Raw genomic sequence first — 56,715 nt, forward strand, 5'->3', positions numbered from 1 at the left:
GAGCGTGAGCTCGGTGTGGCGGGCGGTGTGCTGGTAGAGCGTGCGCATGTTGATGCCGCGGCCCAGGAGGGGGGAGACCCGCTCCAGCGCCTCGGCCAGGGCGTGCGCGGGCCGGCCGCCGCCGGGCTGGACGGTCAGGAGTTCCATGCGGCAGTTGGCGACGACCCGGTCGAGGGTGGCGTTGATCCGGCCGATGCCTTCGAGCACGGTGATGGCGTGCGTGGAGGGCTGGTCCTGCGCGGTGATCGACATGAACGGCTCGAAAGCGTCGGACAGCGCGACCGTCTGGCGCCGGCGCTCCAGAATCTCGCGCTCGATGGGCTGGAGAAGTTGTGCCAGCGCCGAGGAAGGCGGGATCGGTCGCATCCACTGGGCGTCGTCCGGGTCCGGGTGGAGGAGCGACAGATCGAGCAGGCAGGGCGTCTCGACAGCCTCTGACCGGGGTATTCGCCCCGTCCGCAGAGCGCTGGCGTAGAGCTCGGCGCCTGCCTTGCACAACTCTGCATGCGAATGGGGGTGGCCGGATTCGTCCGGTTGTTTCTGCATATGTACACCCCCAGGCTCCTGCATCTCAGGAACATGATGCATGGGTTTGGTGGTGGAAGCGCAGAGAGTAAGCCATCGTCTTAGACGCGGGGGGTTGGAGAAGACATATCTTCAAGTGAGGTTGCTCGGTGATGATGAAGAAGCTCATACGCGCGGTGGCCGGAGTCGCCTTCATCGCGGCCGCCACAGTGGGAGCGCTGGGGGCGGTACAGGACCCCGGTTGGCACTCGGAACCGGCGGGCACGCAGGTCGCCGCTGTTGCCGACCCGGGCTGGTCGTCGGCGCCCGCCGGCGTGAACGACCCCGGCTGGTCCCTCGTCGGCGCATGAACGTTCCCGACGACTCTCGTTTCCGCCGTGAGATGGCGGCTGCCTACCGTTCCGGGTGGCATTTCATCGACCTCGTCACCGCCGTGCCGCACGGTGGCGATTCGTTGATGGTCACCCTCTTCGGGGAGCCGATCATCATCAGGCGCGGAGACGACGAGGACATCCGAGCCTACCGATGCCTCCGGAAGCCCCGTGGCGCCCCACAGCCCGTCCGGTGTGCCATCCGTTACGGCATGATTTTCGTCAACCTCGACCAGCGTGACCACCAGTTGGTCGAGTCCGAGACCATCACCGCCACCCCCCGCAGTGCCTGAGCGGTTCCCCCGTCGTTCAAGATCGCTCAGGTACTTCCCCCACACAGCGGCGCCATCGCGGACCTGAAACGCGATGGCGCCGCTGTGCTGTGCCCGTGCGGGCGCCGGGAGCGGGGCCCGTAAGTCCGCCGTCACGCGCTACGCCCGGCCCATGGCCCGCGTCAGCGCGATCTCGATGACCACCCGGTCCGGGTTCGGCGCCGGGACGCGGCCGTAGCGGCTCGCGTAGCGGTCCACCGCGTCGGCGACGACGTCCGGCTCCGTACGGATGCGGGCCACGCCCTCCAGCGTCGCCCAGCGGCCCTTGTCCACCTGGCAGACCGCGACCCGCGCGCCGTCCGCGCCCGCCGCCAGGACGTTGGCGACCTTGTGGCTGTGCTTGTTGGTGATGACCCGGGCGATGCCGTTCTCGCCGCCCTCGGGGTCGTACGTCACGCCCACCGCCACCACGTGGGGGGTGCCGTCCGCGCGCGGGGTCGTCAGGGTGCACATGTGGTACTCGCGCCAGAAGCTGAGATACGAGTCGTCCGGGTTCCGCGGGTCAGTCGCCATGCCCGGAACCTACCCGGGGCAGAGCCCTGTACGACACCTTGAGCGGAATGGACTCAACTTTGTGTACGCTGGATGAGTCATAGGGGTCCGAGGACCCTGCACAGCGGACGCCGAGGAGGAGACAGCGCACGTGGACGCCGAACTGACCAACAGGAGCCGGGACGCGATCAACGCGGCCACCAGCCGCGCCGTGTCCGGCGGGCACGCCGACCTCACCCCCGCCCATCTTCTGCTCGCGCTGCTGGCGGGTCAGGACAACGAGAACATCACCGATCTGCTCGCCGCCGTCGAGGCCGACCAGGCCGCTGTACGGTCCGGAGCGGAGCGGCTGCTGGCCGCCCTGCCCAGCGTGACCGGATCCACGGTCGCGCCGCCGCAGCCGGGCCGTGAGCTGCTCGCCGTCATCGCCGATGCGGCGAAGCAGGCCAAGGAGCTCGGGGACGACTACATCTCCACCGAGCACCTGCTCATCGGGATCGCGGCGAAGGGCGGACAGGCCGGCGAGGTACTGGCCCAGCAGGGGGCCGGTACGAAGAAGTTGCTCGACGCGTTCGAGAAGAGCAGGGGAGGGCGCCGGGTGACCACACCCGACCCGGAGGGTCAGTACAAGGCGCTGGAGAAGTTCGGTACGGACTTCACGGCGGCCGCGCGCGAGGGCAAGCTCGACCCGGTCATCGGGCGCGACCAGGAGATCCGGCGGGTCGTCCAGGTCCTCTCCCGCCGCACCAAGAACAACCCGGTCCTCATCGGTGAGCCCGGCGTCGGCAAGACCGCCGTCGTCGAGGGGCTCGCCCAGCGGATCGTGAAGGGCGACGTCCCCGAGTCGCTCCGGAACAAGCGCCTGGTCTCGCTCGACCTCGGCGCGATGGTCGCGGGCGCCAAGTACCGCGGCGAGTTCGAGGAGCGCCTGAAGACCGTCCTCTCCGAGATCAAGGCCAGCGACGGCCAGATCATCACCTTCATCGACGAGCTGCACACCGTCGTCGGCGCGGGCGCCGGCGGCGACTCCGCCATGGACGCCGGCAACATGCTGAAGCCGATGCTGGCCCGCGGCGAGCTGCGCATGGTCGGCGCGACGACCCTGGACGAGTACCGGGAGCGGATCGAGAAGGACCCCGCCCTGGAGCGCCGCTTCCAGCAGGTCCTGGTCGCCGAACCGAGCGTCGAGGACACCATCGCGATCCTGCGCGGACTCAAGGGCCGGTACGAGGCCCACCACAAGGTCCAGATCGCCGACTCCGCGCTCGTGGCCGCCGCGACCCTCTCCGACCGGTACATCACCTCCCGCTTCCTCCCCGACAAGGCCATCGACCTCGTCGACGAGGCCGCCTCCCGGCTCCGGATGGAGATCGACTCCTCGCCCCTGGAGATCGACGAGCTCCAGCGCTCCGTCGACCGGCTGCGCATGGAGGAGCTCGCCCTCAAGAACGAGACCGACGAGGCGAGCCGCCAGCGCCTGGAGAAGCTCCGCCGCGACCTCGCCGACCGCGAGGAGGAGCTGCGCGGCCTGACCGCCCGCTGGGAGAAGGAGAAGCAGTCCCTCAACCGGGTCGGCGAGCTCAAGGAGCAGCTGGACGAGCTGCGCGGCCGCGCCGAGCGGGCGCAGCGCGACGGCGACTTCGACACCGCCTCCCAGCTGCTCTACGGCGAGATCCCGGCCCTGGAGCGGGAGCTCGCGGAGGCCTCCGAGGCCGAGCAGGAGGTCGCGAAGGACACGATGGTCAAGGAGGAGGTCGGCCCCGACGACATCGCGGACGTGGTCGGCGCCTGGACCGGCATCCCCGCGGGCCGCCTCCTGGAGGGCGAGACGCAGAAGCTGCTGCGCATGGAGGACGAGCTCGGCAGGCGGCTGATCGGCCAGTCCGAGGCCGTACGGGCCGTCTCCGACGCCGTGCGCCGCACCCGTGCCGGTATCGCCGACCCCGACCGCCCCACCGGCTCCTTCCTCTTCCTCGGCCCCACGGGTGTCGGCAAGACGGAGCTGGCGAAGGCGCTCGCGGACTTCCTCTTCGACGACGAGCGGGCCATGGTCCGCATCGACATGTCGGAGTACAGCGAGAAGCACTCCGTCGCCCGGCTCGTCGGCGCGCCTCCCGGCTACGTCGGCTACGAGGAGGGCGGCCAGCTCACCGAGGCGGTGCGCCGCCGCCCGTACAGCGTGGTGCTGCTCGACGAGGTGGAGAAGGCGCACCCGGAGGTCTTCGACATCCTGCTCCAGGTCCTCGACGACGGCCGGCTCACCGACGGGCAGGGCCGGACGGTGGACTTCCGCAACACCATCCTGATCCTCACCTCCAACCTGGGCAGCCAGTACCTGGTCGACCCCCTGATCGGCGAGGACGAGAAGAAGCAGCGGGTCCTGGAGGTGGTCCGGTCCTCCTTCAAGCCGGAGTTCCTCAACCGGCTGGACGACCTGGTGGTCTTCTCCGCCCTGGACAAGGCCGAGCTGGGCCGGATCGCCCAGCTCCAGATCGACCGGCTCGCCCAGCGCCTCGCGGACCGCCGCCTCACCCTGGAGGTCACCCCCGAGGCCGTGGCCTGGCTCGCCGACGAGGGCATGGACCCGGCGTACGGCGCCCGCCCGCTGCGCCGGCTCATCCAGACCGCGATCGGCGACCGGCTCGCGAAGGAGATCCTCGCGGGCGAGGTCCGCGACGGCGACACGGTCCGGGTGGACCGCTTCGAGGACGGTCTGATCGTGGGCGCGGCGCAGTAGGTGGCCACGCGGTAGGCGGGTCGTACGGCGGTCAGGTGTCGAAGGCCTCAAGGCGTACGAGGACGGTGTCACCGTCCTCGTGCGCCATCTCGACATCCACGAACAGCGCGTCGCCGAACTTCGCCCACGAGCAGTCGGCCAACCCGGGCTTGCAGGTCAGCGCCGGTTCCCGGTTCGGGTAGACCTCCGCGAGCCACGGCTCGTACGCGGCGCGCTCCATCCGGAACTCGACCGTGACGATCGTGTCCTGGAACCCGCCCATCGTGCACACGGGGCCCTGGGCGGCCTCGGGCAGGGTGCCGTGGGCGAACTCCATCGCCTTCCCGCAGTCGAACGGCTTCTGGTCGCCCATCTCGCTCAAAGCCATCGCGCCCCACACCACCAGGGCGATCGGTGCCCCGCACAGTACGGTCATGAGTGCGGACACCCAGACCCACGTCCACGCACGAGGCCGCACCGGCGGCACTTTCTTCGCTGTGTACTCCCCCATGCGCCCCGAGTTTGTCAGCCCGCAGCGGATCGCGGCAGGTGGGGCTTGCGCCGTACCGCCCGGCATGGGGGAGGATGGCGGCAACCGTACGAAGGGATATTCACGGTGAGCATCGACCCGTCCTCGATTCCGAATTTCGGGGGCCAGCCCCAGCCTCAGGCCGCAGGACCGGCGGGCCCCGTCGTCCCCGACCAGGACCTGGTCAAGCAGCTCCTGGACCAGATGGAGCTGAAGTACGTCGTCGACGACGAGGGTGACCTCGCGGCGCCGTGGGAGGAATTCCGCACGTACTTCATGTTCCGCGGCGAGGAGGACCAGCGTGTCTTCTCGGTGCGGACCTTCTACGACCGCCCGCACTCGGCGGACGACCGCGCCCGGATCCTCGACGCGATCGACGACTGGAACCGCCGCACCCTGTGGCCGAAGGTCTACACGCACCTGCACGAGGAGGAGGACGGCTCCGCCACCCTCCGCCTCATCGGCGAGGCCCAGATGCTGATCGGCACCGGCGTCGCCCTGGAGCACTTCGTGTCGTCGACCGTCAGCTGGGTCCGCGCCTCGATCGAGTTCGACAAGTGGCTCGTGGAGCAGTTCGGCCTGGAGTCCCCGGAGGACAAGTCCTCCGACGGCGACGAGGCCTGAGCCCTCACGGGCGCACGCGCCACCCTCACAGGGCCATCCGCGCGAGCGTCAGCGCGTACGCCCCGAAGCCGAACGAGAGCCCGGCCAGGCCCGCGATCACCACGATCGCGGCCCTGGGCCGGGCTTTCGTCAGTGCCTGGGCCAGCGGGATGAGCAGCGGGAACGCGGGCAGCAGGAAGCGCGGCTTGGACTCGAAGAAGCCGGAGCCGCCGACGGTGATGAGCACCAGGACGCCCGCGTAGACCAGGACCGGCAGCGGCGGCCGTTCCACCAGGGCGAGCAGCGCGAAGAGCAGCACCCCGGCGCCCGTGAACAGCAGCGCCGTCGCGAAGCCGAACTGCGTCGGCCCGCTCAGCATGTCCCGGACGAAGACCAGCGCGCCCTTTCCGAGGTCGAAGCGCGAGGTCCAGCCGTCCTGGACGGCGAAGTAGCCGCCGAGCAGATCGCCGCGCCGCGCGCCCACCCAGAGCAGGTACGAGAGCCAGCCGAGCGGCGCGAGGGCGGCTCCCGCCCACATCCGGGCGGTGCCGCCGTCCCTGCGCCGGTACAGCGCGTACGCCGCCGCCACCAGGACCGCCGCCGCGACGGCGATCCCGTTGGGGCGGGCGAGCCCGGCCAGGGCGGCCAGGGCGCCGGCCCAGAGCCAGCGGTGGGTGAGGAGCGCGTACAGCGACCAGGCGGCCAGGGCCGTCATCAGCGGCTCGGTGTACGCCATCGACAGCACGATCGAGTGCGGCAGCAGGCCCCAGAGCAGGACGAGCAGGACGGCGGTCCGGCGGCCGTACAGCCGCTCGCCGATCAGGTAGATCCCCCAGGCCGCCGCGCCCGCCGACGTCCAGGACAGCAGCAGTCCGGCCGTGCCGCCCTCGACGGGCAGGACGGTGGTGACGGCGCGGACGAGCGCCGGGTAGAGCGGGAAGAAGGCGAGGTCGGACTGGACGACCCCGTCGGGCCAGTGGACCGTGTGGCCGTAGCCGTGCGCGGCGATCCGGGTGTACCAGCCGGAGTCCCAGGAGGTGGCGAGGAGCGCCCGGGGCGAGCGCCCGATGTGCCAGGCCCAGGCGGCGAGCACCAGCATCCCGGTCAGCCGCGCCGCCGCGAAGAGGCCGAGCGCGGGCGCGGCCCGATGCAGCGAGGCCCGCCAGCGGGGGACGCTCCGGACGACGACGGTGGTCGGCGCCGGGCGGTCGAGGGTCTCGGCGGACAGGGTGCACCTCCGTGCGCACGGGAATCGGGATCGGCCCGACAAATCGGTCTACCCGACAATCCGTGGGGCGCGGAGGGGGCGCGCGCGAGCGAGGGGCCCACCCGGGTGAAAAAAACCCAGGTGGCGCGCGGCTCACCCCACCAGGCTCGTCGGTCCCGTCAGCCCGTCAGCCCGTCAGCCCGTCAGCCCGTCAGCCCGTCGGTCCCGTCAGCCCGTCAGCCCGTCCCCCTCGCCCGCCCCGGCAGGCGAGGGCCCCGGCCCGCTCCAGCTCAGCCCGAGGCCAGCTGCTCCGCAATCTCCGCGATCCAACCGGACTTCTTCGCCGGGTCGTTGAGGGTCTCGGCCCACGCGTCCGGCTCCAGTTTGTGCTTGTCGGGGCCGGATTTGAGGGCGATGAGCAGGGACCTGGCGGACTCCCGCATCTCGGCCGTGGTGTTCCGGGAGATGTCGGGGCCCGCCGCCAGGGCGTAGATCTCCCGCGCCATGGCCTGGCGTTCCCCCATCGACACCTTCTTCCAGAACTTCAGCGCGTGCTTCAACGACTCCGTGCGGGAAGCGGCCTCCGCCGGGGTCTCGCCCTGCGGTGCCCAGCGCTCGGGGTGGTGGACCTCTTCGTAGCGCTTCGTGGCGGCGCGGAGCGCCTTGTACATGGTGACGCCGAGGACGAGACCGGCCCCGGCCCCGGCGAGGCCCCAGCCGACCGGGTTGCTCGCCAGCCCGGCTGTTCCCGCCGCGACCGCCGTCACGACGCCGGCTGCGGCCTTGACGGACTCGCCCCCGCCGCCGGCCGCCTCCTTGCCGATCTTGGTGAGCTGCTTCTTCTTCGCGTACTCCTGCACCTTGCTCAGCTTTTCCACGTCGTTCTCGGCGTGCTGGAGTTTCTCGCCGGCGTCACGGGCTTCGGCCATCGCCTCCCAGGCCGCGTCGATGGCCTCGGAAACGAGCTCCAGCCGTCCAGGGCCCTCGTGCTTCCAGTAGCTGTCCAGCGCGACGTAAGCCTCCGCTGCGGCCCAGTTGGCCTGCTCGCGCGACTCGTTCAGCCGTGCCAGTGCCCCCGCCTGGACGAGGTGGGGATCTCCCAGCTTTTTGATCTGCTTGTACTTGCTGGCTGCTCCCCCGATGCGGAAGGCGGACCGCACGCCCTTGATCGTGCCGATGGCGGCGCTGGCGATACCGCTCGCCTCGGATGCCACCGCCGCGTCCGCCGTCTTCTGGATCTTGGTCACCTCCTTGGCGATGGCGGCGCTGTAGCTTCCCGAACCGGCGGCGCCGATGACCGTGTCGGCCCCCTTGGTCTTGGCCTTCTTCTTCGCCTTGTGGTGGTCGGCCCCGGTCTCGTGCTTCTTGGCGTCCTTCATGTTCTTGTACGCGTCCATGCCGCTGACCACGGTGCCGGCGGCCTCCGTGAGGAGGTTGCCCGAGGCCGCGGAGGTCCCCGAGGCGGCGGCGGAGTGCTTGAGGCTCTCATTGGCCGCGACGGCGGCCTGTTGGGTGAAGGCCGCGTTGGTGGGGGTCTGGAAGCCCTTGATGAAGGTGTCGATGGGTTCGAGATTCTTCTTGAACCTGTCGAGGAGCGCGGCGATCCGGTCGCGGTAGTTCTTCTTCGCTTCGGGGGACGCGCCGCCGTTCTCCGCCGCATTCCCTCTCTCGGTGTCCCGGACGCGCTGCACCATCGCGGTCGTGGCCCGGTTGCCGACGCGGGACTGCATCTCCAGTAAGGAGTGCTCCAGCGGGCGTGCGGACGTACCCCCGGTCCGGCTCCCCCCCTCACGGTGCCGGGCCGACGTCGGGACCGCTGCGGACTGCCGTGTCGAGGTGCGGTGGATCGGCGTGCTCATGGATGTACCTCTCCTGTACCGGACCGGGGCGAGGCGAAGGTAGCCAGACCTGGCCAACAGGAGGGGTACGGCGGAGAAATTCCCCACGGACGCCGTGGGACGGATGCCGTGGCGCGGACACTGTGGGACGAACCGGACGCCTGGCATGGAGGAGCTCGGCCGACTGGCTGCCCGAGCGCTGCGCGTACCCGTCGCTCGTCTCGGCCGCGCCCACAAGCGCGGGCGCGGCACTGCGGGAGCGGCCGCAGACGGCACCGCTGACGAGCGGCGGCGGGCGCTGCCTTCGCGTTCAGGACACGAGGCGGCGAAGGCGGCCGACGGCCTCGACGAGGACGTCGTCCCTCTTGCAGAAGGTGAAGCGGACCTGGCTGCGGCCGGCGTCGGGGTCGTCGTAGAAGACGGAGTTGGGGATGGCGACGACGCCGCATCGTTCGGGGAGGGCGCGGCAGAAGGCGTAGGCGTCCTTCTCGCCGAAGGGGGTGATGTCGGTGGTGATGAAGTACGTGCCCTGGGGCTGGTAGACCTCGAATCCCGCCGCGCGCAGGCCGTCGCCGAGCAGGTCGCGCTTGCGTTGCAGGTCGGCGCGGAAGCCGTCGAAGTACGCGTCCGGCAGACGGAGTGCCTCGGCGATCGCGTATTGGAAGGGGCCCGCGCTGACGTAGGTCAGGTACTGCTTGGCCGTCCGGACAGCGGTCACGAGTGGCCGGGTACTGGCCACCCAGCCGACCTTCCAGCCGGTGAACGAGAACGTCTTGCCGGCCGATCCGATGGTGACCGTGCGCTCCCGCATCCCCGGCAGGCTCGCGATCGGCAGGTGCTCGGCGTCGTCGAAGACCAGGTGCTCGTACACCTCGTCGGTGACGACGAGCAGGTCGCGGGCGACGGCCAGCTCGGCGATCGCGGTCAGTTCGGCGCGGGTGAGGACGGTGCCGGTGGGGTTGTGCGGGGTGTTGAGCAGGATCAGCCGGGTCCGGTCGGTGACGGCGGCCCGCAGCTCGTCCAGGTCCAGGACGAAGCGTCCCTCGTGCGGGCGGAGCGTGACGGGGACGCGGGTGCCGCCCGCCATCGCTACGGAGGCGGCGTACGAGTCGTAGTACGGCTCCAGGGCGATCACCTCGTCGCCCGGCTCGACGAGGGCGAGCAGGGAGGCGGCGATGGCCTCGGTGGCGCCGGCCGTGACCAGGACCTCGGTGTCGGGGTCGTAGGCCAGGCCGTACCGCCTCAGCTGGTGCTCGGCGACGGCCGTGCGCAGCTCGGGGACGCCTGGGCCGGGCGGGTACTGGTTGCCGCGGCCGTCGCGCAGCGCCCGGACCGCCGCCTCGCGGATCTCCTCGGGGCCGTCGGTGTCCGGGAAGCCCTGCCCGAGGTTGATCGCCCCGGTCCTGGCGGCGAGTGCGGACATCTCGGCGAAGATCGTGGTGCCGAACTCGGCGAGCCGGCGGTTGAGCAGCGGTCGTGTCATGCCCGTCATCCTGGGCCGAAGCTCTGGACTTCCTCAAGTGCGCTTTGGCGTGTGCCGGACCGGGCATCCCCCACGCACAGAGACCTACGGGGGTGTCACAGATGGAAATTCTGTTCATGATGTTCATCGTCTTCGCCATCGCGCTGGGCGTGGTGTCGGCGACCCGCAGGGGGCGGGGCGGCAGGCGGCGTGGTGGCTGGTCGGACGGCGGCGGAGGCGGGTGCGGCTCGGACGGCGGGTCGTCCTGTGGTGGTGGTGGCGGCTGCGGCGGTGGAGGTGGCGGCGGCGACTGACCGGGGGTGACGACTCGGAGGCGACTGTCACGGGGCAGTCGCCTCCGCGATCACCGGGTGCCCGGCGTTCCAACATCCGCCGGGCGCCTTCGTGTTGGAGCCCGAAATCGGGTTTCTCAGAACAATTGAACTGTTGGGTCCCCGAAGGGGATGGAAACCACGGCAAGTTGGGTAAAAAGGCTGCGAGTCGCTCGAAGTCCGTGATTCCCTCGCTCTTGATAGAGACAGCCCTCGGACCGTGTGTGGACCCGAGCCGGCGATCCCCCACTCCCGTTGAACCCTTCTCCGGGGCGCCCCCGGCCCACCCGTCAAACCGTGTTTGCGGAGCCGACCCATGCTCACGACCCTGAAAACCTCCTATACCGACACACGTGCGGCCGATCTGGCCTGGGCGCTCGGGCGCGAGCCGCTGCCCGCCCTGGCCGTGCTCGACCTCGAACTGACCGGTGCCAAGCTGCAGTTGCGCCTGCTCGGCGCCTCCCATCAGGTGCTTCTGGAGGAAGAGGAGCGCCGTTGCTCGGAGACCGTCGCCTGTATGCCCGGCAGCAGTACGCCGCTGCCGCTGGGTGTCTCGAAGCGGATCGGCGGATGGGAGTACGAATTCGCCGCCCGCGTCGAGAAGCTCAACCACGGCTCCTTCGCGGGCCGCGCCCAGGAGTTGCTGGCGCTCGTCGCCGACCATCCCCACGGCCTCGCGGGGACGTTCCCCGGCTCCCCGCACGCCTTCACGGCGATGCTGGCGCAGCGCCACGAGGGCCAGGTGCGGTGGCGCACCTGGCACGCGTACCCGCAGGAAGGGCAGTTGGTGGTCACCCGGACGCAGATCGGCGTCCGTATGTCTGCCGCGCTGTAACGCGCCTCCCGTACGCCTCAGGTGCACTCGTGTGGGTGACAAGCGGCGACAGATGTGTGACGTAGCGTTACGAACATGATCGATCCGCCCCTGACCATGCCACCCAAGAGGGTGACGCGGCTGCCCGTTCGGCCGAGCACGGTGCGGTATCCGGTCCTCGTCGTCGTCTTCGTCTGCGCCGCCTGCGGTCTCGTCTACGAACTGGAACTGGTCGCCCTCGCCTCGTACTTGATCGGCGACTCGGTCACGCAGGCCTCGGTCGTGCTCTCCCTGATGGTCTTCGCGATGGGCGTCGGCTCGCTGCTCGCCAAGCGGCTGCGCTGCCGTGCCGCCGTCGGCTTCGGCCTGGTCGAGTGCGGGCTCGCGCTGATCGGCGGCTGCTCGGCCCTCGCGCTGTACGCGGCCTTCGCCTGGGTGGGCGAGGCGCAGTACGTCCTGGTGGCGTTCTCGCTCGCCATCGGCGTCCTCATCGGCGCGGAGATCCCGCTCCTCATGTCCCTGATCCAGCGGGCGGAGTCGGCGCGTTCGGCGCGCCACCCCGGCGCGCGGGAGGCCGAACGGAAGGACAGCGCCGCCGACCCGGCCGGCACCGTCGCCGACCTCTTCGCCGCCGACTACGTGGGCGCGCTGGTCGGCGGCCTCGCCTTCCCGTTCCTGCTGCTGCCCTGGCTCGGCCAGCTCACCGGCGCGCTCGTCACCGGTGCGGTGAACGCGGTGGCGGGCGGCGGCCTGGTGCTGTGGCTGTTCCGCCGCGACCTGACCAGCCGGTCCCGGGCGCTCCTGATCGGCACGAACCTGGCCGTCCTGGCCGTCCTCGCCACCGCCACCGTCCTCGTCGACGACTTCGAGGAGGCCGCGCGCCGCGCGGTGTACGGGGACAACGTGCGGGTCGCCGTGCGCACCGACCTCCAGGAGGTCGTCGTGACGGGGGAGCTCGGCAGCCCGCCGGACCTCTTCGTGGACGGCCGGCTGCGGGCCGGCGGCGCGGACGCCTCCCGGTACCACGAATCGCTGGTCCACCCGGCGATGAACGGGCCGCACGCGCGCGTGCTGATCCTCGGCGGTGGCGACGGCCTCGCCGCCCGTGAAGTGCTGCGCCACTCCGGGGTCCGCTCGGTCACCGTCGTGGAGGCCGATCCCGGAGTCGCCCGGCTCGCCCGCACGCATCCGGACATCACCGCGCTCAACGGCCGCGCGCTGAGCGACCCGCGGGTCCGGGTGGCCTTCGCGGACGCCTTCCGCTGGCTGCGCGAGGCGGCGACGACAGGGCCGGACGGGGCGGGCGCGTCGGGCAGGCCGGGCGGGGCGGGCGCGTCGGGCAGGCCGGGCGGGGCGGGGGTGGGCGACGGGCCGCGCGAGCGGTACGACGTGGTGATCTCCGACCTCCCCGACCCGGGCATCTCGGCCGGGGCCAAGCTGTACTCCGAGGAGTTCTACGGCCTGGCCGCCCGGGTCCTCGCCGACGACGGGCGGCTCGTCGTGCACGCCGGTTCGGCCGCCGCCTCCCCCCGTACGTACTGGACCGTCGACTCCACCCTCCGCGCGGCCGGCTTCGCGACCCGCCCCTACAGCGCGGACGGCCGCGGGGCGCGCCTCGCCGCGGGCCCCGACCGGGCGGACCGCTCGGGCGGTACGGGCGCGGAGGCGGCGGACGCCGGGGCGGCCGACTGGGGGTACCTGCTGGCGGCGGCGGGCACCTACCCGCCCGACCTCGCCCTCCCCGCCGACACGCCCCCGCTGCGCTCCCTGACGGCCGGCGCCCTGGTGACGGGCGCCCGGGCCGTCGAGCGCACCCGGGACGAGCGGGCCGCCCCACCGCCGCCGTCGACGCTGGTCCACCCGCGCTACGGCGGCTGAGCGCGCGGGAACAGGCGACGGCGGCGCCCGGGCTGAGTAGGCTCGGCTTCCATGGAGCATGAGGTGTTCGTTCCGGTACCGGCCGAGGTTCTCCGCAAGACCCTGACGGACCCCGCACGGGTGGCGCGCTGCGTCCCCGGCCTCCAGCAGGACGCCGACGCGAAGGCGGGTCCGCTCGCGGGCCGGCTGAGGATCCGCGCCGGCGGGCACACGATCACCTACCAGGGCGTGTTGCGGCTGGCGGAGCAGAGCGGTGTCGTCGCGGTCGAGGGCAAGGGCACCGAGGTCCGCGGCAAGGGCTCGGTGCGGCTCTCCCTGGCGATCGCGCTCACCCCGGTGGCCGACGGGACGACGCTCACCTTCACCGGCACGGTGAAGCCGGAGGGCCGGCTCGCCGACCTTCCCGAGGAGGCGCGGGAGTCGGCGGCGCAGCGGCTGATCGAGAGGTTCACGTCGTCGCTGGCGGCGGCCGCGGCCGCGGAGAAAGGTTCCGGGGATGCCGCGGCGGCCTCCGGCGCGGACGTGGTCCCCACCGCCGACGCCGAGGTCGACCTCGACTCCGAACTCGACGACGAGGCCGACAGCGACAGCGACGGCGTCGACGATGGTGTGGAGGAGCCCGAGCCCCGCCGGCCGGAAGCGTCGTCCTCGTCCGTCTTCGAGACGCCCGTCCCTCCGCCCTCCCTCGACCCCTTCCAGGGCGGCGCCTTCGAGGGCGAGACGCCCGTCGAGTACCCCGCCGAACCCCCCGCCGCCGAGGCCGCGCACGCCCGGCGGACGATGATCGGGCGGAGTGCCGAAGAGGTCGACCACGCGCCGCCGCGCGGCCGTTACGCCCCCGTCCCGGCCCCGGAGACCAATACGGCGGGCGCCACGCTGCGCTGGATCGCCCCCGCCGCGGCCCTCGCGATCGCCTCCGCGGTGGTCGTCGGCCGGGCGCTGCGCCGCCGACGCTGATCCCCGTCTACTGTCGGGGCGTGAGCAAGCAGACGCGACTGACGGCGGGCGACGCCGAGTTGACCATCAACCCCGACAACGGCTGCCGGATCGAGAGCCTGCGCATCGGCGGCAGGGAGCTGCTGCGCCAGGGCGAGCGGTACGGCTGCTTCCCGATGGTGCCCTGGTGCGGCCGGATCGAGCTGGGCCAGTTCCGCAACGGCGGCGAGAAGCACCAGATGCCCCTCAACTCCCCGCCGCACGCCATCCACGGCACCGGCCGCGACACCGTCTGGAAGGCCGCCAGGACGGCGGACGCCGACGGGGCGCGCACGGCGGCGTTCACCTATGAGCTCGGGGACCCGTGGCCGTACTCCGGCCGGGTCACCCAGACCTTCGCGCTCACCGAGGACGCGCTCACGCTCCAGCTCGGTGTGGAGACGTACGACGACTCCTTCCCGGCCCAGGCCGGCTGGCACCCCTGGTTCAACCGGACCCTCGACGACGGCGCGCCCGTACGGCTCGACTTCACGCCCGCGTGGCAGGAGGAGCGGGGCGAGGACCACCTCCCCACCGGGCGCCGGATCGGCCCCACCCCCGGCCCCTGGGACGACTGCTTCGGGATGCCGGACGGCGTCGAGGCCACGCTCACCTGGCCGGAGCAGCTGGAGCTGAAGGTGACCAGCCGCGCCGAGTGGGTCGTGGTCTACGACGAGCAGGAGGCCGCGGTCTGCGTGGAGCCCCAGTCCGGCCCCCCGAACGGCCTGAACACGCTCCCGCGCTACGTGACCCCGATCGATCCGCTGGAGATCACGGCGACCTGGGCCTGGCGGCGGCTCTGAGCTCATGAGCTTTAAGCTCATGAGCATGACTGACGTACGCGCTGACCTGCTCCAGCAGATCAAGGACAAGGCCGTGGTGCACGGCAAGGTGACCCTCTCCTCGGGTCTGGAGGCCGACTACTACGTCGACCTGCGCCGGATCACGCTGGACGGTGCCGCCTCTCCGCTCGTCGGTCAGGTCATGCTCGACCTGACCGCCGACCTGGAGTTCGACGCCGTGGGCGGCCTGACGCTCGGCGCCGACCCGGTCGCGACGGCGATGCTGCACGCCTCCGCCGCCCAGGGGAAGCGCCTGGACGCCTTCGTCGTCCGTAAGGCCGCCAAGGCCCACGGCATGCAGCGCCAGGTCGAGGGCCCGGACATCAAGGGCCGTCGGGTCCTGATCGTCGAGGACACCTCCACCACCGGCGGCTCCCCTCTGACCGCCGTCGAGGCGGCGCGCGCGGCCGGCGCCGAGGTCGTGGCGGTCGCGACGATCGTGGACCGGGCGACGGGCGCGGGCGAGAAGATCAGCACCACCGCGGGCGTGCCGTACCTCTACGCCTTCGCGCTGGACGAGCTGGGTCTCGCCTGAATCGACGCCGAGCGATCGACGGGTGCTCGACGCAGAGTGACCGAGGCGAAGTCGTGACTTAGGTCCCGGGACCGCCCGGAAGCGGCCCTGACCTGGGGATTCGACCGGGGGCGGAGTGTTTCACGTGAAACGCTCCGCCCCTTCGTCCTGGTGTCCGGGGGAGAGTCTGGAAAGATGGGCCCCGACGATGACGTCGCCCCAGGTCAGGGTCCAGTAACGCACCCACCCGCACATCACAAGGAGCGGACGAATGCCCATCGCAACCCCCGAGGTCTACAACGAGATGCTCGACCGGGCGAAGGCAGGCAAGTTCGCCTACCCGGCCATCAACGTGACCTCCTCCCAGACCCTGCATGCCGCCCTGCGTGGCTTCGCGGAGGCCGAGAGCGACGGCATCATCCAGATCTCGACCGGTGGCGCCGAGTTCCTGGGCGGCCAGCACAACAAGGACATGGTCACGGGCGCCGTCGCCCTGGCCGAGTTCGCGCACATCGTCGCCGCCAAGTACGACATCACGGTCGCGCTGCACACCGACCACTGCCCGAAGGACAAGCTGGACGGCTACGTCCGCCCGCTGCTCGACATCTCCGCCGAGCGCGTCAAGGCTGGTCAGAACCCGCTCTTCCAGTCGCACATGTGGGACGGCTCCGCCGAGACCCTCGCCGACAACCTGGCCATCGGCCAGGAGCTGCTCGCCAAGGCCGCCGCCGCCAAGATCATCCTCGAGGTCGAGATCACCCCGACCGGTGGCGAGGAGGACGGCGTCAGCCACGAGATCAACGACGAGCTGTACACCACCGTCGACGACGCGATCCGCACCGCCGAGGCCCTGGGCCTGGGCGAGAAGGGCCGCTACCTGCTGGCCGCCTCCTTCGGCAACGTGCACGGCGTCTACAAGCCGGGCAACGTCGTCCTCCGCCCCGAGCTGCTCAAGGACCTCCAGGCGGGCGTCGCCGAGCGCTTCGGCAAGGCCAACCCGTTCGACTTCGTCTTCCACGGCGGCTCCGGCTCCACCGCCGAGGAGATCGCCACCGCGCTGGAGAACGGCGTCGTGAAGATGAACCTCGACACCGACACCCAGTACGCCTTCACCCGCCCGGTCGTGGACCACATGTTCCGCAACTACGACGGCGTCCTGAAGGTCGACGGCGAGGTCGGCAAGAAGTCCACCTACGACCCGCGCACCTGGGGCAAGCTCGCCGAGGCCGGCATGGCCACCCGCGTGGCCGAGGCGTGCGCGGCGCTGCGCTCGACCGGCACGAAGCTGAAGTAAGCACGGTCAGTCCGTTGACGGAGGGCCCGGCACCCGTGTGGTGCCGGGCCCTCCGTGTCTCCAGCTCTTCAGGGAGGTCCGAGTGACGACGACGAGGTACGACTTCGACCGTGAGATAGCCCGGCAGGGCACCTGGTCGGTCCAGTGGGACGGCATCGCGGACCGCTTCGGGGTCTCCGACCTGCTCCCGTTCACCATCTCCGACATGGACTTCGCCTCCCCGCCGGAGGTCCTGAGCGCGCTGAAGGAACGGGTCGAGCACGGCGTCTTCGGCTACACCGACTGGCGCCTCGGCGCGTTCCGGGCGGCGATACGGGACTGGTACGCGACCCGGCACGACACCGCGCTCGACATCGAGACGCTGGTCTACGCGCCGTCCGTCCTGAGCCAGCTCTCGCAGCTCCTCCAGATGTGGACCGAGCCCGGCGACGGGGTGGTCGTGCACACCCCGACGTACGACGGCTTCCGCAAGGCGATCACCGGTCTGGGGCGCGAGCTGCGGGGCGTACCGGTCGGGGACCTCGGGGCGCTGGAGGCGGAGCTGGCGCGGCCGGACAGCCGGATGCTGCTGCTCTGCTCGCCGCACAACCCGACGGGGCGGGTCTGGCGGGAGGAGGAGCTCGCGGAGTTCGCGCGGCTCGCCGAGCGGCACGGCGTCGCGGTGGTGAGCGACGAGATCCACGCGGACCTGGTGACAGACGGCCGGCGCCACATCCCCTGGCTCCGGTTCGCCGAGCCGGGGCGGGGCCGCCGGTGGGCGCTGATCACCTCCGGCACCAAGGCCTTCAATTTCCCGGCGCTGAGCGGCTCGTACGGGGTCATCGGCGACCCGGACGAGCGGGAGGAGTTCATCCGCCGGATGCAGACGGGCGAGGGCCTCGCCTCCCCGGCGGTGCTCTCGCTGACCGCCCACATCGCCGCGTACCGGCACGGCGGTGCATGGCTGGACGAGCTGCGGGCGTACGTGGCGGGCACGATGCGGATGGTCGAGGAGCGGCTCCGGGACGGCCTGCCGGGCGTCACCTGGACGCCCCCGGAGGCCGGCTACCTGGCCTGGATCGACCTGCGCCCGCTCGGCATCGACGACACCGTGCTCCAGCTCGACCTGGTGGAGACCGAGAAGGTCGCGATCATGCCGGGCACGGTCTACGGCCAACCCGGCTTCGTCCGCCTGAACGTCGGCTGCCCCCGGAAGAAGGCGGAGCGGGGGGTGGACGCGCTGGTGCGCGCGGCGACGCGGCTTCGGACGACCTGACGCTCCGGGTGACCTGACGCTTCTGGCGATCTGACGTGCACGGGTCCGCCCCCGCGAGGACCATGGCAGGCATGGACATCCGGCTGAGTTCCCGGACCGGGCGGTGGATCGTGTTCACCACCGTGCTCGGTTCGGGGATGGCGTTGCTCGACTCGACCGTCGTCAACGTCGCCCTGCCGCACATCGGCGAGGACCTCGACGCCGACATGGCCGTCCTCCAGTGGACCGTCAACGCCTACATGCTCACCCTCGCCGGGCTGATCCTGCTCGGCGGGGCGCTCGGGGACCGGTACGGGCGGCGGCGGGTGTTCGTCATCGGGATCGTGTGGTTCGCCGCCGCCTCGCTGCTGTGCGGGCTCGCCCCGAACGCCGGGGTCCTGATCGCCGCCCGCGCCCTCCAGGGCGTCGGCGGCGCGCTGCTCACCCCCGGCTCGCTCGCGCTGATCCAGGCGAGCTTCCACCCGGACGACCGGGCCAAGGCAGTCGGGCTCTGGTCCGGTTTCGGCGGGGTCGGCGCGGCGATCGGGCCGTTCGTCGGCGGCTGGCTGGTCGACGGGCCGGGCTGGCGGTGGGTGTTCCTGCTGAACGTGCCGCTGGCCGTGCTCTGCGTGCCCGTCGCGCTGCGGCACGTGCCCGAGTCGCGCGACGAGTCCGCCCACGGCCGCTTCGACGTGCTCGGCGCCTTTCTCGGGGCTGCCGCGCTCGCCCTCGTGACGTACGCGCTGATCGCCGAGGCGTGGTGGGCCGCCGGGCTCGGGGTCCTGACCGGGGCGGCGTTCGTCGTCCTGGAGCGGCACCGCGAGGAGCCGATGGTGCCGCCGTCGATCTTCGCGTCGCGCCAGTTCACCGTGGTCAACCTGGTGACCCTGTGCGTGTACGCGGCGCTCGGCGGCTTCTTCTTCCTGGCCGCCCTCCAGCTCCAGGTGGTCTCCGGCTACTCCGCGCTCGCCGCGGGGACCGCCATGCTGCCGACGACCGTCCTGATGCTGCTGCTCTCGGCCAAGTCGGGCGAGCTGGGGGAGAAGATCGGGCCCCGGATCCCGCTGACCGTGGGGCCGCTGCTGTGCGCGGTCGGGATGCTCCTGATGCTGCGGGTCGGCGAGGACGCCTCGTACGTCTGGGACGTGCTGCCGGCCATGGCCGTGCTCGGCCTCGGCCTGACCGCCCTGGTGGCCCCGCTGACCGCGACCGTCCTCTCCTCCGTCGACGTGGCACGGGCGGGCCTGGCCAGCGGGATCAACAACGCGGCGGCGCGCGCGGCCGGCCTCCTCGCGGTCGCCGCCCTGCCCGCGCTCGCGGGCATGGGCCCGGAGGCGTACCGCTCGGCGGAGGAGTTCGGGGAGACGTTCCGCAAGGCCATGCCGATGTGTGCCGGGCTGATGGTGGCCGGCGCGGTCCTGGCCTGGGCGACCGTGCGGAAGCCGGCCGTCGAGGCGGACTGCCACCCCGAGTGCAAGGTCCACTGCGGGGTCACCTCGCCCCCGCTGGACCCGGGGGAACAGAAGGCCGAGCGAGATCGGTGACGGTCCGCTGAGGCAGACTTGGCCCATGGCCATCCACGAGAACCTGCTGGGGGGACCCGCCCCCACCCACCTGCCCGACGATCCGGAGCCGCGCGAGCTGCTCGCGGCCGGCACGGCGCCGGCGGACGTCGCCGCGAAGTACCCGACGTCCTCGCTGGCCTGGGCCCAGCTCGCCGACGAGGCGTTCGAGGGCGGCCGGGTCGTCGAGTCGTACGCGTACGCCCGTACCGGCTACCACCGCGGCCTGGACGCGCTGCGCCGCAGCGGCTGGAAGGGCCACGGCCCTGTGCCGTGGGAGCACGAGCCGAACCGCGGCTTCCTGCGGGCCCTGCACGCGCTGGCGCGCGCGGCCGGCGAGATCGGCGAGAAGGACGAGTACGAGCGCTGCTCGACCTTCCTGCGGGACTCCTCGCAGACGGCCGCCGAGACCCTCGGCTGACCCACGGCGTACGGCACACCAACGCACGTACAACCCACGTGCAACGCACGAACAACGCACGAACAACGCACGTACGACGCGCCGCGCGGCCCCCGGTCGCGCGGCGCGTTTCGTTCGATGGTGTTCGAAGAGGCCGGTACGATCCTTCGGTCCGTTGTACCGAGAGCAGCCGGCGCAGAGGCCCCACCCTCTTCCCCCCAACCGGCCGACGCAGGGGAGAAGTCTGTCTTGGGCAAGCGCGCCGCCGCACCCACCGGCCGGGGACGAAGTCAGAGCCGGCGCCGACGCCGCCGCAGCCCTCTGGGTCGGCTCGTCCTGCCGGCCCTCGCGCTCGCCACGCTCGCCCTCGGCGGCGGCGCCGCCCTCGCCCACTACAACGGCGCCGGGGACACCGGCCCGAGCGACGCCGACACCAGGGCCGCCGAAAGCCTGACGCCCGAGCCGACCACGGCCGCCCCCACCACGCCCAAGGCCACCACCCCGACCCCGGCGCGGACCACCGCCAAGCCGAAGCCGCCGCCCAAGCCGAAGCCCAAGCCGAAGGTGCCCGAGAGCGGCCCCGGCACGTTCGAGTCGGCCGGGTCCTCCGGCGCGCCCGTCGGCACCGGGGGCACCCTGCGCCGCTACCGCGTCCAGGTGGAGGACGGCATCGACGTCTCCGCCGCCGAGGCGGCCGCCGAGATCGAGCGGATCCTGGCCCACCCGCGCGGCTGGGCCGCGCACGGCCGGGGCCGGTTCCAGCTGGTCACCGAGAACGCCGACTTCGTCATCCGGATCGCCACCCCGACGACCGCCGACCGGCTCTGTCTCGCCGTGGGCCTCAACACCCGCGGGGAGCTGAACTGCGAGACCACCCAGGGCGTCGTGGTGAACCTGAAGCGCTGGCTGCTGGGCTCGCCGACGTTCACCGGGACCCCCGCCGAGTACCGGCATCTGATCATCAACCACGAGGTCGGGCACGAGATCGGCCTCCGGACGCACATGACCTGTCCGGGTGCGGGGAAGCTCGCGCCGGTGATGATGCAGCAGATCAAGGGGCTCAAAGGCTGCCGTTCGAACGCATATCCGTATGACGAAGACGGGAGCTACATCGAGGGCCCGATCGTGCCATGATGCGCAGGGGACCGCGTGCGACGAAGCGTGCGGCCCCGAGGGGACCGGGGCTCGCTTTCTCTCACGGAAGGAGCGGACCGCTACCCGGTAGTTGCGTATCGAGGAGACAGCAATGTCCACCTTCCCCGATGCCTCCGGAGCCGGATCGGTCGACGCACCGAACCTCGACTTCGCGGGCACGACGCCGTACGAGGACTACGTACAGGCGGATGTACTCACCCACCTCCAGCACCTCCGCTCCGACGACCCGGGCGAGATGGTCTTCCTGGTCACCACCCAGGTCATGGAGCTGTGGTTCACCGTCATCGTGCACGAGTGGGAGACCGCGAGCCGCGCCCTGCGCGAGGACCGCATCCCCGTCGCGATGGACGCACTCAAGCGCTCCGTGCGCGAGCTGGAGGCCCTGAACCACTCCTGGCGGCCGCTGGCCCAGCTCACCCCCGCGCAGTTCAACTCCTACCGCGCGGCCCTCGGCGAGGGCTCCGGCTTCCAGTCGGCGATGTACCGCCGGATGGAGTTCCTGCTCGGCGAGAAGTCCGCGTCGATGCTGGTCCCGCACCGCGGCGCGCCCCGGGTCCACGCCGAGCTGGAGAAGGCGCTCCAGGAGCCCAGCCTGTACGACGAGGTCCTCAGGCTCCTCGCCCGGCGCGGGCTGCCCGTGCCGCAGTCCGTCCTCGGCCGGGACCTGGCGAAGAAGTACGAGCCGTCCCCCGAGGTCGAGAAGGTCTGGGCCGGGATATACGCGGACGCCGACCAGAACGCCGAGCTCGTCCGTCTGGGCGAGGCGCTCAGCGACGTCGCCGAACTGGTCTGGCGATGGCGCAACGACCACCTCGTCGCCACCCGGCGGGCCATGGGCTCCAAGACGGGCACCGGCGGCTCGGCGGGCGTGGCGTGGCTGGAGAAGCGGGCGCAGAAGAACGTCTTCCCCGAGCTGTGGACGGCCCGCAGCCATGTCTGAGACCTTGCGCGAGAACGCGCTCCGCAGGGATCTGGAAGACCCGCTGGCCAAGCTCCGCGAGAAGTTCGTCCTGGACGAGGAGACGGTCTACCTCGACGGCAACTCGCTGGGCGCCCTGCCCGCCCACGTGCCCGACCGGATGGCCGACGTCATCACCCGCGAGTGGGGCCGGCTGCGGATCCGCTCCTGGGACGAGAGCGGCTGGTGGACCGCGCCCGAGCGGATCGGCGACCGGATCGCCCCGCTCGTCGGCGCCGCCCCCGGCCGGATCGTGGTCGGCGACTCGACCAGCGTGAACGTCTTCAAGGCGGTCGTCGCGGCCACCCGGCTGAGCACGGACGACCGGGACGAGATCCTCGTCGACGCGACGACGTTTCCCACGGACGGGTACATCGCGCAGTCGGCGGCCCGGATGACCGGCCGCAGGATCGTGCCGGTAGCGCCCGCGGAGATCGCGGACGCGGCGGGACCGCGCACCGCGGCCGCGCTCGTCAACCACGTCGACTACCGGACGGGTCGCCTCCACGACCTGCCCGGGATCACGGCCGCGCTGCACGAGGCGGGCGCCCTCGCGATCTGGGACCTGTGCCACAGCGCGGGCGCGCTCCCTGTCGGCCTGGAGGAGCACGGGGTCGACCTGGCGGTCGGCTGCACGTACAAGTACCTCAACGGCGGCCCCGGTTCGCCCGCGTACCTGTACGTCGCCGAGCGGCACCAGGCGGCCTTCGACTCCCCGCTGCCCGGCTGGAACTCGCACGTCGACCCGTTCGGGATGACCCCGGGCTACACGGCGGCCGAGGGCGCGGTGCGGGGCCGGGTCGGTACGCCCGACATCCTGTCCATGCTGGCCCTGGAGTCGGCCCTGGACGTCTGGGACGGCGTCGCCGTCGAGGACGTACGGGCCAAGTCGCTCGCCCTGACGGACTTCTTCGAGGAGTGCGTGGCCGCGTACGTCCCGGCCGGCCGGGTCGTGTCCGTCACGCCCCGGGCGCACGGCGAGCGCGGCAGCCAGGTCGCGCTGCGGTGCGCGGAGGCGCCCGCCGTCATGGCGGAGCTGATCCGGCGCGGGGTGGTGGGCGACCTGCGCCGCCCGGACGTGCTCCGGTTCGGCTTCACGCCGCTGTACGTCGGCTTCGCGGACGCGGAGCGGGCGGCCCGGATCCTGGCGGAGGTCCTGGCGGAGATCCCGGCGGAGGCAGCGGCTCCGCACCTCGACAGCTGAGGTCGGACGGTCGGATGATCGCTTGATCTGTGGGGGCGTCAGTGCTGATACGGTCCCCGCAGGTCAGGCCAATTCGGCCCCGTCCCCGAGAGGTTGGAACAGCATGCCGGACCCCGCCGCGCGCGACGCCGCCGAAGAAGCGTCGGCGTTCTCGCACCCGGCCGTCGCCCCGGACGCGTCCGCAGCGTACGGCGATCACCCCGACCAGGTCGTCGACTTCTACGCGCCGCGCGACGGCCGGCAGCGGGCGCCGCTCGTCGTCGCGCTGCACGGTGGTGCCTGGCGGGCGCCGTACGACCGGCAGCACCTCACCCCGTTCGTGGACTTTCTGGCCCGCCGGGGGTTCGCCGTCGCCAACGTCGAGTACCGGCGCGGCGGCGCCCTCCCCCGGCAGGGCGGTACGGGACCGGTCGCCGGCCGCTGGCCGGACACCTTCGACGACGTGGCCGCCGCCCTGGACGCCGTACCGAAGCTGGCGGCCGAGCACCTGCCGCAGGCCGACCCGCGCCGGATCGTGCTCACCGGCCACTCCGCCGGCGGCCACCTCGCCCTCTGGGCGGCCGCCCGGCACGTCCTCGCCCCCGACGCGCCCTGGCGCCTGCCCGCGCCGCCCGCGCTGCGCGGGGTCGTGGCCCTCGCCCCGATCGCACACTTCGACCGGGCCGTGGAGCTCGGCGTGTGCGGCGGTGCGGTGACCGAATTCCTGGGCGGCGAGGGCGAGTTCGACGTACGGGCCCGGCACGCCGACCCGGCCCTGCTGCTGCCGACCGGGATCGCGACCGCGGTCGTCCAGGGCCGCGACGACGTCGTCGTCCCGCAGGAGGTGGCCGACGCCTATGTGGAGGCGGCGGCGAAGGCGGGCGAGACGGTCGGCCTGACGCTCCTCCCGGACGTCGGCCACTTCCCCCTGATCGACCCGGCGGCCGACGCCTGCGCGGTGGTGGCGGAGGAGATCGCCCAGCTCGCGTTCTGAGCACGCGGGGCCCGCGCGGGGCCCCACGGGCGGGGCCGCGCGGGGCCGTGTAGTACCTGGGACGGACGCGGCAGGATCCGCCGTCGTGGGGACGACCCGCGTCCGTCGTCCCCCGTACCGTTGCTGACGTGACAGACACCCGTGAAACGAGCCGCAGCCCCGAGTTCCGCCTGGCCCAGGGCGCGCTCGGCGGGCTGCGCCAGGACCTCTTCCACAACGCGTTCGAGTACCGGCCGCTGCCCCCGATGTCGGTCGACGGACCGGTGACCCGACGCCTGCCCGGGCGGATACGGGCCAAGGCCCGCTGGACGCCGCACGCGATCGTCGCCGCCTGTGCGCTTTTCGTCTTCGCGATGGGGATGGACCTCGGCGACAGCAACGGCGTCTTCGCCCTCGTCTTCGCCGGGATGCCGGCCGCGGCCGTGCTGCTGACCCTGGTCCGCCCGGTGCTCGCGTTCTGGGCGGCGCTCGCCTCCGCCCCGTTCGTGGCCGTCCTCGGCTCGTACGACTTCGGCTGGCCCTGGGGCCCGACCTCGGGCATCGCCCAGGTGGTGGTGATGACGGTGGTGGCCGCCCGCACCCGGCCCCGTACGGGCGCCTGGATCTGGGTCGTCACCCTCGTGTTCGCCTTCTTCGCGACCACGCTCAGGGGAGGCGGCGACAACGCCCTCTCGGTCCTCTTCCCCTCCGCGCTCGCGCTGCTCTTCGTGACCGTCGTCCAGGTCCGCCGCGAGGCGGAGAAGACCGTCACCGCCCAGCAGTCGGTCACGGCCGTGGAGCGCTCCAAGCGGACCCTCCTCGAGGAGCGCACCACCATCGCCCGCGAGCTCCACGACGTCGTCGCCCACCACATGTCGGTGGTCGCCATCCAGGCCGAGGCCGCGCCCTACCGGGTCGAGAACCCGCCGCCGGAGCTGGAGCAGGCCTTCGTCACCATCCGCGAGAACGCGGTGGCCGCCCTGACCGAGCTGCGCCGCGTCCTCGGAGTCGTACGGGCCGAGGACTACGAGGCCCCCGACGCCCCGCAGCCCACCCTCGCCGACCTCGACGGGCTCGTCGGCAACGTCCGCGAGGCCGGGCTCGACGTCGAGAAGACCGTCACAGGATCGGTCCGTGAGCTGCCGCAGGGCGTGGAGCTCTCGGCGTACCGGATCATCCAGGAGGCGCTCTCCAACGTCCTGCGGCACGCGCCGGGCGCGGCGGCCAAGGTGGAGGTCTCGTACGTCCTCGGCGGGCTCGGTCTGCGGATCGTCAACGGGCCGGCTCGTGGGCTGGTGAAGCCCTCCCCGGGCGCCGGTCACGGGCTCACCGGGATGCGCGAGCGGGTGACGATGCTGAACGGCGAGATGACGGCCGAACCGACCGAGGACGGCGGTTTCGAGGTCACGGCGTTCGTCCCCGTGACCCGTGAGGAGACGGACCAGTGATCCGCGTACTGATCGTCGACGACCAGATGATGGTCCGCGAGGGCTTCTCGGTGCTGCTCGGCGCGATGCCGGACATCGAGGTCGTCGGCGAGGCGGTCAACGGACGCGAGGCGATCGCCCAGGTCGCGGCCCTGCGCCCGGACGTCGTCCTGATGGACATCCGTATGCCGGAGTTGAACGGCATCGAGGCGACCCGCGAGATCGTCGCGGCGGACGCCGACGCGAAGGTGCTCGTCCTGACGACCTTCGACCTCGACGAGTACGTGTACCAGGCGCTGCGCGCCGGGGCCTCCGGCTTCCTCCTGAAGGACGCCTCGGCCCGGCAACTGGCCGACGGTGTACGGGTCGTGGCGGCCGGGGAGGCGCTCCTCGCGCCGACCGTGACGAAGCGGCTGATCACCGAGTTCGCACGGGCGGCGGAGACGCCGAAGGCGCCGGCGATGGCACAGGTCGGCGAGTTGACCGAGCGGGAGACGGAGGTCCTGGTGCTGATCGCGCAGGGCCTGTCGAACGCGGAGATCGCCGACCACCTGGTGGTCGCCGAGTCGACGATCAAGACCCATGTGAGCCGGATCCTGGTGAAGCTGGGGCTGCGCGACCGGACGCAGGCGGCGGTCTTCGCGTACGAGGCGAGACTGGTGCAGGTCGGCGGGTAGGACCCGCGCGGGTCGGGGGGTAGGAACGGCGCAGGTGGGCGGGTAGGTTCCGGCCATGGACGCTTCCTTCGACCCCTGGTCGCCGGGGTTCATCGCGGACCCGTACCCCGCCTACGCCGAGCTGCGGGCGGCGGGCCGGGCGCACTGGTACGGCCCGACCCGGCAGTGGCTGATCCCGCACTACGAGGACGTCTCGGGGCTGCTGCGGGACCGGCGCCTGGGCCGCACGTACACGCACCGCTTCACGCACGAGGAGTTCGGGCGCACGGCCCCGCCGGCCGCGCACGAGCCGTTCCACACGCTCAACGACCACGGGCTGCTCGACCTGGAGGCGGCGGACCACACACGGATCCGCCGTCTCGTGTCGAAGGCGTTCACCCCGCGCACCGTGGAGAACCTGGCGCCGACGGTACGGAGGCTGGCGGCGGAGCTGGTCGGCGGCCTGGTCGCGCGCGGCGGCGGCGACCTCCTCGCCGATGTCGCCGAACCCCTCCCGGTCGCCGTGATCGCGGAGATGCTCGGGGTGCCGGAGGAGGACGAGGAGCGGCGGATGCTGCGGCCGTGGTCGGCCGACATCTGCGGGATGTTCGAGCTGAACCCCTCGGAGGAGACGGCCCGGCGGGCGGTGCGGGCGTCGCTCGACTTCTCGGCGTACCTGCGGGAGCTGATCGCGCGCCGCCGGAAGGACCCGGGCGAGGACCTGATCTCGGCCCTCGTGGGGGTGGAGGAGCTCACGGAGCAGGAGATGGTCTCCACGTGCGTGCTGCTCCTGAACGCGGGGCACGAGGCGACCGTCAACACGACCGTGAACGGCTGGTGGACGCTGCTGCGCCACCCGGAGCAGCTGGCGGCGCTGCGCGCGGATCCGGCCGGACTCTTGTCCACAGCTGTGGAGGAGGTCCTCCGCTACGACACGCCTCTGCAGATGTTCGAGCGGTGGGTCCTCGACGACATCGAGGTCGGTGACGTCAGGATCCCGCGCGGCTCGGAGGTCGCGCTCCTCTTCGGCTCCGCCAACCGCGACCCGGCCCGCTTCGCCGACCCGGACGTCCTGGACCTGTCCCGTACGGAGAACCCGCACATCACCTTCGGGGCGGGCATCCACTACTGCCTGGGCGCCCCGCTGGCCCGCCTGGAGCTGACGACCCTCTTCGCGGAGGTGCTCGACCAGGCGCCGACCCTCCGCCTGGCGGCGGAACCCGAGTGGAACCCGGGGTACGTCATCAGGGGCGTACCGGAGCTTCTGGTGGAGCTGTAGGAGCTGAAACGAGGAGGGCCCCGGAAACGGGGCCCTCTCGGTTTCACGCGGTGATCAGGTCCCGCTGCCGCAGGCGCCACAGGCCCGTCGCCGTCAGGGCCGCCGCCACCAGCGTCAGGGTCAGGACGGGCCCCCAGGCCATCTCCTGGCCGGGCAGCTTCGGCAGGTGGCCGAAGGGCGACAGGTTCAGCACCGCCTGGGGCAGGTCGAGCGCCGGGCCGATCCAGCCGAGCGCCAGGGACAGGCCCGCCACGCCCCACCCGGCCACGGCCGCCTTCGGGAAGGCGCCCCACAGCAGGACCGCGAGGCCCGCCAGGGTCCAGATCGCGGGGAGCTGGGCGAGCGAGGCGCCCAGGATCGGGCCGAGGTCCTTGCCGTACGAGAGGTACAGGCCGAGGCCGCTCAGGAGCATGATCAGGGCCGCTCCCGCGAAGGCGATCACCAGGTGGCCGGCCGCCCAGGCGACCCGGCCGACCGCGTTGGCCAGGATGGGCTCCGCCCGCCCCGAGGTCTCCTCGCCGTGCGGCCGCAGCACCGAACCGACCGCGTACAGCGCGGCGATCATGCCGAACAGGCCGACCATCGTCGCGAGGAAGGCGTTGGTCAGACCGCTCTGACCGCCCATCCGCTCGAAGATCTCCCGCGCCTGCTCGTTGTCGCCGACGATGTCGGCCGCCCCCGAGACCATCCCGCCGAAGACCAGGCCGCCGAGCAGGAAGCCGAGCGACCAGCCGAGCACGGTCCCGCGCTGAAGCCGCCAGGCCAGCGCCCCGGCCGTGGCGAGCCGGCCCTCCGCCGGGCCGGGACGGGTCGGCAGGAAGCTCATGCCCACGTCGCGCCTGCTCGCCAGCTCGTACGCCACCGCCGTCTGGACGAGCACGGCCACGGCGATCAGGAGCAGGACCCACCAGCGCTCGCCGGCGAAGGCGCGGACGTTCTCCGCCCAGCCGATCGGGGAGAGCCAGGTCAGGACGGAGTCGCCGTCGGCGTTCCCCGCGTCGCCCGCCGCGCGCAGCACGAAGGCGAGACCGAGGACGGCGGAGGTCAGGCCCTTGGCGAGGCGCGCGCTCTCCGTCAGCTGGGCGACGATCGCGGCCATCGTGGCGAAGAGCATGCCCGTGCCGCCCACGGCGAGGCCGAGCGCGAGCGCCCCGCCCGGCCCCTGCCCCGCGAGCCCGGCCGTGATCACGAGCGCGACGCCCGCGTTGGCGAGCAGCGCCGCGAGCAGCGCGGCGGTCAGCGGGGCGCGGCGGCCCACCACGGCGGAGGAGAGCATCTCCTGACGCCCCGTCTCCTCCTCTTCCCTGGTGTGCCGTACGACGATGATCAGGCTCATCACGGCGGCGAGCACGGCCGCGAAGGTGCCGAACCGCCAGGCCACGAGCCCGCCCAGGGAGTCGTCGAAGACCGGCCCGTACAGCGAGCGCATCGAGCTGTTGGCGGTCATCGACGCCGCCAGCTCGGCGCGGGCCTCCTGGGTGCCGTAGAGGCCCTTCAGGGAGCCGACGCCGCCGGCGACCATGCCGCCGGTGACGAGGACCCAGATCGGCATCATCAGCCGGTCGCGGCGGAGCGCGAGCCGGGTGAGCGGGCGGGTGCCCGCGAGAGTGAGGGTGCTCATCGCGCGGTCGCCCCATCGGTGGCGTAGTGCCGGAGGAAGAGCTCCTCCAGGGTGGGCGGGGTGCTGGTCAGCGAGCGCACACCGGACTCGGTGAGCGACCGGAGCACGGCGTCGAGCTTGTCGGTGTCGACCTGGAGCCGCACCTTCAGGCCCTGACCCCTCTCGATCGGCTGGAGGGCGAGGTCGTGGACGCCGGGGAGGTGGGCGAGCCCGTTGGGCGCGCCGGCGAGCTCGGCGGAGACGCTCGTACGGGTGAGGTGGCGCAGCTCGGCGAGCGAACCGCTCTCCACCGTCTGCCCCTTGCGGATGATGCTGACCCGGTCGCAGAGGGTCTCGACCTCGCTGAGGATGTGCGAGGAGAGCAGGATCGTGCGGCCGCGCTCCCGCTCCTCGGCGACGCAGCGCTGGAAGACCTCCTCCATCAGGGGGTCGAGGCCGCTGGTGGGCTCGTCGAGGATGAGCAGGTCGACGTCGGAGGCGAAGGCGGCGACGAGGGCGACCTTCTGGCGGTTGCCCTTGGAGTAGGTCCGGCCCTTCTTCGTCGGGTCGAGCTCGAACCGCTCGATCAGGTCGGCCCGCCGGGCCTTGTCGAGGCCGCCGCGCAGTCGTCCGTAGAGGTCGATGACCTCGCCGCCCGAGAGGTTGCGCCAGAGCGTCACGTCGCCGGGGACGTACGCGATCCTGCGGTGCAGCTCGACGGCGTCGCGCCACGGGTCCTTGCCGAGGAGCTGGGCGGCGCCGGAGTCGGCGCGCAGCAGCCCGAGGAGGACGCGGATCGTGGTCGACTTGCCGGAGCCGTTCGGGCCGAGGAAGCCATGGACCTCACCGGTCTCGACCGCGAGGTCGAGCCCGTCGAGCGCGTGGGTACGGCCGAAGGACTTGTGCAGTCCGGCCACCGTGATTGCCTTCGTCATTCTTCAGAACGTACGCTACTTTCACAAACTTGTGAAGTTAACGAAGCGTATAAAGTTGGGGGATGAGCGAGATGACGACGACCAGCGCGGGCGACGATGCGGCCGTGTCCCGATTCGTGGAACGCTTCGCCGCCGAACTCACCGAAGCGGGGATGCAGCGCATGGCGGCCAGGGTCTTCGCGGCCCTGCTGGCCTCCGAGACCGCGTCGATGACCTCCGCGGAACTCGCCGAACAGCTCCAGATCAGCCCGGCGGCCGTCTCCGGCGCGATCCGCTACCTCAGCCAGGTCGGCATGGTCAGCCGCGAACGCGACCCCGGCTCCCGCCGCGACCGCTACGTCCTCCACAACGAGGTCTGGTACGAGACCATGACCCGCCGCGACGCGATCCTGACCCGCTGGGAGAAGGTCCTCCGCGACGGCTCGGAGATCCTCGGCCCGAACACGGCGGCGGGCCGCAGGACGGGGGAGACGGCGGAGTTCTTCGAGTTCCTCCAGAGCGAGATGCTGAGCATGCTGGACCGCTGGCGGGTGCGGAAGGCGGCGAAGGGCGGCCAGGAGGCGTGACGCCCGACGCCTGACCCCGACGCCCGAAACGCCTGACGCCCGACGACTCAGGCCTTCGCCTTCGGCAGCGTCAGCCCCCACGCGCCCTCCCGGGCCGTCCAGGTCCGGCGCCGGACCGGGCCCGAGATCACGGTGTCCGCTCGGTAGCGGAAGTCCGGGCCCGAGACCGTCAGGGTGTGGGCGTCGGCGTGGACGGGTGGGGCGGACGGGGGCTGGATCGTGATCGCGGCCAGGCCCGCCAGGGACCGTACGCTCACGCCCTCCACCGGCGCGCCCACATCGCTGAGCAGCACGCCGTCCGCCTCCACCCGCAGCCGGTGGACGCGGGGTGCGGCGTGCGCCGGGTCCGGGCGGACCAGGGTGCGGACCAGGGAGCGGCAGGTGTCCCAGACGGTCGGCGGGGCCGGCGCGGGCACGGCCGGGCCCCGGCCGGCCGGGATGCTCAGGTCGCCGAGCACGACCCCGTCGCTGTCGTCGACGAGCAGGTCGAGCCGGCGCGGCACCCCGTCGAGCACCGCCCGCGCCGCCGCGACCGTGCCCGGCGGCACGCCGAGGGCGTACGCCACTTCCAGCGAGCCCGGCGCGCCGATCGGCACGAGCGACAGCGCCGCGCCCGCGAGCTCACGCTCACGGTGCAGCAGCGTCACCGTGCGTAGCAGCGTGCGGTCGTCGCCGACCACCACCGGGCGCCGTGACCCGCGCCGGGCAAGGGCCCGGGAGAATTCCTCCGGGCTGTCCGGAAGGCAGATTTTCGCCTCTGCCCCCGCACACAACACATCTTTCGCGATCCGTACGGACTCGCCGTCACTTCGGCGGGCGACCGGGTCGATGACCACCAGCAGCTGGTCGTGAGCCGACACCTCGGTCCTTCCTCGGGTAGCATCTTTGTGCAAGAGCCCCTTGCGCTATTGCGCCAGGGGCTTCGTCTATTCCGGGGCACACCGGTGAGGCGGCCTCGGCCCCTGACCTTGGACATGCCCCACCCGGAAGGGGTGTACGCCTGTGCCCGCACTTGTGCTGCTCGGTGCTCAGTGGGGTGACGAGGGCAAGGGAAAGGCCACCGATCTCCTCGGTGGATCCGTTGACTATGTAGTGCGTTACCAGGGCGGCAACAACGCCGGCCACACCGTCGTCGTCGGCGACCAGAAGTACGCGCTGCATCTTCTCCCTTCCGGAATCCTCTCCCCGGGGTGCACCCCGGTGATCGGTAACGGAGTCGTCGTCGACCCGGCTGTCCTGCTCTCCGAGCTGAGCGGACTGAACGAGCGAGGCGTCGACACGTCGAAGCTCCTGATCAGCGGCAACGCGCACCTGATCACCCCGTACAACGTCACCCTCGACAAGGTGACGGAACGGTTCCTCGGCAAGCGCAAGATCGGCACGACGGGCCGCGGCATCGGCCCGACCTACGCCGACAAGATCAACCGCGTCGGCATCCGGGTCCAGGACCTGTACGACGAGTCGATCCTGGTCCAGAAGGTCGAGGCGGCGCTCGAGGGCAAGAACCAGCTGCTCGCCAAGCTCTACAACCGTCGCGCGATCGACGCCGCCCAGATCGTCGAGGAGATGCTCCAGTACGCGGAGCAGATCAAGCCGTTCGTCGCCGACACCACCCTGATCCTCAACAACGCGCTGGACGAGGACAAGGTCGTGCTCTTCGAGGGCGGCCAGGGCACGCTCCTTGACGTCGACCACGGCACGTACCCCTTCGTCACCTCCTCGAACCCGACCGCGGGCGGCGCCTGCACCGGCGCCGGCGTGGGCCCGACGAAGATCAGCCGGGTCATCGGCATCCTCAAGGCGTACACGACCCGTGTCGGCGCCGGCCCGTTCCCGACGGAGCTCTTCGACGCGGACGGCGAGGCGCTGCGCCGCATCGGCGGCGAGCGCGGTGTCACCACCGGCCGTGACCGTCGCTGCGGCTGGTTCGACGCGGTCATCGCGCGGTACGCGACCCGGGTCAACGGCCTGACGGACTTCTTCCTCACCAAGCTCGACGTGCTGACGGGCTGGGAGCAGATCCCGGTCTGCGTCGCGTACGAGATCGACGGCAAGCGCGTCGAGGAGCTGCCGTACTCGCAGACCGACTTCCACCACGCGAAGCCGATCTACGAGATGCTGCCGGGCTGGTCCGAGGACATCACCAAGGCCAAGACCTTCGCCGACCTGCCGAAGAACGCGCAGGCGTACGTGAAGGCCCTGGAGGAGATGTCGGGCGCCCCGATCTCCGCGATCGGCGTCGGCCCCGGCCGGACCGAGACGATCGAGATCAACTCGTTCCTGTAGGAACACGCCTGTAGGAACACGACGCGCGTGTGGGCCCGCACCCCGTACCCCGGGGTGCGGGCCCACGCGCGCGTCCGACGCGTCTGCGCGCTACGCGTCCGGCTTCGGGTCCCGGCACTCCTCGGAGGCCGGGGGACTCTCTACCGCCGGTAGTACTCGCCCGGCTCCCCGTCCAGCATCGGGTGGACCAGCAGCCGCTCGCGCCCCTTGAAGCGGTCGACCGTCACATAGCCGCCCGTGCCCACGCGTTCGCAGTCGCGGTCCGAGGCGTCCACGTCCGCCGTGCCCGGGGCGATGACGAGCGGTGGGCCCGCGGCGGCGAGGAGGGAGGTGAAGGTGCAGGTCACCGTGTCCGCCGTCAGGCCGCCCTCGTCGTCGAGGCGGGGGAAGCCGCGCTGCATCCGCAGGACGGGGGCGCCGATGGGGCCCTGGGTGATCGTGACCTCGTCGGAGTAGCGGTCGACGTTCTCGCCGTAGATCAGCGGGTCGTTCTCCATCTTCCAGGAGCCGACGTACGACGCCGGGACGATCGCCGTGCCCGTGCGCGCCTTGCGGAAGGTGGCCTTCGCCGCGCCCGAGGACCACTCCAGGACGTCGGGGGAGCGCAGGGTCAGGGTCTGGTGGGCGAGCGGGGTGCACCGCTGGGAGGGGACGCTCGTGGTGACGTCGGACTCGCCGAGGACCACCTTGTCCTCGTCGGCGGAGACGAGCCGCGAGCGGCCCATGCACATCTGCTCCTCCGACGCCCGCGTGTAGACGGCGACCTTCGTGCCCGCCGCACCCTGGCCGATCTCGATCCGCGCCGCGTCCCTCGGGCTGTCCACCGAGCCGCGCAGCACGCCCTCCCAGGCGCCCAGGAACGCGGCGGGCACGATCCCCGACGGGCGCGGGGTCCCGCTCACGGTCCGGCCCCCGGCCCTGTTCTTGCCGCCGTCCTCCCCGGCGCGCGCGTCGGGCCAGTAGGCGTACGTGAGGCCGGCCGCCGCGGCCACGACGAGGGCGGTGGCGGCGGCGATCAGGCCGGTACGGCGGCGGCGAGACGGCTTCGGCGCCGGTACGGGAGTGTCGTCGCCCGGGCCCGCAGGGGAAGACGCGGCCGTCGGCGTCGCCTCCGCCTCCAGGATCCGCGCCGCGTGCCGGCCGAGCCGGGTCAGGACGTCCGCCGGGAGCCACGGGTCGGCGACCGTGATCGTCTCGACCAGCTCGGCGGCCGAGGGGCGCCGCGCCGGGTCCTTGGCGAGGCAGGCCCGGACCAGGCCGCTCAGCTCGGCCGGCAGGTCCGTCAGGTCCGGCTCGTCGTGCGCGATGCGGAACATCGTGGCGTGGACGCCGCTGTCCGCCGTACCGAACGGGGAGCGGCCGGTCGCCGCGTAGACGAGGACCGAGCCCAGGCAGAAGACGTCGGACGCGGGCGTCAGCTTCTCGCCCCGTACCTGCTCGGGCGACATGAAGCCGGGCGAGCCGACCAGCGCGCCGGTGCTGGTGAGCCCGCCGTCCGTGACGGTCTCCACGGCCCGCGCGATGCCGAAGTCGATGAGGCGCGGCCCGTCGACGGTCAGCAGCACGTTCCCCGGCTTGAGGTCGCGGTGGACGAGCCCCGCGGTGTGCACATGGGTGAGCGCGCGGGCGACCCCGGCCGCCAGCGTGCGCACCGTCGCGGGCGGCAGCGGCCCGAACTCCTCGCCCACCACGGTCCGCAGCGAAGGCCCGGGGACGTAGCCGACGGCCACCCAGGGCGCCTCCGCCCCTGTGTCCGAGCCGAGGACCGGGGTCGCACCCGTCCCGCCGACCCGCTCGAGGGCGGCGACCTCCCGGGCGAACCGGCGCCGGAACTCGTCCTGCGCCGCCAGCTCCGCGTGCACCACCTTCACCGCGACCGTCCGGCCGCCCGACGAGCGCGCCAGGAACACCCGGCCCATCCCGCCGGCGCCCAGCCGGCCGAGCAGACGGAACGGACCGATGCTGACCGGGTCTTCCGCGTTCAAAGGCTCCACGACCGAAGAGGATGCCAGACCCTCCGACGAGGGTGTCGTCATCCTTCGCCGCAGATCCGCAGCCCCTTGGGCGTCGCGCAGGGCAGATGGCCATGCGTACGGATGACGTCCTGACCGCGCCCTTGCCGCAGATAGGTGAGGAAACTGGAGGTCAGCGAGTCGGCCGGCGGCTCGCCCCAGGTGTAGGCGTACTCGATCTCCCGGTACGGGTAGGTCGACGCGCCGATCTCGTCCACGTTCGGGACGCGGCCGTCGATGGCCACCTTGTGCAGCCCCTTCTGCCCGCTCACGGCCCGCAGTTCGGTGTACCCGATCGCCCCCGGCAGCTTGGCGACCGTCGACAGCACCTGGGCGGTGGAGTCCAGTTCGCAGCGGGTCACCGGGGCCTCGCGGTCGTCCCGGTTCTGGCAGTCCCGGGAGGAGTTCGCGGGCTCGTTGCGGTCCAGGACCCGGCGCTGGAAGACCTCCCGGGTACCGGAGTTGGCGTCCCGGCTGACCAGCAGGATGCGGCGGTCCGGGCCGCCCGGGATCTGCTTCCAGTTGTCGATCTCGCCCCGGTAGATCGCGCGGACCTGGTCGAGGGTGAGGTTCTCGACCGGGATCTCGTCGTTGAGGACGAGGGTGAAGAGGGAGACCGCGACCATGTTCTCGCGCAGCTCCGGGTAGCCGCCGGGCTTGCGGCCGTCGGAGAGCGCGACGACCGGCGGGGAGCCCTTGCCGCTCGCCGTGCCCGCCGCGTCGAGCGCCCGTATCCCCGCGGTCGAGCCGTGCGCGTCCACGACGATCGTGGAGCCCTCGCAGTCCTTCTGGTACTTGTCCGCGAGCTCCCGCACCGCCGGGGCGAACGCGGTGGAGCCGGTGACCTTGAGGGTGCCCTTGGCGCAGCCGATCGGCGGCGGGGCGTCGCGGGCGACGATGATCGCGGCGAGGGTGACCACGCAGGCGGCGAGGACGAGCGTGATGTTCCGGGCGGCGGGGCTGAAGGTCGGCGTCTTGTCGTCGACGCTCATGGATTCGTTGCGGTGGACCTCCACCCCGTCGCGGAGCCCGGTGATCTGGATCGCACGCTCGGACACGTTCCCGGAGAGCATCACGAGCAGCTTGAAGTACTGCTTGCGCTCCAGCGACACCTTGGGCAGCAGGACGGACGAGTCCCGCTTCCGCAGCCCGTTGCCCGCCCGCATCTCGTCCCACAGCGTCTCGGACTCCTGCGGGACGGTGGCGACCACGGCCAGGACGTCCTTGTCGGTGAAGGTGATCTTCAGCCCTTCGGCGTCGGCGGTGGACGGCCGGTAGTCCCCGTGGTCGATGTCGCGCTGCCCGTCGTTCTCGATCCGGAGCAGGACCAGGGTGGAGCCGTTCTCCGTGATCTCGCCGACCCGCAGGGTCCGGGCGCCGACGGTCTCGGCGACGCCCTCGCGCAGGGGCGTGTTCAGCTGTACGCGGTACCCGAGCCGCTTGCCCCGCTGCTGGAAGCGCTCGAACGCGACCACACCGGCGGAGACGAGGACACCGAGCAGCGCGGTGACCACGGCGATGACGTTCTCGGCGGTAACCCAGTCCACAGACGTGACGGTACGGACGGGTGTGCGGCCCTGTGGGGGAGGTCGCTTTCCGCCACCAGGAGTTCTCCCTTCGTTCAGCCGCCGGGTTCGTCCGCCGCATCCGCCGGGCGTGGATCGGCCGAACAACGGTTGCCGGTGCTGTGGACCGTGGGTGTAATGGCCACGAGGGGGCCAGGCGGAGAGGAACCCCATGCGTGTCGTCGAAGTGACCGCCTACGGCGGCCCTGAGGTCCTGAGAATGGCCCGCCGGCCGGAGCCCGAGGCCGGTGAGCGGCCCGGCATGGTCCGGGTGCGGCTGAAGGCGGCCGGGGTCAACCAGGCCGACCTGCGGATCCGGGCCGGCCGGTACGCCGACGTCGTCGGCCCCCTGCGGCCCCCGTTCGTCCTCGGGACGGACTTCGCGGGCAAGCTGATCGACCCCGTGCCCGGCATGCCGAAGGACACCCGGGTGGCCGGGTTCGTCCCCTGGTTCGAGGAGCTGACCGGCGAGGGGACGTACGCCGAGATCATCTGGGCCGCCCCGGAGTGGCTGGCCCCGATCCCGGACGACGTGGACTACACCGTGGCCGCCTCCGTCCCGCTGGCCGCGGCCACCGCCCAGCGCGGCCTGGACGAGCTGAACCTCCCCCAGGGCGCCACGCTGCTCGTCTCAGGGGCGAGCGGGGTGGTGGGCCGATTGGCGGTGCAGTACGCCGCGGCCGCCGGGCTTCGCGTGGTCGCCATCGCGCACGAGGGCGACCAGCACGAGCTGAAGGTCCTCGGCGCCGAGCACAGCGTGGTGCGGGGCACCCCGGACGAGATCGTCGAGCGGGTCGTCGACGCGGTCCCCGAGCGGGTGGACGCGGTCTTCGACGGCGCCTTCCTCGGCGCCCCGCTGCTCCGGACCGTGAAGGACGGCGGCTCCTTCATCGCCCTCGTCCCCGACCGGATGCCCGCGTCCGAGCGGAACATCCGGGTGGAGACCGTCCTCGGCCGGCCGGACCCCGCCCGGCTGAAGGAGACCCTGGAGAAGGTGGCGGCCCGGGAGATGATCACCCGGGTGTCGGACGTGATGCCGCTGGAGGAGGTCGCGGAGGCCCACCGCAGGGCGGAGGCGGGGCACAGGCCGGGCCGGATCATCCTCATGATCTAGGACGATCCAGGACTGTCGGTACGCGCGAGGCGCCGGGCACCGGATGGTGTTCGGCGCCTTCGGCGTGTGCGGTGCACGGGAGTTGACACCCCGAACTGTCACTGTGATGAGTGTTGGTCTAGACCTTGACAGGTCCAGACCAAAGCCGCTTCGCTGGCCTTCCCCCACCCGGAAGGACGAGCATGCGCCGTCTCCTTTGTCTGATCGTCGGCTTCTGTACGGCAGTTGGGCTTGCGATCCTCCTCCCCACGGCCGCCTCGGCCGGAGCGTCCGCCGCCTGTGCGGCCGCGTGGAACTCATCCAGCGTCTATACGGGCGGAATGACCGCCTCGCACAACGGCCGCAACTGGCAGGCCAAGTGGTGGACCCAGAACGAGACTCCCGGCACGACCGGCGAGTGGGGCGTCTGGGCCGACCAGGGCACGTGCGACGGCGGGCCCACCACCCCGCCCACGACCCCGCCGCCGTCGTCCGGATTCGTCGTCAGCGAGGCCCAGTTCAACCAGATGTTCCCGAGCCGGAACTCCTTCTACACGTACAGCGGTCTCACCGCCGCCCTGAGCGCCTACCCGGCGTTCGCCACCACGGGCGGCGACACGGTGAAGAGGCAGGAGGCCGCGGCCTTCCTCGCCAACGTCCACCACGAGACCGGCGGCCTGGTCCACATCGTGGAGCAGAACACGGCCAACTACCCGCACTACTGCGACAGCGGCCAGCCCTACGGCTGCCCCGCGGGTCAGGCCGCGTACTACGGCCGCGGCCCGATCCAGCTCTCCTGGAACTTCAACTACAAGGCCGCGGGTGACGCCCTCGGCATCAACCTCCTGAACGACCCGTACCGCGTCGAGCGCGACGCGGCCGTCGCCTGGAAGACCGGCCTCTGGTACTGGAACACCCAGAACGGTCCCGGCACGATGACCGGCCACAACGCCATGGTCAACCAAGCGGGCTTCGGCCAGACGATCCGCTCGATCAACGGCGCCCTGGAGTGCGACGGCAAGAACCCGGCGCAGGTCCAGAGCCGGGTCACGAAGTACCAGCAGTTCGCCCAGATCCTGGGCGTGCCCACGGGCGCGAACCTGTACTGCTGACACCGCTCCACCGATCTGACGATTCCCGGGACCCTCGGCGGAGGGCCCCGGGAATCGTTGTCATCCCGGTCCGTACGTCACTCCCGCCGGCGCCCTCCTGCTGCGTGCCGCCTGCACGGAAGTGCCGTGGGACACCGCCGTTGGGCCCCCGACGTCTGCCCTCACGTACCTTCCGCCGCGCGGTGGCCGTCGGGTTGAGTGGGAGGTTGCCGACGATCCCAGGAGGGGCGGAGCCCGATGCGCGAGCGGGAGAACGAGGAAGCCACCGGGGCCAAGGACGGCCGGGGGGCCAGGCAGGCGCCCGCCGAGGCCGGGCATCCACGGTCCGAACTCCTCGCCCTCCAGGGCACCGTGGGCAACGCGGCGGTGGTCCAGATGCTCCGCCGGGCCGGCCACGGCCTGGACCAGGAGGAGCACCGGCACGGCGAGGGCTGCGGCCACGAGGAGAGCGCGGGGCCCGCCGTCCAGCGCTCCGCGGCCCCCGCGGTCCAGCGGTCCTCCGTCCACGACGTCCTGCGCGGCCCCGGTCGGCCCCTGGACAACGCCACCCGTACCGACATGGAGTCCCGCCTCGGTGCCGACTTCTCCGACGTACGCCTCCACACCGGCGGCGCCGCGAAGGCCTCCGCCGCAGAGGTCGGCGCCCGGGCCTACACCTCCGGCAACCACGTCGTCATCGGCGAGGGCGGCGGCGACGCGCACACCCTCGCCCACGAGCTCACCCATGTCATCCAGCAGCGCCAGGGCCCGGTCAGCGGTACCGACAACGGCAACGGGCTCGCGGTCTCCGACCCGTCCGACCGCTTCGAGCGCGAGGCCGAGGCCAACGCCCATGCGGTCATGAGCCGTCCGGCACCCCAGGCGTCCGCCGACGTCCAGCGTTCCGCCGCCTCCGAGTCGTCGACGGCCGGCGGGGCGGAGGCGCCCGTGCAGCGCACCCTGGCGGCCGGCCTCGCGAAGGGGACCCCGGTCGTCAAGCACACCGACGACGGGGACGTCGAGGGGCAGACGATCCTCAGTTTCGGCTTCGGGTCCTATCTGATCTCCGCGGGCGCGGACGGCAAGAAGCCCCGCGCGTCCCTGAAGGACAAGTCGTGGGGAACGGTCGACGGCCGTGAGGCGTCGCGCGCGGAGTACGACGCCGCCCGCGCGCAGGAGTTGGACCCGGAGGTCCTCGCCGCCAAGCAGAAGCAGAAGGACCTGGACCTCGGCGAGAACTACCTCAGTGCCGACTACCGCCGGATCAACCCGCTGCTGGCGGCCCTCGTCCAGGTCGGCTTCGCCCCGGCGGAGATCGCCACCCCGGGCTTCTCCTACATGTCGAAGGAGAGCGAGGTGCTCGACGCGTGGCGCAGCGTGGCCATCGCGCGCGGCTACGCGAACGAACAGACCACGGAGTCGTGGGACGGGAAGCACCTCGCGGACACCTTCGACATCTTCGCCCGGATCAACGGCGTGTGGGACGACTTCGCGACGCCGCCCGCGAACGAGGAGGGCAACGTGGTGCGCGGTGACAGCAAGTACATGTACGAGTCGTTCGGCGGGATCCTGAAGCAGGGGGAGAGCCACCCGGAGGGCGGCGAGGTCTCCGTCGACGAGACGATCGAATGGCCGGCGATCCTGTCGACCACGTACGGCGATCCGCTGACCCACACGTACGTGGCGGGCAAGGAGATCGTGTGGGACTTCACCCTGCCGGAGGGCCACCGCGGACGGGAGCTCGGCAAGAACAACAAGTCCGAGCAGGAGATGACCTTCCCGATCGGCACGAGGATCCACATCAGGAAGATCCTCGTGCGGAGCGGGAAGTTCCAGCAGGCGAAGGCGGAGAAGTACGGCAAGAGCGCCGCGATCGTCGTCTTCGCCGACATCCTGGCGGGCGGGGGGCCGTCCTAGCGGGGCGCGGAGCCCTCCTCCAGCGCGTCCAGCGCCTCGGAGAGCCGTTCCAGCATCCGTACGGTCTCCTCGAAGGCCTCCAGGCCGCCCAGTTCGCTCGCCAGGCGGGCCGCCAGGTCCGCGTGGCCCGGGTCGATGCGGTGGATCGCGGCGCGGCCCTCGGGGGTCGGCGTGAGGAGCTTGGCGCGGCGGTGGGCCGGGTTCGGCTCGTACGCCGCGAGGCCGCGCTCCACGAGGAGGTCCGCGATCCGCTGGACGCTCTGCCGGGTGATGCCCATGGCGCGGGCGATCCCGGCGACCGGCAGCGGCTCGGGCAGCACGGCGCCCAGGACCTGCCACCAGGCGGCGGTCAGCCCGGCCGGCTCGGCCAGCTTCTCGGAGACGGCGAGGAACTGGCCGTTGAGCCGGAAGACGCCGAGGGCCGTACGGGACAGGGCGTCCTGCTGCTCGCGGCTCACGCGTTCAGCTCCTCGTAGGCCGCCGGGTCCGAGTCGTGGAAGAGCCGGTACCAGGCGTCCAGCTGGGCGCCCTCGAAGGCGCCGAGCTTCCCGAGCACCTCGCGGGCGAAGGCCACCGGCTCGGTCGGCCCGGCGGTGATCAGGTCGCCGTCGGTCACGGCGTCCGCGTCGACGTAGTGCGCGCCGCCCTGGTAGCCGGTCGCGGCCAGGTAGAACGAGACGGCGCTGGTGTGCGCGCGGTCGTCGAGCAGACCCTCGCGGGCCAGGCCGGCGGTGGCGCCGCAGATGGCGGCGACGGGGACCCCCGCGTCGAGGAATCGGCGCGCGGCGGCCGCGAAGGGCGCGAGTTCGTCGCCCGCGTCCCAGAGGTCGGCGCCCGGGAGGATCAGCATCGCGCTGTCCTCGGGCCGGAGGTCGTCGAGCGCGAGGTCGGGCAGGATCCGCGTCCCGGCGATGCTGGCGACGGGCTTGTCGGCGATGACCCCGACGGTCCTGACCGAGAACCCGGAGCGTGCGAGCCAGGCGGTGGCGTGCCCGGTCTCCCAGTCGGCGAGGGTGTCGTATACGGCGAGGTGGACGGTGCGGGGCATTGCGGGCCTCCTGCGGTGGTCGGTGCCGTTCTGCTGATGACAGAAGACTGTCATGTCGACAGGATGCTGTCAATGGAGCGCCACGCGCAGGCGCGCGGGGACGCGCGACCCGCAACCTGTCTGGTCCGCCCCGGTCTCGGTGGACAAGATGGTCATGGCCGCTCCGACCTGCGCGTCCTTACCCTGGGCATATGACCCCTCATGTCGAACCCGACCCCCAGGCCGGCGCGGCCGTGAAGGCCGCAGACCGCGCGCACGTGTTCCACTCCTGGTCCGCCCAGGGCCTGATCGATCCGCTCGCCGTCGCCGGCGCCGAGGGTTCGTACTTCTGGGACTACGACGGCAACCGCTACCTCGACTTCACCAGCGGCCTCGTCTACACCAACATCGGCTACCAGCACCCCCGCGTGGTCGCCGCCATCCAGGAGCAGGCCGCCAAGCTCACCACCTTCGCGCCCGCCTTCGCCATCGACGTACGCTCCGAGGCCGCACGCCTCATCGCCGAGCGCACCCCCGGCGACCTGGACAAGATCTTCTTCACCAACGGCGGCGCCGAGGCCGTCGAGAACGCCGTACGGATGGCCCGGCTGCACACCGGCCGCCACAAGGTGCTCTCCGCCTTCCGCTCGTACCACGGCGCCACCTCCACCGCGATCAACCTGACCGGCGACCCGCGCCGCTGGGCCTCCGACACCGGCTCCGCGGGCGTCGTCCGCTTCTGGGCGCCGTTCCTCTACCGCTCGCCGTTCTACGCCGAGACCGAGGCGCAGGAGTGCGAGCGCGCCCTCGCGCACCTGGAGGACACCATCGCCTTCGAGGGCCCGGGCACGATCGCCGCGATCATCCTGGAGACCGTCCCCGGCACCGCCGGCATCATGACCCCGCCGCCCGGCTACCTCGCCGGCGTCCGTGCGATCTGCGACAAGTACGGCATCGTCTTCGTCCTGGACGAGGTCATGGCGGGCTTCGGCCGCACCGGCAAGTGGTTCGCCGCCGAGCACTTCGACGTCGTGCCCGACCTGATGACCTTCGCCAAGGGAGTGAACTCGGGGTACGTCCCCCTCGGCGGCGTCGCGATCAGCGCCGAGATCGCCGCGACCTTCGACAAGCGGCCCTACCCCGGCGGCCTGACCTACTCCGGCCACCCGCTCGCCTGCGCCGCCGCCGTCGCGACCATCCAGGTCATGGAGGACGAGAAGGTCGTCGAGCACTCCGCCCACATCGGCGAGACCGTCCTCGGCCCGGGCCTGCGCGAGCTCGCCGAGCGCCACCCGTCCGTCGGCGAGGTCCGCGGCATGGGCACGTTCTGGGCGCTCGACCTGGTCAAGAACAAGGAGACCCGCGAGCCGCTCGTCCCGTACAACGCGACGGGCGCGGCCAACGCCCCGATGGCGGCGTTCGGCGCGGAGGCCAAGAAGCACGGCCTGTGGCCGTTCATCAACATGAACCGCACCCACGCCGTGCCCGCCTGCAACGTCTCCGAGGCGGAGGCCAAGGAGGGCCTCGCAGCCCTCGACGCGGCGCTCTCCGTAGCGGACGAGCACACCGCGTAACCGCGTGGTGGGCGCACGGATCCCGTAAGGGTTAGAAGCGTCACGGAGCCCAACCCTCCGTCTGGTCTAGGGTGTCCCGAAGCCGGACGGAGGGGGGACGACCAACATGCCCGCGAGCGGAGTTGTCACCCGCAACACCCTGCGGCAGCAGATCGCGGACGCGCTCCGTGACGAGGTGCTCGCCGGCCGGCTGCAGCCGGGCGAGGAGTTCACCGTCAAGCAGATCGCCGAGCAGTACGGCGTCTCCGCGACCCCGGTCCGCGAGGCGCTCGTCGACCTCTCCGCGCAGGGCCTCCTCGACTCCGACCAGCACCGCGGCTTCCGCGTGCACCAGTTCACGATCGCCGACTACCGCGGCATGGTCGAGGCCCGCATGCTCGTCGTGGACGGCATCTTCCGCCGCCACGACCCCGTCGCCCACCCGCCGGGCCCCGACGTCTCGCGCGGGGTCGCGCTCGTCTCCATACGGCGCCGGGGCGAGGCGGCGGCCCGCGCGGCCCGCGCCGGCGACCTCGACATCCTCATCGGCTACGACATCCGCTACTGGCGCGAGCTGGCCCGGCTCGTCTCCGCCAACGACTACATCGCCGACTTCCTGCACCGGCTGCGCGTCCAGGCCTGGGTCTTCTCCGTGCCGTACCTGCGCTCCGACCGGGACGTCCTCGGCTGGCTCTGGAGCGGGCACGTGGACCTCGTCGACGCGCTGACCCTCGGCGACGCGGCCGCGGCGGCCGAGGTCATGGGCGCGTACAACCGGCAGTCCCTGGAGTGGGCGGACCGCCTGGAGACCCGCGGCCGCTGATCGCGCTCCCCGCCGGGGGTGTCGGGCGGTGTGTCGAGGGGCAGGTGAGGGACAGGTCCCCACCGGGTGTGCGGCGCGGACCGCGCCGATTACCCTGGCCGTCCCTGCAACTGACGGAGAGCGAGCCTCCCTTGGCCTGTGACCTGTGGCTGGTCCCGCTGGTGGACGTGCTGTGCCACAGCCCCGACAATCCCTTCGCCGAAGAGATCGCCGCCTACGACACGGCCCTGACCGCGTCCGGTCTGCCGACCGTCCCCGTGTACGCCTACATGCCGGGGCTCTCCGGCGATGTCGCGCCCGTCGCCGGGTTCGACTACGACGCCCTGCACTTCCTGCGCCGCGCCTACCTGCTGCATCTGTGCGGCCTGCCCGTCGAGCCGGTCGACGAGCTCGGCGGGGACTACGAACAGCTCCTGGAGATGTTCGAGCCGGCCGCGCAGCAGTCCCACCTCGTCTGGCACTACGACCACGCCGGGGCGTACGTCCCCGTCGACTTCCCGGCCCCGATCGCCACCGACGAGCTCCTGGAGGGCGGCGGCCCGCTCGGGTCCTCGCACGGGCTGCTCCGGGAGCTGGAGTTCGTCGCGCCCGCCATCGGGATCGACCCGGCCAACCCGCCGGCCCCGCCGCTGCCGCCGGAACGGCCGACCTCCCTGGAGGAGCCGGCCCGGCCGATCGCGTACGACGACAGTCCGTTCGCGCGCGAGCGCCACGTGTGGCTGGGGCTGCACGCGGCGGCGACCCGGAGCCTCGGCCAGGGCTCGATGATCATCCTGAGCTGAGGCTGCCTTCGGACAGCGGAATGGGCGCCCCCGAGGGGGCGCCCTTCTCTGTTGTTCTCTTACGGTCAGCGGGGCTCGGGCGGCCGCTGCCGGGGCATGTTCGGCCGGGTGCCGGGCGGGAGCGGGAAGCGGGACGACGGGTGCCCGCCCTCGGGGCGGGGCGTGCCGACGCCGACCGACTGCAGGGCCAGCGGCGCGGGGCCCGAGCGGAACTCGACCATCCAGTCCGCGGTCTCCGCCCGCACGAGCTCGGTGACGTCCTCGGAGAACCGGCGCAGCACGCCGAGGCAGCGCTCGGCCGCCTCGCTCGCGGTGCCCTCGGTGGGCCCGAGGACCTCCCGTACGCTCTCCGACGCCCAGTCGAACTGCAGGGCCTGGAGTCGGCGCTGCACCGCCTGCGCGGTGGCCACGTCCCTTATCCAGCCCGAGGTGAGGCCGAAGTACCGGTCGCAGGCCATGCAGGCGGCGCCGAGCAGCAGGGAGAGGTACCCCCAGCCGGCCGCGCCGTCCGCGACGTCGGTCAGGTCGAGCAGCGGCAGCGCGGCGCCCGCGATGACGCCCAGAGCCGTACCTATCCGCAGGGCCCGGGCGCAGCGGCGCTTCCAGACCCGGTCGGAGAGGTACCACTCGGCGGTGCGGAGCGCGTTGGACTCGACCCAGCGGTACAGCTCGTCCAGGCGCTCCGCGGGTTCGCCCCAGTCGCCGAGCGGGAAGGGCGTCCCGGTCAGATCGCGGCGCGCGGAGGACCGCCCGGGCTGTCCCGGCTGACCCGGCTGCCCGGGCGGCGGCTGCGGCGGCTGCATCTCCGGCTGCTGGCTCACCGGGGCACTCCTCTGTTCAGCTCAGCGCTCGTGTCGCTCTGTGACGTGCGGTGCACGTGGTGCCTGCCCTTCCTACCGCCGAATGGTGGGCTGTGGGCCCGGAATCCCGGGATTTCCGCCCGCAAGAGGGTCTTGATCAGGTAGAGGAGCACGCAGTTTCTCACTCGAAAGAGTTGTGGCGGCAGGCCGGGCATGGACCACGTAGGCTCGGCATACCGAACATCAGTCGTCCCGGTGTCCTCCGGATACCGGCGAAATGCCAGGAGTGACCGTGATTCCCGGTGGTGGCCAGCCCAACATGCAGCAGCTCCTCCAGCAGGCCCAGAAGATGCAGCAGGACCTCGCGCGTGCCCAGGAGGAGCTCGCCCTGACCGAGGTCGAGGGCCAGGCGGGCGGCGGCCTCGTGAGGGCGACGGTCACCGGCTCCGGCGAGCTGCGCGGCCTGGTGATCGACCCCAAGGCGGTCGACCCCGAGGACACCGAGACCCTGGCCGACCTGGTCGTCGCGGCGGTCAAGGCCGCCAACGACAACGCGCAGCAGCTCCAGCAGCAGAAGCTGGGCCCGCTGGCGCAGGGCCTGGGCGGAATGCCGGGCCTGGGCTTCTGAGCCGCTTCCGCGCCGCTTTCTGCGCTGCTTCTGCGCACTTCTGCACTGCATCGCGGGCCTGGGCTTCTAAGGTGCCCCGGCAGCCACTACCGTAAGAAACAAGCACTTCTGAGAAGGGCGTTCCGTTGTACGAAGGCGTGGTTCAGGACCTCATCGACGAACTGGGCAGGCTGCCCGGCGTCGGTCCCAAGAGCGCCCAGCGGATCGCCTTCCACATCCTCCAGGCGGAGCCGACGGACGTGCGGCGTCTCGCGCACGCGCTCCTGGAGGTCAAGGACAAGGTCAGGTTCTGCGCGGTCTGCGGCAACGTGGCACAGCAGGAGCAGTGCAACATCTGCCGCGACCCGCGCCGGGACCAGACGGTCATCTGCGTGGTCGAGGAGCCGAAGGACGTCGTGGCGATCGAGCGGACCCGTGAGTTCCGCGGCCGCTACCACGTGCTCGGCGGCGCGATCAGCCCGATCGAGGGCGTCGGCCCGGACGACCTGCGCATCCGGGAGCTGCTCGCGCGGCTCGCGGACGGCGCGGTGACCGAGCTGATCCTCGCGACCGACCCGAACCTGGAGGGCGAGGCCACCGCGACGTACCTGGCGCGGATGATCAAGCCCATGGGCCTGAAGGTGACGCGCCTGGCGAGCGGCCTGCCGGTCGGCGGCGACCTGGAGTACGCCGACGAGGTGACCCTGGGGCGTGCCTTCGAGGGGCGGCGACTGCTAGATGTATGACCGACAGGTCCGCGCGCCCGCGCCCGCGCTCCAAGGAGGCACCCGCGATGTCTGACGCCACACTGCACGCGATCACGCAGGACCCGGACGACTTCGCGGTCCAGATCGCCGACTCGATCGAGTCCTTCATCGTGGCGACCACGGAAGTGGCCAAGGGCGACGAGCCCGACAGCGCGGTGCCCTTCCTGCTCCTGGAGATCTCGCAGCTGCTGCTCGCGGGCGGCCGGCTCGGCGCGCACGAGGACATCCTCCCGGACGAGCGCTACGAGCCCGACACGGGCCCGGAGCCGGACGTGGACGACCTGCGCGAGCGCTTCGCGACGATGCTCGACCCGGTGGACGTCTTCTCCGAGGTCTTCGACCCGTACGAGCCCCGCAAGGCCCCGGTACCGGCCCGGATCTCCGACAACCTGGCCGACATCGTCACCGACCTCCGCCACGGCCTGGCCCACTACCGCGCGGGCCGCACGAGCGAGGCGCTGTGGTGGTGGCAGTTCTCGTACTTCTCCAACTGGGGCCCGACCGCCTCGGCGACCCTCCGCGCCCTCCAGTCCCTGGTGGCCCACGTCCGCCTCGACCAGCCCCTGGCCGCCCTCGACGGCCTGGACACGGACGAGGACCTGACGGAGGACGACCTGGCGGAGGAGGCGGGCCGCGTGATGGCGGAGGAGATCGCGGGCCCGTTGGGCCTCGGCCTGAAGAAGTAGCGCCGAGGGGCCGATGACGGGGGGAACGGAGGCGTCCGGCGACCGATCGGTCGCGGCGGGCGGGGGCATCGGGCGCGTCAACACGGGCGACTACGTGACGCAGGTGGAGCGGGCGACGCTGCTGCCGGCGGAGGCGTTGACGCTCAGCGCGTCCGGATTGGTCCATCTCCCGGAACGGACGAAGCTGTTCGTGGGCCGCGAACGCGAACTGGCCCTGCTGGACGAGGACATGGAGCCCGTCCAGGTCATCTGCGGCCTGGGCGGCATCGGCAAGTCGACCCTGGCGGCCCGATGGGCGGCGAACCGGGTGCCCGACCACCAGCTGGTCTGGTGGATCACCGCCGAAACCCCGGCCGAACTGGACGCGGGCCTGGCGGAGCTGGCGCGGGCGATGCAGCCGTCGGTGGTGGGCGTCCTCCCCGAAGACGCCCTGCGCGAGCGGGCGTTGCAGTGGCTGGCGACGCATGACGGCTGGCTGCTCGTCCTCGACAACGTCTCCGACCCGGCGGACCTGCGCCCACTGCTGGCCCGCGCGGGCGGCGGCCGGATCCTGGTGACGTCGAGGAGGGCGTCGGGCTGGCAGGACATCGGACGGACGGTGGCGCTGGAGGTCCTGGGGCCGGGGGAAGCGGCGGAGCTGTTCCGGGGCGTGTGCGATGCGGCCGACGGACTGGACGACCTCTGCGCGGAGTTGGGCTACCTGCCGCTCGCGCTGAAGCAGGCGGCCGCGTACTGCGCGGAGGCGGGGATCACCCCGCGTACGTACCTGGAGTTGCTGGCGGAGTACCCCGCCGAGATGTTCGCCGCGACGGCGGAGGGCGGCGAGGCGGCGCGGACGCTGGCGCGGGTCTGGCAGGTGACGTTGGATCGACTGGGGGACACTCCGTTGGCCGTCACCGTGCTCCGGGTCATCGCCTGGTGGGCGCCCGAGGGGATCCCGCGTTGGCTCCTGGAGCCGCTGGGGACGCCTTTGGAGGTCACAGAGGCGGTACGGCGGCTCGCCGCGCACAGCATGATCACGCTGCGGGACGGGGAGCTGGCCGTCCACCGGTTGGTGCAGGCGGTGGTCAGGGCGGACTTGGCGGAGGCGACGGTGACGGCGCGTCGGCTTTCGACGAGGCTGCTGTTCCAGGTCGAGGTCAAGGAACCCCCTGCGTCCGATCGAGTGCGACGGCAAGTAGCCGTCCACGCTGAAGCGCTAGCGGCATGCACCGACCCCGACGAGGACACGGAGTCGGATGCCCTCCTCTTCCTGCTCAGCAGCGCCTACCTGGGTACGGAAATGGCCGTCAGCCGGGCACTTCCACTCAGCGTGCGGGCAGAGAAGTCCAGGCGTCGGATTCTTGGCCCGGACCATCCGGGGACGTTGCTCGCGGCGGAGAATGTGGCTCTGCACGCGAGCTTCGCGAATGAGGGGGTCCAGGCCGTTGAGCTGCTGACAACCGCCCTCACGGAGAGACTCCGGACCCTTGGGCGGGAAGACCCGGCAACCTTGGCCACTCGTGAGCGCCTCGCCCGCACGTTGCGGCAGCAAGATCCGAAGCGAGCCGAGGCACTGCTTACGGAGAACATCGCGGACTGCGAGCGCTTCTTGGGGGCGGCGCACCCCCAGACGATCCAGTCACGGTATGCGTTGCTCGAAGCCAGATTCGGCGGGATCGTCGAAGTGGCGGCGCTTGAAGAACTCGTCGTGGCGGTCGATCGAGCCGAGCCGGAGGATCCCGACCTGGGCGCAATGATCAAACGTGATCTGATCTTTGCGCTGGCGACCCGGGGAGAGGTAGAGCGCGCTCTGGCCCTTGCGGCGGAAGTCGTCGAGGAGTCCCGGCGTCGACTTGGCGATCATGATGCGCGGGTCTACCTGTTGCACCTGACGACCATCCAGGTGCTCCACGTGGACGGCCAGACGCAACGTGCTCGTGCCCTGGGAGCAGCGCTGTTGGAGGACTGCTTGAGGGTGTTCGGCGAGAGCGAAATGACGCAACTCGTCCGGCGAATGACGGCATAGGGCAGCGGGGCGCTCTTTCCGCGCTGCCATCATGGCCACATGACAACGCAGACGCAGCCGCCCTCGCGGGCAAAGGCAGTCCTCTGGACCGGCGTTGGCGTCGGTGTCGTCGGGATCGGTGCGCTGACCGCCGTCGCCCTCGCCGACCTCGGGAAGGCCGACCAGATCGCCAGCGTCACCGGGGCCGTTCTCGCCGCCGTGGGCATCGGGCTCACGCTCTGGGGGCAGTTCGGCCGGGGAGCCGCCGCCCAGGCGCCCGCGCCGAGCGTGACCGCCTCGGGTGCCGGGTCCGTCGCGGCGGGCGGCAGCATCGGGTCCGTGGCCACGGGCAGCGGTACGACCCCCACACCCGTACCCACCCCCGCACCGACCCCCAGCCCCACCCCCGCACCGACCCCCAGCCCCAACCCCAACCCCAACCCCAACCCCGCCCCCACCCCGTCGCCCGCCCGAGGGCCCGTCACCGCGTCCGGGGACCGCTCCGTCGCCGCGGGCGGTGACATCGGGAGCGTGTCGACGGGCGACGCGTGACCGGCACAGAGCCCCACGTCGAGGCCGCCGGGGACCGGGCCGTCGCGGTCGGCGGCAACATCGGGCGGGTCGCGACCGGGGACTACGTCACCCAGGTCGAGCGCGCGATCCTGCTCCCGCCCGAGGCCCTCGCGCCCGCCGTCTGCCCGGACGGGCTGTCCAAGATCCCGCGCAAGGCCGTGCGGTTCGTCGGGCGTGAGCGGGAACTCCGGTGGCTGGAGGAGCACTTCGAGGCCCAGGGCCACCGCGTCGTCGCCCTCCGCGGACTCGGCGGCGTCGGGAAGTCGACGCTCGCCGCCCGCTGGGCGGGCCGGAGGGGCGACCACCCCACCTGGTGGATCACCGCCGAGAGCCGCGCCGACCTCGACACCGGGCTCGCCGACCTCGCCGGCGCCATGCAGCCCGCGCTGATCGACGTACTCCCGCAAGAGGCCCTGCGGCAGCGGGCGTTGCAGTGGCTGTCCACGCACGACGGATGGCTGCTCGTGCTCGACAACGTCACCGAGGCCGCCGACGTCGAGGACCTGCTCTCCCGGCTCGCCGGGCGTGGCCGGATCCTGGTCACGACCCGGCACGCGGCCGGCTGGCACGGTCTCGCCGAGGTCCTGGACCTGACCGTCCTCGACCCGGAGGAGTCGTACGCGATGTACGCACAGGCCGTCGGCGGTCTCGGGCCCCGGGACGGCCACCACGTGGAGACGGTCTGCGCCACGCTCGGGCACCTGCCGCTCGCCGTGGCCCAGGCCGCCGCCTACTGCGCCGAGACCCGTACGACGCCCGCCGAGTACCTCGACCAGCTCCGCCGGTACCCCGGCGACGGGCAGGAGGCCGTCGCACGGACCTGGCGGCTCACCCTGGACCGGCTCGTCGCCGCCGACCCGCTCACCGGGACCCTGCTGCGAGTCCTCGCCTGGTGGGGGCCCGACCGGATCCCCCGGCAGCTGCTCGACCGGCTCGGGCCCACGCCCGTCGTGCGGCGCGCGGTCGGGCGGCTCGCCGCGCACAGCATGGTGACGCTGCACGAGGACGGCGCCGTCTCCGTACACCGGCTCGTGCAGTCCGTCGCGCGTACGGCGGACGCACACGATCCGCACCGGCGGGCCGAGGACATCGACGCGGCCCGCGCCCTCGCGGAGGAGACGCTCACCGAGGCCGTGCCCCGGGGCGTCGGGGGCGCGACGGAGTGGGGCGCGTGGCGCGCGCTGTTCCCGCACGTGGAGACGTACCTCGGGCAGGTCGACCCGGCGGCCGACACCGCGCGCACGGCGGCGCTCGTGGACCGGGCGGCCTGGTTCATGGTGGAGCACAGCGACCTGCTGCGGGCGGTGCACTGGTTCGACCGGGCCGTCGAGTGCCGGGAGCGCGTGCTCGGCGCGGACCACCCGGACACCGTCGCCAGCCGCCAGGGCATCGCCGAGTGCTGGGCCATCGAGGGCGAGCTGTGGTCGTCGGCCGACCTTCAGGAGCGGGTCGTCGCCGATCTGGAGCGAGTGCTCGGCGAGGACCGGGCGGAGACGCACATGGCCCGCGGCAGGCTCGCGGTCACCTGGCGGCAGATGGGCGACAAGGACGGCGCGGTCGCCCTGATGGAACGGGCGCTCGCCGGGCTCGAAGGTCTCCTGGGCCCCGACCACCGGGACACCCTGCGGGTACGGAGCAACCTGGGCGTCGCCTACCAGGACGCAGGGCGCCTGGAGCAGGCGATCGCCCTGCACGAGCGGACGCTCGGCGAGCGCGGGCGGCTGCTCGGTCCGGACCACCCGGAGACGCTGACCTCCCGGCTGAACCTGGTCCGGCTGTACGAGGCGGTGGGGGAGGTCGAGCGGGCGGTGGCCGAGTTCGAGGCGGTGGTCGCCGACGCCGTAAGGGCCCTGGGGGACGAGCACCCCTTCACGGCCCACCTGTGGCACATCCGGCCTCCGGGCAGCCCTTGGGGACTGTGAGCCCGCCCACACCTCCGCGTACCCCCGCCCCCGCAGGGCATGCGGTCCCCACGGGCGGCCCGGGTCCTCCCGACGTGATCACGTCCTGAGCGGGACATCTCAGGATGCGATATACGGTCGGCGATTCCGGGCCGCTCGTTAAACTGAGCCGACCGCAGTAATGACTGCGGCAAAGACTGAGCGAGGAGCGCACGTGGGCCTTGTCGTGCAGAAGTACGGAGGCTCCTCCGTTGCCGATGCCGAAGGCATCAAGCGCGTCGCCAAGCGGATCGTGGAAGCCAAGAAGAACGGCCACCAGGTGGTCGTCGTGGTCTCCGCGATGGGCGACACGACGGACGAGTTGATCGATCTCGCCGAGCAGGTATCCCCGATGCCGGCCGGGCGTGAGTTCGACATGCTGCTGACCGCCGGAGAGCGGATCTCCATGGCCCTGCTGGCCATGGCGATCAAAAACCTGGGCCACGAGGCACAGTCGTTCACGGGCAGCCAGGCCGGTGTCATCACCGACTCGGTCCACAACAAAGCGCGCATCATCGATGTCACGCCGGGCCGGATCCGTACCGCCCTCGACGAGGGCAACATCGCCATCGTCGCGGGCTTCCAGGGTGTGTCCCAGGACAAGAAGGACATCACCACGCTCGGCCGCGGCGGGTCGGACACGACCGCCGTCGCGCTGGCCGCCGCGCTCGACGCCGAGGTCTGTGAGATCTACACGGACGTCGACGGCGTCTTCACGGCCGACCCGCGGGTGGTGAAGAAGGCGAAGAAGATCGACTGGATCTCCTTCGAGGACATGCTGGAGCTCGCCGCCTCCGGCTCCAAGGTGCTGCTGCACCGCTGCGTCGAGTACGCACGTCGTTACAACATCCCGATCCACGTCCGCTCGTCCTTCTCGGGGCTGCAGGGCACCTGGGTCAGCAACGAGCCGCAAGGGGACCGCAAGGTGGAGCAGGCCATCATCTCGGGCGTCGCCCACGACACCTCCGAGGCGAAGATCACCGTCGTCGGCGTGCCGGACAAGCCGGGCGAGGCCGCGGCCATCTTCCGCGCCATCGCGGACGCCGAGATCAACATCGACATGATCGTCCAGAACGTGTCGGCCGCGTCGACCGGTCTGACGGACATCTCCTTCACCCTCCCCAAGGCCGAGGGCCGCAAGGCCATCGACGCCCTGGAGCGGACGAAGAACGTCATCGGCTTCGACTCGCTGCGCTACGACGACCAGATCGGCAAGATCTCCCTGGTCGGCGCCGGTATGAAGACGAACCCGGGCGTCACGGCCGACTTCTTCCGGGCGCTCTCCGACGCCGGGGTGAACATCGAGCTGATCTCCACCTCGGAGATCCGCATCTCGGTCGTCACCCGCGCCGACGACGTCAACGAGGCCGTGCGCGCCGTGCACACCGCCTTCGGTCTGGACAGCGACTCCGACGAGGCCGTCGTCTATGGAGGCACCGGCCGATGACCCGTAAGCCGACGCTCGCGGTCGTCGGTGCGACCGGAGCCGTCGGTGCGGTCATGCTCCAGATGCTCTCGCAGCACGCGGACGTCTGGGGCGAGATCCGACTCGTCGCCTCCCCGCGCTCGGCCGGCACCAAGCCGGCGGTACGCGGGGAGCCGACCGAGGTCCTCGCGCTGAGCGAGGAGGCACTGGAGGGCGTCGACCTCGCTCTCTTCCTGGTGCCCGAGGACATCGCGGCGCGCTGGGCGCCGATCGCCGCCGCCAAGGGCGCGGTGGTCGTGGACACCTCGGCGGCGTTCCGGGCCGACCCGGACGTGCCGCTGGTGGTCCCCGAGATCAATCCGCACGCCGCACGGGTACGGCCCCGCGGGATCGTCGCGAGCCCCGGCTGCTCCACGCTGCCGCTGATCGTCGCCGTGGGCGCGCTGCACGCCGAGTTCGGGCTCGGCGAGCTGGTGGTGACCGCCCAGCAGGCCGCGAGCGGGGGCGGGCAGGCGGGCGTCGCCGCGCTGCGCGCGCAGATGTCGCTGGTGGCCGGGACCGAGCTCGGTACGCACCCCGGAGACGTACGGCGGGCCGTCGGCGACGACACCGGGCCCTTCGCGGGTCCTGTCGCGCTGAACGTGGTGCCCTGGTCGGGGGCGCTCTCGGCGGACGGCTGGTCCTCCGAGGAGCTGGCGCTGCGCGCCGAGACCCGCAAGATCCTGGACCTTCCCGGGCTGCCCGTCGTCGCGACCTGCGTCCGCGTCCCGGTGGTGACCGCGCACTCGATCTCCGTGCACGCGCGGTTCGAGCGGCCCGTGAGCGTGGAGCGGGCGCACGAGATCCTGGCGACCTCGCCCGGCGTGGTCCTCTTCGACGATCCGGCCTCGGGCGCCTTCCCCACGCCTGCCGACGTCGTGGGCACGGACCCGGTCTGGGTGGGGCGGGTGCGCCGGTCGATGGACGACGAGCGGGCGCTCGAGTTCTTCGTCTGCGGCGACAACCTCCGCAAGGGCGCCGCGCTGAACGCCGTACAGATCGCGGAGTCGATCATTCGTCCCGAGCGTCCGGAGCGTCCGGAAATCGGCGACGCTTGATCGTTCGACTTTGTAGGATCTGTGAACGACCTGTGAGCAAGTCGGCTCCGGATGCCCCTTGAACTGGGGTGACGCCATGTTCGACGATGCTCTTCACCCTTGCCGCAACCGCCAGTTGGGTAGGGGACGTCTCTTTGCGCACCCATGTGGTGTGTCTTTGGTGTGTCGCAGTACGGGCCGTGAAAGTGGGGCATTGGGGATGAACGAGTACGCATGAGGGCAATAGGTGCACCGTCAAGAACGGTGGCGTACTCGTACAACCCTGACGGGGGGAAGCGTGTCCAACAGGCGTGGCAGAGGTACTCGACATCGCGGCGGTCGTCCCGCTCCGCGGCACGTTCACGGTTCCGGCACGCGCCGGCGGCGCTGCGATCAGCGGCGTCCCAGTGGTGCGCCCGCTCCGGCGGCCGCGTCCGGCGACCGGCGGCATGCCGGTGATCGCCCCCATGCCCGCGGGGACCAGGGCGGCCGGTGTGTCCGGCATACCCTCGCCCCGCGAGAGCGCTGACGGCACCGTGTCCGCGGGCACCTCCGTCGATCACCTGACCGAGACCTACCGAGCGCACTACCGCTCGCTGCTGGGTCTCGCCGCGCTGCTCCTCGACGACACGGCCTCCTGCGAGGACGTGGTCCAGGAGGCGTTCATCCGCGTCCACTCCGCGCGCAAACGGGTCCGGGACCCCGAGAAGACCCTGGCCTATCTGCGCCAGACGGTCGTCAACCTCTCGCGTTCGGCCCTGCGCCGCCGCATCCTCGGGCTCAAGCTGCTCTCCAAGCCGATGCCGGACATGGCGAGCGCGGAGGAGGGGGCGTACGACCAGCTGGAGCGCGACGCCCTCATCAAGGCGATGCGCGGACTCCAGCGGCGGCAGCGCGAGGTGCTGGTCCTGCGATACTTCGCGGACATGACGGAGGCCCAGGTGGCCGAGACCCTCGGGATATCCCTGGGGTCGGTGAAGGCGTACGGCTCGCGTGGCATCGCGGCGCTGCGCGTCGCGATGGAGGCGACGGCATGAGCTCCGGTGGCATGGGTTCCGGTGGTACGGACTCCGGTGGTACGGGCTCCGGCGGTACGAGTTCCGGTGGTACGAGCGGACTGCCCGACGGTGAACGCGACGACATGGGACACAGGATTGTGAACGACCGGCCGGACAACGAGCGGGCCGACGGCCACGACGACCTCTTCGACGGGGACGAACTGGCGCTGCGGCGGCTGCTGCACGGCGCCGTGGGCGACCTCCAGCCCTCCGACGGCGCCCTCGACCATCTGCGCCGGGCGGTCCCCGCGCGGCGCACCCGCAAGCGTCAGGCCGTCGTCGGCTTCGCCGCGGCCGCCGTGCTGATCGGCACGGCCGTGCCCGCCCTCGTGCATGTCGCCGGCTCCGGCGGCATCACCGCCGACCAGGCGGTCAACGCGGGCCACGGCGAGCAGGCGCAGGGCGGCACCGGCTCCGAGACCGGCGTCGAGGGCGGCGGGCAGGGCGCCGGCAAGCCGAGCGGCACCGCGGCTCCGAGCCAGGGCGCCGCCGCCGGAGGACAGACGGAGGACGCCGCCAACGGCGCCACGGGCTCCGGTTCGAGCTCCCCCGTGGGCTCCCTGCCGGTCTGCGCGGCCGGTCAGTTGGCCGTCGGCTCGGCGCAGGCGGGCGGCCCCGACGCCCAGGGCAAGGTCTACGGCACCTTCCGCATCTCCAACGTCTCCGGCAAGGAGTGCGTGGTCGGCGGCGACGGCACGGTCGGCTTCCAGGCGCTCGGCGCGGCCGACCCGTCCAAGATCACGGTCGTCGCGCACACGGCGGGGGACGCGGCGAGCGGACTGCCCGACCCCTCGCAGGAGTCGCCCACGCTGCTCCTGAAGCCGGACAACGCGTACGAGGTGAAGTTCGCCTGGGTCCCGGCGGCGACCTGCCCCACCACGGGCACCCCGGACCCCGGCCCCGGCCCGGACCCGACGCCGACGCCCACTCCGGACCCGACCCCGAGCCCGTCCAAGGACAGCGGCGACGGCGGTACGTCGGCGGGGGCCTCGGG

53 protein-coding genes (2 of these 53 running past the window's edge) are annotated in these 56,715 nt (G+C 72.0%); 39 read left to right on the forward strand and 14 right to left on the reverse strand.

Annotation, left to right across the window (positions count from 1 at the left end; translation table 11 throughout):
• A protein-coding gene (locus tag AB0F56_RS08880; protein ID WP_362005800.1) for a helix-turn-helix transcriptional regulator crosses the window boundary here: on the reverse strand, nt 1-546 show its 5' portion. Its footprint begins 435 nt before the window's first position; 546 of the gene's 981 nt are visible here — the first part of the coding sequence; the start codon lies at nt 544-546; its stop codon lies off the left edge, out of view.
• A 131-nt stretch (nt 547-677) separates the two neighbouring features.
• Here AB0F56_RS08880 and AB0F56_RS08885 point away from each other — a divergent pair, with 131 nt between their 5' ends.
• Both AB0F56_RS08885 and AB0F56_RS08890 read left to right on the forward strand, forming a co-directional pair.
• On the forward strand, nt 678-875 hold the full coding sequence (locus tag AB0F56_RS08885; RefSeq protein ID WP_362005803.1) for a hypothetical protein: 198 nt from the start codon (nt 678-680) through the stop codon (nt 873-875).
• The gene (locus AB0F56_RS08890) at nt 872-1,189 is read left to right on the forward strand and encodes a (2Fe-2S)-binding protein (protein WP_362005805.1); all 318 of its coding nucleotides are present in this window, start codon (nt 872-874) and stop codon (nt 1,187-1,189) included. The genes AB0F56_RS08885 and AB0F56_RS08890 overlap by 4 nt, the downstream gene beginning before the upstream one ends.
• A 138-nt stretch (nt 1,190-1,327) precedes the next feature.
• On the opposite strand, the gene AB0F56_RS08895 is transcribed toward AB0F56_RS08890, so the two are convergent.
• A complete protein-coding gene (locus AB0F56_RS08895) occupies nt 1,328-1,741 on the reverse strand; it encodes a pyridoxamine 5'-phosphate oxidase family protein (protein ID WP_362005807.1) in 414 nt (137 codons plus the stop codon).
• A gap of 130 nt (nt 1,742-1,871) precedes the next feature.
• On the opposite strand from AB0F56_RS08895, the gene clpB reads away from it, so the two are divergent.
• Nucleotides 1,872-4,457: an ATP-dependent chaperone ClpB gene (gene clpB / locus AB0F56_RS08900; protein WP_362005809.1), complete on the forward strand. Its 2,586-nt coding sequence runs from the start codon at nt 1,872-1,874 to the stop codon at nt 4,455-4,457.
• A 31-nt stretch (nt 4,458-4,488) separates the two neighbouring features.
• On the opposite strand, the gene AB0F56_RS08905 is transcribed toward clpB, so the two are convergent.
• Complete coding sequence (locus tag AB0F56_RS08905; RefSeq protein WP_362005812.1) at nt 4,489-4,872, reverse strand: hypothetical protein; 384 nt, start codon at nt 4,870-4,872, stop codon at nt 4,489-4,491.
• A 180-nt stretch (nt 4,873-5,052) separates the two neighbouring features.
• Between AB0F56_RS08905 and AB0F56_RS08910 the strand changes: the two genes are divergently transcribed.
• Nucleotides 5,053-5,589, forward strand: coding sequence for a YbjN domain-containing protein (locus AB0F56_RS08910; RefSeq protein WP_362005813.1), 537 nt, complete (start codon nt 5,053-5,055; stop codon nt 5,587-5,589).
• A 25-nt stretch (nt 5,590-5,614) separates the two neighbouring features.
• Here AB0F56_RS08910 and AB0F56_RS08915 read toward each other — a convergent pair whose 3' ends face one another.
• From AB0F56_RS08915 to AB0F56_RS08925, 3 genes are all read right to left on the reverse strand, one after another.
• The gene (locus AB0F56_RS08915; RefSeq protein ID WP_362005814.1) at nt 5,615-6,838 is read right to left on the reverse strand and encodes a glycosyltransferase family 39 protein; all 1,224 of its coding nucleotides are present in this window, start codon (nt 6,836-6,838) and stop codon (nt 5,615-5,617) included.
• A 227-nt stretch (nt 6,839-7,065) separates the two neighbouring features.
• Nucleotides 7,066-8,634, reverse strand: coding sequence for a hypothetical protein (locus AB0F56_RS08920; protein ID WP_362005816.1), 1,569 nt, complete (start codon nt 8,632-8,634; stop codon nt 7,066-7,068).
• Nucleotides 8,635-8,923: 289 nt separating this feature from the next.
• A complete protein-coding gene (locus AB0F56_RS08925) occupies nt 8,924-10,105 on the reverse strand; it encodes a pyridoxal phosphate-dependent aminotransferase (protein WP_362005819.1) in 1,182 nt (393 codons plus the stop codon).
• 92 nt (nt 10,106-10,197) lie between these two features.
• Between AB0F56_RS08925 and AB0F56_RS08930 the strand changes: the two genes are divergently transcribed.
• From AB0F56_RS08930 to AB0F56_RS09010, 17 genes are all read left to right on the forward strand, one after another.
• Nucleotides 10,198-10,389, forward strand: a complete 192-nt coding sequence (locus AB0F56_RS08930; protein ID WP_362005821.1) for a hypothetical protein — start codon at nt 10,198-10,200, stop codon at nt 10,387-10,389.
• A gap of 334 nt (nt 10,390-10,723) precedes the next feature.
• A complete protein-coding gene (locus AB0F56_RS08935) occupies nt 10,724-11,242 on the forward strand; it encodes a DUF2617 family protein (protein ID WP_362005824.1) in 519 nt (172 codons plus the stop codon).
• 96 nt (nt 11,243-11,338) lie between these two features.
• A complete protein-coding gene (locus tag AB0F56_RS08940) occupies nt 11,339-13,099 on the forward strand; it encodes a polyamine aminopropyltransferase (RefSeq protein WP_362006165.1) in 1,761 nt (586 codons plus the stop codon).
• Nucleotides 13,100-13,150: 51 nt separating this feature from the next.
• The gene (locus AB0F56_RS08945) at nt 13,151-14,056 is read left to right on the forward strand and encodes an SRPBCC domain-containing protein (RefSeq protein ID WP_362005826.1); all 906 of its coding nucleotides are present in this window, start codon (nt 13,151-13,153) and stop codon (nt 14,054-14,056) included.
• Between the two features lie 20 nt (nt 14,057-14,076).
• Complete coding sequence (locus AB0F56_RS08950) at nt 14,077-14,877, forward strand: aldose 1-epimerase (protein WP_362005829.1); 801 nt, start codon at nt 14,077-14,079, stop codon at nt 14,875-14,877.
• 25 nt (nt 14,878-14,902) lie between these two features.
• Entirely contained in the window at nt 14,903-15,451 is a 549-nt protein-coding gene (gene pyrE / locus AB0F56_RS08955; protein ID WP_315894058.1) for an orotate phosphoribosyltransferase, read from the forward strand.
• A 250-nt stretch (nt 15,452-15,701) separates the two neighbouring features.
• The gene (gene fbaA / locus AB0F56_RS08960) at nt 15,702-16,724 is read left to right on the forward strand and encodes a class II fructose-bisphosphate aldolase (protein WP_362005831.1); all 1,023 of its coding nucleotides are present in this window, start codon (nt 15,702-15,704) and stop codon (nt 16,722-16,724) included.
• Nucleotides 16,725-16,806: 82 nt separating this feature from the next.
• Nucleotides 16,807-17,979 carry a MalY/PatB family protein gene (locus AB0F56_RS08965; protein WP_362005833.1) on the forward strand — a complete coding sequence of 391 codons (1,173 nt, stop codon included), beginning with the start codon at nt 16,807-16,809 and terminating at the stop codon, nt 17,977-17,979.
• A gap of 71 nt (nt 17,980-18,050) precedes the next feature.
• A complete protein-coding gene (locus AB0F56_RS08970) occupies nt 18,051-19,502 on the forward strand; it encodes an MFS transporter (protein WP_362005836.1) in 1,452 nt (483 codons plus the stop codon).
• Between the two features lie 25 nt (nt 19,503-19,527).
• A complete protein-coding gene (locus AB0F56_RS08975; RefSeq protein ID WP_362005839.1) occupies nt 19,528-19,941 on the forward strand; it encodes a DUF3151 domain-containing protein in 414 nt (137 codons plus the stop codon).
• Nucleotides 19,942-20,169: 228 nt separating this feature from the next.
• Entirely contained in the window at nt 20,170-21,054 is an 885-nt protein-coding gene (locus AB0F56_RS08980; protein WP_362005841.1) for a DUF3152 domain-containing protein, read from the forward strand.
• A gap of 112 nt (nt 21,055-21,166) precedes the next feature.
• Nucleotides 21,167-22,015 (forward strand): tryptophan 2,3-dioxygenase family protein, encoded by an 849-nt coding sequence (locus AB0F56_RS08985; RefSeq protein ID WP_362005844.1) that lies wholly within the window; start codon nt 21,167-21,169, stop codon nt 22,013-22,015.
• Nucleotides 22,008-23,237 (forward strand): kynureninase, encoded by a 1,230-nt coding sequence (gene kynU / locus AB0F56_RS08990; protein WP_362005847.1) that lies wholly within the window; start codon nt 22,008-22,010, stop codon nt 23,235-23,237. The genes AB0F56_RS08985 and kynU overlap by 8 nt, the downstream gene beginning before the upstream one ends.
• A 103-nt stretch (nt 23,238-23,340) precedes the next feature.
• The gene (locus AB0F56_RS08995) at nt 23,341-24,210 is read left to right on the forward strand and encodes an alpha/beta hydrolase (protein WP_362005849.1); all 870 of its coding nucleotides are present in this window, start codon (nt 23,341-23,343) and stop codon (nt 24,208-24,210) included.
• 128 nt (nt 24,211-24,338) lie between these two features.
• On the forward strand, nt 24,339-25,637 hold the full coding sequence (locus tag AB0F56_RS09000) for a histidine kinase (protein ID WP_362005852.1): 1,299 nt from the start codon (nt 24,339-24,341) through the stop codon (nt 25,635-25,637).
• On the forward strand, nt 25,634-26,293 hold the full coding sequence (locus AB0F56_RS09005) for a response regulator transcription factor (RefSeq protein WP_362005855.1): 660 nt from the start codon (nt 25,634-25,636) through the stop codon (nt 26,291-26,293). Before AB0F56_RS09000 ends, AB0F56_RS09005 begins: the two co-directional genes overlap by 4 nt.
• Nucleotides 26,294-26,348: 55 nt before the next feature.
• The gene (locus AB0F56_RS09010; protein WP_362005858.1) at nt 26,349-27,551 is read left to right on the forward strand and encodes a cytochrome P450; all 1,203 of its coding nucleotides are present in this window, start codon (nt 26,349-26,351) and stop codon (nt 27,549-27,551) included.
• A 43-nt stretch (nt 27,552-27,594) separates the two neighbouring features.
• Here the strand turns inward: AB0F56_RS09010 and AB0F56_RS09015 are convergent, their stop codons facing one another.
• Nucleotides 27,595-29,172 (reverse strand): ABC transporter permease, encoded by a 1,578-nt coding sequence (locus tag AB0F56_RS09015; protein WP_362005860.1) that lies wholly within the window; start codon nt 29,170-29,172, stop codon nt 27,595-27,597.
• Nucleotides 29,169-30,086 (reverse strand): ABC transporter ATP-binding protein, encoded by a 918-nt coding sequence (locus AB0F56_RS09020; RefSeq protein ID WP_362005862.1) that lies wholly within the window; start codon nt 30,084-30,086, stop codon nt 29,169-29,171. The genes AB0F56_RS09015 and AB0F56_RS09020 overlap by 4 nt, the downstream gene beginning before the upstream one ends.
• Nucleotides 30,087-30,148: 62 nt before the next feature.
• On the opposite strand from AB0F56_RS09020, the gene AB0F56_RS09025 reads away from it, so the two are divergent.
• Nucleotides 30,149-30,652 carry a MarR family transcriptional regulator gene (locus AB0F56_RS09025; RefSeq protein ID WP_362005864.1) on the forward strand — a complete coding sequence of 168 codons (504 nt, stop codon included), beginning with the start codon at nt 30,149-30,151 and terminating at the stop codon, nt 30,650-30,652.
• 47 nt (nt 30,653-30,699) lie between these two features.
• On the opposite strand, the gene AB0F56_RS09030 is transcribed toward AB0F56_RS09025, so the two are convergent.
• Nucleotides 30,700-31,545, reverse strand: coding sequence for a diacylglycerol kinase (locus AB0F56_RS09030; protein WP_362005867.1), 846 nt, complete (start codon nt 31,543-31,545; stop codon nt 30,700-30,702).
• A 109-nt stretch (nt 31,546-31,654) separates the two neighbouring features.
• Between AB0F56_RS09030 and AB0F56_RS09035 the strand changes: the two genes are divergently transcribed.
• Nucleotides 31,655-32,938 carry an adenylosuccinate synthase gene (locus AB0F56_RS09035; protein WP_024760101.1) on the forward strand — a complete coding sequence of 428 codons (1,284 nt, stop codon included), beginning with the start codon at nt 31,655-31,657 and terminating at the stop codon, nt 32,936-32,938.
• 140 nt (nt 32,939-33,078) lie between these two features.
• Here AB0F56_RS09035 and AB0F56_RS09040 read toward each other — a convergent pair whose 3' ends face one another.
• Nucleotides 33,079-34,932 carry a serine/threonine-protein kinase gene (locus tag AB0F56_RS09040; RefSeq protein ID WP_362005868.1) on the reverse strand — a complete coding sequence of 618 codons (1,854 nt, stop codon included), beginning with the start codon at nt 34,930-34,932 and terminating at the stop codon, nt 33,079-33,081.
• Nucleotides 34,933-34,970: 38 nt separating this feature from the next.
• Complete coding sequence (locus tag AB0F56_RS09045) at nt 34,971-36,497, reverse strand: substrate-binding domain-containing protein (protein ID WP_362005870.1); 1,527 nt, start codon at nt 36,495-36,497, stop codon at nt 34,971-34,973.
• 190 nt (nt 36,498-36,687) lie between these two features.
• Here AB0F56_RS09045 and AB0F56_RS09050 point away from each other — a divergent pair, with 190 nt between their 5' ends.
• The 3 genes from AB0F56_RS09050 (at nt 36,688) to AB0F56_RS09060 (ending at nt 40,616) form a co-directional block, all read left to right on the forward strand.
• Nucleotides 36,688-37,629 carry an NADP-dependent oxidoreductase gene (locus AB0F56_RS09050; RefSeq protein WP_362005872.1) on the forward strand — a complete coding sequence of 314 codons (942 nt, stop codon included), beginning with the start codon at nt 36,688-36,690 and terminating at the stop codon, nt 37,627-37,629.
• 182 nt (nt 37,630-37,811) lie between these two features.
• Nucleotides 37,812-38,720, forward strand: coding sequence for a glycoside hydrolase family 19 protein (locus AB0F56_RS09055; RefSeq protein ID WP_362005874.1), 909 nt, complete (start codon nt 37,812-37,814; stop codon nt 38,718-38,720).
• A 375-nt stretch (nt 38,721-39,095) separates the two neighbouring features.
• Nucleotides 39,096-40,616 carry a DUF4157 domain-containing protein gene (locus tag AB0F56_RS09060; RefSeq protein WP_362006168.1) on the forward strand — a complete coding sequence of 507 codons (1,521 nt, stop codon included), beginning with the start codon at nt 39,096-39,098 and terminating at the stop codon, nt 40,614-40,616.
• Here AB0F56_RS09060 and AB0F56_RS09065 read toward each other — a convergent pair.
• Both AB0F56_RS09065 and AB0F56_RS09070 read right to left on the reverse strand, forming a co-directional pair.
• A complete protein-coding gene (locus AB0F56_RS09065; RefSeq protein ID WP_362005876.1) occupies nt 40,613-41,074 on the reverse strand; it encodes a MarR family transcriptional regulator in 462 nt (153 codons plus the stop codon). The two genes, AB0F56_RS09060 and AB0F56_RS09065, sit on opposite strands and share 4 nt — an antisense overlap.
• Nucleotides 41,071-41,664 carry a DJ-1/PfpI family protein gene (locus AB0F56_RS09070; RefSeq protein ID WP_362005879.1) on the reverse strand — a complete coding sequence of 198 codons (594 nt, stop codon included), beginning with the start codon at nt 41,662-41,664 and terminating at the stop codon, nt 41,071-41,073. The genes AB0F56_RS09065 and AB0F56_RS09070 overlap by 4 nt, the downstream gene beginning before the upstream one ends.
• Nucleotides 41,665-41,855: 191 nt before the next feature.
• On the opposite strand from AB0F56_RS09070, the gene AB0F56_RS09075 reads away from it, so the two are divergent.
• The 3 genes from AB0F56_RS09075 to AB0F56_RS09085 all read left to right on the forward strand — a co-directional run bounded on the left by AB0F56_RS09075 (nt 41,856) and on the right by AB0F56_RS09085 (nt 44,801).
• Nucleotides 41,856-43,217 carry an aspartate aminotransferase family protein gene (locus tag AB0F56_RS09075; RefSeq protein ID WP_362005881.1) on the forward strand — a complete coding sequence of 454 codons (1,362 nt, stop codon included), beginning with the start codon at nt 41,856-41,858 and terminating at the stop codon, nt 43,215-43,217.
• A 106-nt stretch (nt 43,218-43,323) separates the two neighbouring features.
• Nucleotides 43,324-44,019, forward strand: a complete 696-nt coding sequence (locus tag AB0F56_RS09080) for a GntR family transcriptional regulator (RefSeq protein ID WP_362005884.1) — start codon at nt 43,324-43,326, stop codon at nt 44,017-44,019.
• Nucleotides 44,020-44,150: 131 nt separating this feature from the next.
• Nucleotides 44,151-44,801, forward strand: coding sequence for a hypothetical protein (locus AB0F56_RS09085; RefSeq protein WP_362005887.1), 651 nt, complete (start codon nt 44,151-44,153; stop codon nt 44,799-44,801).
• Between the two features lie 65 nt (nt 44,802-44,866).
• Here the strand turns inward: AB0F56_RS09085 and AB0F56_RS09090 are convergent, their stop codons facing one another.
• Entirely contained in the window at nt 44,867-45,622 is a 756-nt protein-coding gene (locus AB0F56_RS09090; RefSeq protein WP_362005889.1) for an SLATT domain-containing protein, read from the reverse strand.
• Nucleotides 45,623-45,893: 271 nt separating this feature from the next.
• On the opposite strand from AB0F56_RS09090, the gene AB0F56_RS09095 reads away from it, so the two are divergent.
• The 10 genes from AB0F56_RS09095 to AB0F56_RS09140 form a co-directional block, all read left to right on the forward strand.
• On the forward strand, nt 45,894-46,229 hold the full coding sequence (locus AB0F56_RS09095; protein WP_362006170.1) for a YbaB/EbfC family nucleoid-associated protein: 336 nt from the start codon (nt 45,894-45,896) through the stop codon (nt 46,227-46,229).
• A 125-nt stretch (nt 46,230-46,354) separates the two neighbouring features.
• Nucleotides 46,355-46,954: a recombination mediator RecR gene (gene recR, locus AB0F56_RS09100; protein WP_362005892.1), complete on the forward strand. Its 600-nt coding sequence runs from the start codon at nt 46,355-46,357 to the stop codon at nt 46,952-46,954.
• A 47-nt stretch (nt 46,955-47,001) separates the two neighbouring features.
• Nucleotides 47,002-47,661 carry a DUF5063 domain-containing protein gene (locus AB0F56_RS09105; RefSeq protein WP_362005893.1) on the forward strand — a complete coding sequence of 220 codons (660 nt, stop codon included), beginning with the start codon at nt 47,002-47,004 and terminating at the stop codon, nt 47,659-47,661.
• 13 nt (nt 47,662-47,674) lie between these two features.
• Entirely contained in the window at nt 47,675-49,669 is a 1,995-nt protein-coding gene (locus AB0F56_RS09110) for a tetratricopeptide repeat protein (RefSeq protein ID WP_362005895.1), read from the forward strand.
• Between the two features lie 39 nt (nt 49,670-49,708).
• Nucleotides 49,709-50,200, forward strand: coding sequence for a hypothetical protein (locus tag AB0F56_RS09115; RefSeq protein WP_362005897.1), 492 nt, complete (start codon nt 49,709-49,711; stop codon nt 50,198-50,200).
• Nucleotides 50,197-52,143, forward strand: coding sequence for a tetratricopeptide repeat protein (locus AB0F56_RS09120; RefSeq protein ID WP_362005900.1), 1,947 nt, complete (start codon nt 50,197-50,199; stop codon nt 52,141-52,143). Before AB0F56_RS09115 ends, AB0F56_RS09120 begins: the two co-directional genes overlap by 4 nt.
• Before the next feature lie 193 nt (nt 52,144-52,336).
• On the forward strand, nt 52,337-53,608 hold the full coding sequence (locus AB0F56_RS09125; protein WP_362005903.1) for an aspartate kinase: 1,272 nt from the start codon (nt 52,337-52,339) through the stop codon (nt 53,606-53,608).
• Nucleotides 53,605-54,684 carry an aspartate-semialdehyde dehydrogenase gene (locus AB0F56_RS09130; RefSeq protein ID WP_362005906.1) on the forward strand — a complete coding sequence of 360 codons (1,080 nt, stop codon included), beginning with the start codon at nt 53,605-53,607 and terminating at the stop codon, nt 54,682-54,684. The genes AB0F56_RS09125 and AB0F56_RS09130 overlap by 4 nt, the downstream gene beginning before the upstream one ends.
• A 428-nt stretch (nt 54,685-55,112) precedes the next feature.
• A complete protein-coding gene (locus AB0F56_RS09135; RefSeq protein WP_362006173.1) occupies nt 55,113-55,700 on the forward strand; it encodes a SigE family RNA polymerase sigma factor in 588 nt (195 codons plus the stop codon).
• Nucleotides 55,697-56,715 carry the 5' portion of a hypothetical protein gene (locus AB0F56_RS09140; protein WP_362005909.1) on the forward strand. 184 nt of this gene lie beyond the right edge of the window, so only the first 1,019 of its 1,203 coding nucleotides appear in the window; it begins with the start codon at nt 55,697-55,699; the stop codon falls past the right edge of the window. The genes AB0F56_RS09135 and AB0F56_RS09140 overlap by 4 nt, the downstream gene beginning before the upstream one ends.

Source organism: Streptomyces sp. NPDC026092, assembly GCF_040638605.1.
Taxonomy (GTDB): domain Bacteria; phylum Actinomycetota; class Actinomycetes; order Streptomycetales; family Streptomycetaceae; genus Streptomyces.

Bases quoted from the DNA above. Each gene is read 5' to 3' on its own strand.
- AB0F56_RS08940 (WP_362006165.1), top strand. From the start codon at position 11,339: ATGCCACCCAAGAGGGTGACGCGGCTGCCCGTTCGGCCGAGCACGGTG.
- AB0F56_RS09010 (WP_362005858.1), top strand. From the start codon at position 26,349: ATGGACGCTTCCTTCGACCCCTGGTCGCCGGGGTTCATCGCGGACCCG.
- AB0F56_RS09050 (WP_362005872.1), top strand. From the start codon at position 36,688: ATGCGTGTCGTCGAAGTGACCGCCTACGGCGGCCCTGAGGTCCTGAGA.
- AB0F56_RS08895 (WP_362005807.1), bottom strand. From the start codon at position 1,741: ATGGCGACTGACCCGCGGAACCCGGACGACTCGTATCTCAGCTTCTGG.
- AB0F56_RS09020 (WP_362005862.1), bottom strand. From the start codon at position 30,086: ATGACGAAGGCAATCACGGTGGCCGGACTGCACAAGTCCTTCGGCCGT.
- AB0F56_RS08930 (WP_362005821.1), top strand. From the start codon at position 10,198: ATGGAAATTCTGTTCATGATGTTCATCGTCTTCGCCATCGCGCTGGGC.
- fbaA (WP_362005831.1), top strand. From the start codon at position 15,702: ATGCCCATCGCAACCCCCGAGGTCTACAACGAGATGCTCGACCGGGCG.
- AB0F56_RS09135 (WP_362006173.1), top strand. From the start codon at position 55,113: ATGCCGGTGATCGCCCCCATGCCCGCGGGGACCAGGGCGGCCGGTGTG.
- AB0F56_RS09075 (WP_362005881.1), top strand. From the start codon at position 41,856: ATGACCCCTCATGTCGAACCCGACCCCCAGGCCGGCGCGGCCGTGAAG.
- AB0F56_RS09070 (WP_362005879.1), bottom strand. From the start codon at position 41,664: ATGCCCCGCACCGTCCACCTCGCCGTATACGACACCCTCGCCGACTGG.
- AB0F56_RS08935 (WP_362005824.1), top strand. From the start codon at position 10,724: ATGCTCACGACCCTGAAAACCTCCTATACCGACACACGTGCGGCCGAT.
- AB0F56_RS09105 (WP_362005893.1), top strand. From the start codon at position 47,002: ATGTCTGACGCCACACTGCACGCGATCACGCAGGACCCGGACGACTTC.
- AB0F56_RS08975 (WP_362005839.1), top strand. From the start codon at position 19,528: ATGGCCATCCACGAGAACCTGCTGGGGGGACCCGCCCCCACCCACCTG.
- AB0F56_RS08885 (WP_362005803.1), top strand. From the start codon at position 678: ATGATGAAGAAGCTCATACGCGCGGTGGCCGGAGTCGCCTTCATCGCG.
- AB0F56_RS09115 (WP_362005897.1), top strand. From the start codon at position 49,709: ATGACAACGCAGACGCAGCCGCCCTCGCGGGCAAAGGCAGTCCTCTGG.
- AB0F56_RS09060 (WP_362006168.1), top strand. From the start codon at position 39,096: ATGCTCCGCCGGGCCGGCCACGGCCTGGACCAGGAGGAGCACCGGCAC.
- AB0F56_RS09025 (WP_362005864.1), top strand. From the start codon at position 30,149: ATGAGCGAGATGACGACGACCAGCGCGGGCGACGATGCGGCCGTGTCC.
- kynU (WP_362005847.1), top strand. From the start codon at position 22,008: ATGTCTGAGACCTTGCGCGAGAACGCGCTCCGCAGGGATCTGGAAGAC.
- AB0F56_RS09055 (WP_362005874.1), top strand. From the start codon at position 37,812: ATGCGCCGTCTCCTTTGTCTGATCGTCGGCTTCTGTACGGCAGTTGGG.
- pyrE (WP_315894058.1), top strand. From the start codon at position 14,903: ATGACTGACGTACGCGCTGACCTGCTCCAGCAGATCAAGGACAAGGCC.
- AB0F56_RS09015 (WP_362005860.1), bottom strand. From the start codon at position 29,172: ATGAGCACCCTCACTCTCGCGGGCACCCGCCCGCTCACCCGGCTCGCG.
- AB0F56_RS08925 (WP_362005819.1), bottom strand. From the start codon at position 10,105: ATGACGGGCATGACACGACCGCTGCTCAACCGCCGGCTCGCCGAGTTC.
- AB0F56_RS08970 (WP_362005836.1), top strand. From the start codon at position 18,051: ATGGACATCCGGCTGAGTTCCCGGACCGGGCGGTGGATCGTGTTCACC.
- AB0F56_RS09080 (WP_362005884.1), top strand. From the start codon at position 43,324: ATGCCCGCGAGCGGAGTTGTCACCCGCAACACCCTGCGGCAGCAGATC.
- AB0F56_RS08920 (WP_362005816.1), bottom strand. From the start codon at position 8,634: ATGAGCACGCCGATCCACCGCACCTCGACACGGCAGTCCGCAGCGGTC.
- AB0F56_RS08905 (WP_362005812.1), bottom strand. From the start codon at position 4,872: ATGACCGTACTGTGCGGGGCACCGATCGCCCTGGTGGTGTGGGGCGCG.
- AB0F56_RS08890 (WP_362005805.1), top strand. From the start codon at position 872: ATGAACGTTCCCGACGACTCTCGTTTCCGCCGTGAGATGGCGGCTGCC.
- AB0F56_RS08985 (WP_362005844.1), top strand. From the start codon at position 21,167: ATGTCCACCTTCCCCGATGCCTCCGGAGCCGGATCGGTCGACGCACCG.
- AB0F56_RS09130 (WP_362005906.1), top strand. From the start codon at position 53,605: ATGACCCGTAAGCCGACGCTCGCGGTCGTCGGTGCGACCGGAGCCGTC.
- AB0F56_RS09110 (WP_362005895.1), top strand. From the start codon at position 47,675: ATGACGGGGGGAACGGAGGCGTCCGGCGACCGATCGGTCGCGGCGGGC.
- AB0F56_RS08945 (WP_362005826.1), top strand. From the start codon at position 13,151: ATGGAGCATGAGGTGTTCGTTCCGGTACCGGCCGAGGTTCTCCGCAAG.
- AB0F56_RS08995 (WP_362005849.1), top strand. From the start codon at position 23,341: ATGCCGGACCCCGCCGCGCGCGACGCCGCCGAAGAAGCGTCGGCGTTC.